Below are 57,671 nucleotides of genomic sequence, written 5' to 3'. Positions count from 1 at the left end.
GTCGCCCCCGGGGAGCGCGACGACCGCGCGGTGTTCGCGCGCCATCAGCGGTCCGAGCACGCACACCGAAGCGCGGAACTGCTTGACCGCGTCGAAGTCGGCGCGATGGTTGAGTACCGCCGGCGTGGTGATCCGCGCCGTATCGCCCTCGAGCTCCACCTCGGCGCCGAGTCCCCGCAGGACGTCCGCCATGAGCGGGACGTCGAGGATCTCGGGGCAATTGGTGAGCACCGATGTGCCCTCGGCGAGCAACGTTGCCGCCATCAACTTCAGCACGCTGTTCTTCGCGCCGCCCACAGTGACCTCGCCGGTCAGCCGGGCTCCGCCGTGCACCAGAAACTTCTCACCCACACCGGTCAGCCTATGGCACGTCGCCCGGGCCTGTGACAGCCTGTGACCATGGCTGTCCACCTCACCCGGATCTACACCCGCACCGGCGACGACGGGACCACCGGCCTCGGAGACTTCTCCCGAGTCACGAAATCGGATGCGCGACTGCGGGCCTACGCGGATTGCGACGAGGCGAACGCCGCCCTCGGGCTGGCGGTCACCGTCGGAGCCCCGGAGCCCGAGCTGCGTGCCGTGCTGGTGCGGATCCAGAACGAACTCTTCGACGTGGGCGCGGACCTGTCGAACCCCGTCGTCGACGATCCGGAGTACCCGCCGCTCCGCGTCACCCCGGACTACATCGACCGCCTCGAGGCATGGTGCGACGAGTACAACGAGGATCTGCCCAAGCTCGACTCGTTCGTGCTGCCCGGCGGCACTCCCCTGGCCGCGTACCTGCACCTGGCGCGCACCGTCGTGCGGCGGGCCGAGCGGGCGGCGTGGGACGCCGTGCGCGAACACGGTGACAGCGTCTCGGTCCTGCCGGCGAAGTACCTCAACCGGCTCTCGGACCTGCTGTTCATCCTGTCCCGAGTCGCCAATCCCGGGGGCGACGTGCTGTGGAAGCCCGGCGGCGATCGCTGACGGTGCCGCCGGGGGCTACGGGCGCTGGCGCCGCGGGCTCGGCCGCGATTCCAGCCAGGACTGGAACGCCGTCAGCCCGTCGCGCGCGAAGGCGAGCTCGGTCTCGCCTCCCGGGGTGACCGCGTGCACGATCACCATGTCCGGATCGATGACGTCCAGTTCGGTCCCGTGCGGCGCGCGCCGGCCGACGATCTCGGTCCCGCTGCGCGGTAGCGTCCAGCTCGGCCCGAGCCGCACGCTGGAAAGCCGGTAGTACTTGAGTTCGTGGTCGTCGTAGCGGAGCGTGCCGTGGCGCCAGCCCTGCTCCTCCTGGGCCGGGAGGTACCGGAGGATGATCGGCACACCGGCGACGCGGAGGCTGTAGAGACGCAGGGCGACGACCGCGCCGACGGCGAGCAGCACCAGGACGGCGACCACCGCGACGAAGACCACACCGCCCATCACGCGCTCCTCACTGCTCCGTGCCCGGATAGCAGGAAAGCCGGTGGCCCGTCTTGACCGGGCCACCGGCTTTCACGCTGCTGCTTCTATATTACTTGCCCGCGAGGAACTCGATCGCGCGCAGCTGTCCCTGCGCGGTCGCCTGCTCGTCGGACCCCTCCGCCGCCGCCTCGAGGGCGCGCCGGACCTCGGCCTCCTCCAGCGTGGAGGCCCATTCGGCCCCGTCCGCCAGCACGGTGACCTTCTCGCCGGTCACCGAGAGGAAGCCGCCGCGGATCGCCGCGGCCAGTCGCTCGCCGCCCACCGTGTCGATGGCGACGGCGCCACCGGTGGTGAGCTGGCCGAACAGCGGCTCGTGGTGAGCCAGGACACCCAGCTCACCCTCCGTGGTCTGGGCGATGACGAAGGTCGCCTCGCCCGACCACAGCCGCTCCTCGACGGAGACGACCTCTACCTGAAACGCCGTGTCAGCCACTGGAAACTACTTTCCGGCGATCTTCTTCGCGGCCGCCTCGACGTCGTCGAGACCACCACAGCTGTTGAACGCCTGCTCGGGCAGGTGGTCGAACTCGCCCTTGCACACGCGGTCGAAGGCCTCGATGGTGTCCGCGAGCGGCACGACCGAGCCCTTCTCGCCCGTGAACTTCTCGGCGACGATGAAGTTCTGGCCGAGGAACTTCTGGAGACGGCGAGCGCGCTGCACCGTGACCTTGTCCTCTTCCGAGAGCTCGTCCATACCGAGGATGGCGATGATGTCCTGCAGCTCCTTGTACTTCTGCAGGATGCGCTTGACCTCGTTGGCGACGCGGAAGTGCTCGTCGCCCACGATCGACGCCTCGAGGATGCGCGAGGTCGACGTCAGCGGATCCACGGCCGGGTAGATACCCAGCTGCGAGATCGGACGCGAGAGCTCGGTGGTCGCATCGAGGTGCGCGAAGGTGGTGGCCGGCGCCGGGTCGGTGTAGTCGTCGGCGGGCACGTAGATGGCCTGCAGCGAGGTGATCGACCGGCCCTTGGTCGAGGTGATGCGCTCCTGGAGCTCACCCATCTCGTCCGCCAGGGTGGGCTGGTAACCCACGGCCGAAGGCATACGGCCCAGCAGGGTCGAGACCTCGGAGCCCGCCTGCGTGAAGCGGAAGATGTTGTCGATGAACAGCAGCACGTCCTGGTGCTGGACATCGCGGAAGTACTCGGCCATGGTCAGGGCCGAGAGGGCGACGCGCATACGCGTCCCCGGCGGCTCATCCATCTGGCCGAACACCAAGGCGGTGTCTTGGAGCACGCCCATCTCCTCCATCTCGAGGTGGAGGTCGGTGCCCTCACGGGTACGCTCGCCGACGCCCGCGAACACCGAGGTGCCCGAGAACTCGCGCGCGATACGGGTGATCATCTCCTGGATCAGAACGGTCTTGCCGACGCCGGCACCACCGAACAGACCGATCTTGCCGCCCTTGACGTACGGGGTCAGGAGGTCGATGACCTTGATGCCCGTCTCCAGGATCTCGGTCTTGCCCTCGAGCTGATCGAAGGCCGGGGGCTTGCGGTGGATGCCCCACTGCTCGCCGTCGCGGCCGAGACCGGGGGTGTCCAGGCAGTCGCCCAGTGCGTTGAAGACGTGGCCCTTGACGACGTCGCCGACGGGCACCCGGATCGGGAAGCCCGAGTCGGTGACGTCGGTGCCGCGGACCAGGCCGTCGGTCGGCTGCATCGAGATGGCGCGCACGAGGTTGTCGCCGAGGTGCTGCGCGACCTCGAGGGTCAGCGTCTTGGCCACGGACGGGAGGGTGATCTCCGCGTGCAGGGCGTTGAACAGGTCGGGAACGGCGCCGCGCGGGAACTCGATGTCGACGACCGGGCCGATGACCCGCGTCACGCGACCGGTGGCCGCAGCGGTGCCCGCCGACGCGGGCTGGGTTGCTGTAGTCATGTGTCTGCTTTCCGGTTTCTAGTTCGCGAGGGCGCCGGCGCCACCGACGATTTCGCTGATTTCCTGGGTGATCTGCGCCTGGCGGAGCTGGTTGGCCTCGCGGGAGAGGGAGACGGCCAGATCGTTGGCGTTGTCGGTGGCCGCCTTCATGGCCGTACGACGCGCGGCGCTCTCCGACGCCGCCGAGTCGAGCAGGGCCGCGAAGACGCGGGTCGCGATGTACTTCGGCAGCAGCGACGACAGCAGGCTGTCGGCGCTGGGCTCGAAGGTGAAGTTGCGGGCCGCCGCCTCGCCGTCACCCGACGTGCCGTCGCTCTCCTCGACCACGAGCGGAGCCATGCGGCGCACCTCGGGGTTCTGCGAGAGCATCGACACGAAGCGCGTGTAGACGATGTGCAGCTCGTCGACGCCGTGCGTCTCGACTCCGTCGATCGTCACGTACTCCTGCGAGCCGGTCTCGAAGAGCTTCACCAGGGTCTCGGTCGCCGCGGTGGCGTCCGAGTGGTGCGGCTGCTGCGAGAAGCCGGTCCAGGCACCCGCCACCTCCTGGCCGCGGAACCGGAAGTAGTCCAGCCCCTTCTGCCCGGTGACGTACAGGACGGGCTCCTTGCCCTCGTCCTTGAGCAGCTGGATCAGCTCGCGCGTCTCCCGCAGGACGTTGGAGTTGTAGCCGCCGCACATACCGCGGTCGGACGAGACGACGAGGATCGCGGCGCGCTTCGGGTTCGCCCGCTCGGTGAGGAGCGGGTGATCCAGCGAACCGGACTTGCTCGCCAGCTCCGAGAGCACCGAGGTCATCTCCTCGGCGTACGGCTTGGCGGCCGCGACCCGGGCCTGCGCCTTGGTGATCCGCGATGTCGCGATCAGTTCCTGCGCCTTGGTGATCTTCTTGGTCGAGTTGACCGACCGGATCCGCGAGCGCAGCTCTCGGATACTAGCCATTGCGCTTGACCTTGATCGTCTCGTGCTCGACGTCCTCGGCGGGCAGCGCGCCGGCCTCGGCCTCGTTGACCACGCGGGAGCCGTCGGAGGCGAGGAAGCTCTGCTTGAAGCGGTTGGTCTCGGCGACCAGGATCTCCGCCTGGTCCTTCTCGAGGACCTTGCCGCCCGCGATCGACTCGTAGACGCCGGCCGCGGCGTGGTGCAGGTGGCTCAGCAGCTCACCGTCGAAGCGGCGCACGTCCTCGACGGGCACCGAGTCGTAGTGGCCCTCGCCGCAGAGGTAGATCGAGACGATCTCGTCCTCGACCGACGACGGGCTGTACTGGTCCTGCTTGAGCAGCTCGACCCAGCGGGCGCCACGCGCCAGCTGCGCCTTCGAGGCGTCGTCGAGGTCCGAAGCGAAGGCCGAGAAGGCCTCCAGCTCACGGAACTGGGCGAGCTCCAGACGCAGCGAGCCCGAGACCTTCTTGAGGCCCTTGGTCTGGGCGGCGCCACCGACGCGGGACACGGACGTACCGACGTTGATCGCGGGGCGGACGCCCTTGTTGAACAGGTCGGACTCGAGGAAGACCTGGCCGTCGGTGATCGAGATGACGTTGGTCGGGATGAACGCCGAGACGTCGTTGGCCTTGGTCTCGATGATCGGCAGCGCGGTCATCGAGCCGCCGCCGAGGGCGTCGGACAGCTTCGCCGAGCGCTCCAGCAGGCGGGAGTGCAGGTAGAAGACGTCGCCGGGGTACGCCTCGCGGCCCGGCGGGCGACGCAGCAGCAGCGAGATGGCGCGGTAGGCCTCGGCCTGCTTCGACAGGTCGTCGAAGACGATGAGGACGTGCTTGCCCTGGTACATCCAGTGCTGGCCGATGGCCGAGCCGGTGTAGGGCGCGAGCCACTTGAAGCCGGCCGAATCGGACGCGGGGGCAGCGACGATGGTGGTGTACTCCATCGCGCCGGCCTCGTCGAGCGCCGACTTCACACCGGCGATCGTCGAGCCCTTCTGGCCGATGGCGACGTAGATGCAGCGGACCTGCTTGGTCGGATCGCCCGACTCCCAGTTCGACTTCTGGTTCAGGATGGTATCGACGCAGACGGCGGTCTTGCCGGTCTTGCGGTCGCCGATGACGAGCTGGCGCTGGCCGCGGCCGATGGCGGTCATCGCGTCGATGGCCTTGATGCCGGTGGCGAGCGACTCCTCGACGGGCTGACGCTCGAGCACGGTGGCGGCCTGCAGCTCGAGGACGCGCTGCTCCTCGGCCTCGATGTCGCCCAGGCCGTCGATCGGTTGGCCGAGCGGGTTGACCACGCGGCCCAGGAACTTGTCGCCCACGGGCACGGACAGCACGTCGCCGGTACGGCGGACCTGCTGGCCCTCCTCGAGCTCCTCGTAGTTACCGAGGATGACGGCGCCGATCTCGTCCTCGTCGAGGTTCAGGGCCACGCCGAGCACCCCGCCGGGGAACTCGAGCAGCTCATTCGCCATCGCGCCGGGGAGCCCGGTCACGTGGGCGATGCCGTCGGCGGTGTCGGAGACGGTGCCGATCTCCTCGCGGGAGGCGTCGGCCTCGAACGTCGAGACATACTGCTCGATCGCGCCCTTGACGTCGTCGGTTGAGATCGTCAACTCAGCCATGAGTACTCGTTTCCCTCTTTTGTGTTCTGGGTGGAAGTTTGTGTGTGTTAGCGGGGCAGCTGTTCGGCGGCCTTGTCGAGGCGCGACGCGATGTCGGCCTCGATGACCTCGTTGCCCACCGTGATGCGCAGGCCGCCCAGGAGCTCGGCGACGACCTCGGTCTGTACCGCGATCTTGCGCTGGTAGATGCGGGCCAGCAGGTCCGCGGTGCGGGTCCGCTGGGCGTCGGTCAGAGCGACCGCCGACTCGACGACCGCGACGGACTCGCCGCGGCGGGCCGCTGCCAGCTCCGCGATCGAGGCGACGGCGGCGTCCACGCGGCCGACGCGCACGAGACGCACCGTCTGACGCAGCAGCGCCGCGGTGAACTCGTTCACCTTGCCGCCGAAGACCTTGTCCAGCAGCGCGATGCGGGTCGCGGCCGGCGCCCGGGTGTCGGACAGGGCCGCGGTCAGCTCCGGCTCGCCCTCGAGGATGCGTCCCGCGCGGAACAGCTCGTCCTCGGTCTCGTCCAGCGTGCCCGCGCGCTCGGCGCCGAGCAGCACGGCCACGCGGGCCTGACGCTCGACGGCGGTCACGAAGTCGGCGGGGGCCGACCACTTCGCCGCCGCGGCGTCCTGCACGAAGGCGTTGGCCTCGGCGCTGATCTTCCCGCCGAAGAGGTTGTCGACGAGCGTGCGCTTGGCCTCGGGGGCCTCGGCCGACTCGGCGAGGTGCTTGCGCAGCACCGGCTGCTCGCCCAGGACGTTGACCACGTCGGCCAGGTCGTCGGCGACGCGGGCCAGCGCGGCCTGGTCGAGGCCGGCGGTGCGCTGGTCGAAGCCGGCGGCCAGGGACCGCACGGCGTCGCGGCTCGCGGCGCGCAGCGACCGGGTGCCGATGCGATCGGCCTCGGTGACGCGCACCTCGTCGGCGCCCTGCGTCATCGACTCGAGCTCCCCGAGCGCGCGGTCCACGGACTTGGCCTGGTTGGCCGGATCGCCGAGATGGTCGCGGACGAGGCGCCCGGCCACGTCGACGGCCTCGGCGCCGAGCCCGCTGCGGAAGCCCCGCACCAGGTTGCTGCGGTTCAGCGCGATCTGTCCCTGGCCGTGCTCGCCGATCCGAGCGACCTCGCGCTCGGTCTGGGCGCGCAGATCCTCGCGGATCGCGTCCGCGTCGCCGCGGGCCTCGTCGCGGATCTGGCTGCCCTCACGGGCGGCGTCGGAGCGCGCGCGCTCCCCCGCCTGACCCGCCTGCGACAGCTTCTCCTGCGCGATGCGCGACTCCTCCAGCTGCGCCCGGACCGTGTCCTGGCGCTCCTTCATGAGCCGCTTCACCGGCGGAACGACGAACTTCCACAGGACGAAGAGGATGACCGCGAAGGCGATCAGGTTGCCGATAAAGACACCCATTTAGTTCTTCACCACCTTGTCGCTCGAGAGTGCATCCAGCTTCGCCTTGAGGGCCGGGTCCTGCGTCACGTCGAAGCCGAGCACGCGGCTCGCCAACGACGCCGAGAGCGGAGCGAGATCGGCGCGCGCCGCCGCGGCCGCGGACTCGCCCGCGGTGCGCAGCTGCTCGGTCTTCTCCCGCGTGATCGCGTCCGCCTCGGCCGTAGCCCGCTGCTTCTGTTCCTCCATCGAGACGCGGCCGGTGGCGCGCGCCTCGTCGCGGATGCTGCCGGCCTCACCGCGGGCGGAAGCGATTCCGGCGCGGTACTCCGACTCGGCGTCCTCGAACCCCTTGGCCGCGGCGCGACCGTCGTTCGCGGTCTGGTGGATCATCTTTTCGCGATCGTCCAGGACCTTCTGGATGGACGGTGCCACGAAGAACCAGATCACTGCGAGCACGATCAAGAAGATGATCAGGCACGAGATGAAGGTCCCCGCGGTGGGGAGGAGGAAGTTACCCTCAGCGAGCTGCATGACGTCAGTTCCCGTTTCTTACGAGCGAGTTAGGAGATCGGGGTCGCGAACACGAACAGGGCCATGAAGGCCAGGTTGATGAAGTACGCGGCCTCGACCAGACCAACGGTGATGAAGAACGGGGTCATCAGGCGGCCCTGGGCCTCCGGCTGCCGCGCGATGCCGGCGACGAGCTGGGAACCGGCGAGACCGTTACCGATACCGGCGCCGATGGCGCCGCCACCCATGATCAGGCCGCCGCCGATGAGGGCACCCTGCGCGATGTTCGGATCCATTTATCTTTTCCCTTTCGGTTTCTGGTAGTCGGCCTACCAGGGTCTTCATGGCCGTGGCCCGTGTGGGCCCCGGTCAGGTCAGTGGTGCGTCTTCTCCATGGAGGTGGAGAAGTACAGGATGGTCAGGAGCGAGAAGATGAACGCCTGGATGAGGCCGACGAAGAGCTCGAAGGACTTCCACAGGGAGTTCGGGAACCAGAGCACGTAGGCCGGCAGGAGCGCGATGACCGCGACCATGACCGTGCCGGCGAAGACGTTGCCGAAGAGTCGCAGTGCGAGCGACAGCGGCTTCGAGACGAGCTCCTCGATCACGTTGATGGGCGCCAGGCCGAGGGCGTGGCCCTTCACGACCTTCGCGGGGTAGCCGAAGATGCCGTGCGTGCGGAAACCCGCGAAGTGGTAGCCGAGGTAGACGACGAGCACGAGCGCGTAGACGAAGCTGACGTCGGCGGCCGGCGGCATGAAGATCTCGGTGGGGGCGCCGCCCTCACCCGTGTACTGCTGCGGCAGCACCGCGAGCCAGTTCGCGAACAGGATCAGCGTGAACAGCGCGATCGCCAGGGGCAGCAGGAAGGGCGCCACGCGCATACCGATCGACGACTCGACCTGGCCGCGGAGCTGGATGGTGATGGCCTCCCAGAACAGCTGCACACCGCTCGGGACGCCGGTCGAGGTGACCTTCGCCTTCAGGATGAACGCCAGGATGAGAACGATCGCCGCCGCGATGGCCGTGGCCAGGATCGTGTCCCAGTGAAAAGTCATGCCGAACAGCTCGAACGACTTGTAGTGGGCGACCTTGATCGAGCCCTCGGCGTACAGATTGGTGTTCATGACTGCTGGCGAAGCCCTTTCAGAACGGGGATGACGGTGTTCAGGACGAGGACGATCTGACCGACGGCGAGACCGAAGATCACGCCCAGCCCATCGGGCCGGAAGAAGTAGGCGATGACGATCGCGATGACGGAGACGACACCGAGCCGGAACATCGAGTTGACGGCGACGGGCGCCTTGCGCGGCTCGTTCTCCGCGGTGACCGTGGCCACCTTGAGGACCGCCAGCTTGGCGTTGAGGACGGACATCATGCCGCCGAGCAGGAACCACGCGGCGAACCAGGGATGCCCGAAGGCGGTGCCGACACCCGCGGCGATCACGGAGAGCCCGACGACGATCACGATCGGGTTCACGAAGGTCACGACGGAGCGGCCGACCTGGCCGTCGACGGAGGGGGCGGGCGTCGTCATGTCCCCTCCTTCGGGGTCAGGGTCGCTCCACGCGAAGGTCTCGCGGCGACCGGGGGCGGCGTCTGCCGAATCCGTAGCGTGGGTCACATCACGGATTCTTTGTGATTGGCTGAGACTCTACCAAGAAGTAGGGGCACTCCCCACATCGGGGCCGCGCGGTGATCCAGCCGATCAACTACACACGATAGTACAACAGGACGGCCGTCCTGCGTTACCGGGCGCCTGTCTTGGGCGATGTATCTGACCTCGCGGTTTCGGAATAGCGCTCCCGCAGGCGGGGCACGATCCGCGGCACCACGGTGAAGACCAGGGCGCACAGCAGACCCGCGCCGAACAGGGGCGCGATGAGGGTCGGCGGCAGCATCGTGGACGCCGCGGCACTCAGGCCCAGCACACCCACCCACAGGTAGATGACCACCACGACACGGCGCTGACTGTGCCCGATCTGCAGCAGCCGGTGGTGCAGGTGCATCTTGTCGGCGGTGAACGGGTGCACGCCGGCACGAGTGCGACGCACGACGGCGAGCAGCAGGTCGAGCATCGGCACGAACATCACCGCGACGGCGAGCAGCAGCGGCAGCAGCAGGGCGAAGATGTCGGTCGTCCCGTAGGCGTTCTGCGAGATCCGTCCCGACGCCGAGGTGGACGCCGCCGCGAGCGTGAGGCCGAGCAGCATCGAACCCGAGTCGCCCATGAAAATGCGGGCCGGCTGGAAGTTGTGGGGCAGGAATCCCATGCAGGCCCCGAAGAGCGCCGCGGTGATGAGGGCCGGGGGGTACGACGGTGCGTCGCCGCCCGAGTCGAACATCAGCCCCACGGAGAAGATGAGGATCGCCAGCGCCGCCAGCGCCGCCACACCGGCGAGAAGGCCGTCGAGGCCGTCGATGAAGTTCATGGCGTTGACGGTCGCGACGGCGACCACCACCGTGAGGAGGCCCGCCTGCAATTGGTCGAGCACGACCGTCGTATTGATGCCGGGGACGTAGACCACGTTCCAGGCCACCCCCATCACGACGAGGAGCGCTGCGGCGAAGATCTGGCCGACCAGCTTGGTGAGGGCGTCCACGCCCCAACGGTCGTCGATGACGCCGACGACCACGATCACGGCACCGGCGACGAGGACCGCGACGGCATCCTTGGAATAGGCGAAGCCCCGCGTGAGAGCGGGCAACTGCGCGGCCAAGAAGATGCCGGCGACCATCCCGATGTAGATGCCGACGCCGCCGAGGCGGGGGGTGGGGACCACGTGGACATCACGCGCACGGGGCACCGCGACCGCGCCGAAACGGGTCGCGAGGACCCGGACCAGCGACGTTGCAAAAAATGTGACAACTGCAGCTGTCAGGCCCACTACCAGCAACTCCCGCATCGGGACCCCGGCAGCGCCGGCCCCGACGACCACCCCGCTCAGCGTCTCGATGTGCACGCGTGCGAATCTACTCGCACCCCCGCGTCACCCGGGTCCGGCGGTCCGAGGCTTTGCGATCGTAGTTCTCCGCACCCCGCCTGACCTGAGCGGATGGACACGATCCAGCCGACTGCCCAGATGTTACTGACGAGTCGCTCACACGGCCTCGGCGAAGCAGGCCAATGACGCACATCACTCCTTTGGCCGTTATAGTGTCCTCGGTCATACACCTGAGAACGCAGCATGTGGGTCACAGTGTGGCCACAGTCGAGAGGAGACGTTCGCGGTGACGCAATCCGTTGCGCAGGGCGCGGCACCTGCCAAGCGACCTTCCTACTGGTCGATCATCAGCAAGAACTTCTCCAGCACCGTCGTGGATTCCATCCGCACGATCGGCCGGAGCGTCAGGATGCTGATCATGTCGCTGGTCGCCCTCGTGACCGACACGATCCGCGGCCGGCTCCAGTGGAAGGAAGCGCTGAACCAGGTCTGGTACATGATCGGCGTCACCTCGTTCCCCGGCGTCCTCATCGCCATCCCGTTCGGCATCGTGATCTCGATCCAGGTGGGCAACATCATCGCTCAGCTCGGCGCGGACTCGCTGCAGGGCGCCGCCGGCGGCCTCGCCGTCATCACGCAGGGCGCCCCGATCGCCACCGGCCTCCTCCTCGCCGGTGCCGGCGCCTCGGCCATCGCCGCCGACCTGGGCGCACGCACGATCCGTGAGGAGACGGACGCCATGCGGGTCATGGGCATCAACCCGCTCAACCGCCTCGTCGTCCCGCGCCTGCTGGCCGCCTGGATCGTGGCACCGCTGCTCAACATCCTCGTGATCTCGATCGGCACGCTCGCCGGCTACCTCGTCGCCGTCGGCAGCCAGGGCGTCACGCCCGGCGCCTACTGGCTCTCGTTCGGCTCCTTCGCGCATCCCGTCGACGTGTGGATCTCGCTCATCAAGTCCCTCATCTTCGGCACCGTGATCGCCATCATCGGCTGCCAGCGCGGCCTCGAGGCCCGCGGCGGCTCGCGCGGCGTCGCGGACGCGGTGAACGCCACCGTCGTCCTCTCGTTCGTCGTCATCTTCGCGTTGAACCTGCTCATCACGCAGGTCACGACGATGTTCTTCCCGATGCAGGTGGGCTGACCCATGACCACTCCACTCAGGGCACGACCCTCTTCATCCCCGACGCAGGTGGGCTGACCCATGACCACTCCACTCAGGGCACGACCCTCTTCATCCCCGACGCAGGTGGGCTGACCATGCACCACTGCACCGCTGAATCGACCGCTCTCGTCGCTGAACAGGTGAGCTGATACATGGCAACCGTCTACCGCCCTCGGGGCACACGCTGGTTCTTCAACCTGTTCGGAGCATCCGGATCGGCCTGGAGCCTCTTCGACACCATCGGCCACGTCGTCTCCTTCGTCGCCGAGGTGATCCGCACCGTTCCCCACGCGATCAAGCACTACCGGTCGCAGATCATGTACATCCTCACCGACATCACGTGGGGCCGTGGCGCGCTCGTCGTCGGCGGTGGCACCGCCCCGGTGCTGGCCGTCCTCGGCATCACGGTCGGCGGCATCGTCGCCGTGCAGGGCTTCGCGATCCTCAACATGCTCGGGATGGGCCCGCTCACCGCGGTGGTCGCGTCGTTCGCGAACACCCGTGAGTTCGCCCCGATGCTCGCGGGCGTGGGCTTCGCCGCCCAGGCCGGCTGCCGCATGACCGCCGAGATCGGCGCGATGCGCATCAACGAGGAGATCGACGCGCTCGAGTCCCTCGGCCTGCGTTCGGTGTCCTTCGTCGTGACGACCCGCGTCCTCGCGGGACTGATCGCCGTGGTGCCCGTGTACCTCATCACCCTGATCCTGTCCTGGCTCTCCTGCGCCTGGGTGGTGAAATCGGTGTACTCCATGCCGTCCGGCACGTACGACCACTACTTCAGTCAGTTCGTGAGCGGATCCGACATCGTCTTCTCAGTGATCAAGGTGGCCGTCTTCCTGACCGCGGTCATCATCATCCACTGCTACCAGGGCTTCTTCGCCTCCGGCGGCCCGGAGGGTGTCGGCACGGCCTCGGGTCGCGCCATCCGCGCCAGTCTCGTGGCCGTCGTCGTCCTCAACCTCGTCATGACCGTCGCGCTGTGGGGCTTCACCTCCCCGGTCTACTTCAAGGGGTAACCAATGGGAGTCGTATCCGTACCAGGAATGTCGGTCGAGCGGTCGGTGCTCCGGCGCCGGGGCCTGATCGCCGTGGCGGTGATCCTCGCGATCGTGCTCGTCGGCTGGCTCGTCAAGGCCCTCTGGCCGAAGGACGAGTTCTCCTTCACGCTCCGCTCCCCCGCAGTGGCCGCCGGCATCAAAGACGGTGCACCCGTCCGGATCCAGGGCATCAAGGTCGGTGAGGTCACGGGCATCAAGGCGCTCGGGAACGGCCAGCAGGGCGTCACCGTGACGATGAAGTCGGCCGACGGCAAGTCGCTGACCAACAACCTCGAGGCCGCGTATTCGGCGGGCAACCTGTTCGGCGTCTCGGAGGTCATCCTGACCCCGCACGACGGTGGCGGCACGCTCCAGGAGGGCGCGCAGATCGCGCCCACCAAGCCGATCACGGACAACACCGTCTCGAACATGATCATGACGATCGGCGACGTCAACAGCGACGCGCTGCGCCCGCACATGAGCCAGATCCTGCTCAACTTCGACGCCTCGTCGAAGGCCATGCTCCCGCTCTTCACCGCCCTCGGCAGTGTCGCGCAGGCGGTGCAGGACACGCAGCGGCTCTCGACCGCGCAGACCTTCCCGATCATCACCCAGGCCATCGAGAGCGCGGATTCCGCCACGACGGCGCTCATCCCGGCGGTCAAGACGCTGTTCGACTACCAGCCCGTGCACGACAAGGGTTGGGTCAACCGCGGCAAGACCACGCTGGACTCGCTGACGAACGACAAGGACAGCCTGACGGCGGCCCTGCAGAAGATCCTCGACCCGAAGGCGCTGGCCGGCCTCCAGACGGCCACGCCGATGCTGGTGAACCTGATGCAGCCGTTGCTCACCGCCTTCCCCAACGGGAGCGCGACGGGCGTCGGCATCCAGATCGGCCAGTTGCTCGACAACGTCCGCAAGGCGATGCCGAACACCCCGAACGGGCCGGTGCTGAACCTGCGTCTGTCGGTCGACTACCCTGCCATCGGCGCGATGCTGCCTCCGGCACCGACGTTCACGTACATCCCGCCGAAGCCGGGCGAGAAGCCGGCCGAGGCGAAGCCGGGCGAGAAGCCGGCCGAGGCGAAGCCGGGCGAGACCAAGCCGGCCACGGCGTCGCAGGGCGCACCGTCGTCCTCGAAGCCGAGCACCCCGACGTCCACGAAGCCTGGGAGCTGAGCCAACCATGAAGTCAATGAAGGCGACCTCGATCAAGATCGTGGTCTTCGCCGCGGTGATGATCCTGCTGCTCGTGCTGGTGCTGCAGGCGCTGACCCGGCCGCCGCAGGGCGATATGGACACCTTCCACGCGGAGTTCAAGGACGTCTCGGGCCTCAAGATCGGCGACGACGTGCGCATGCTCGGCGTCCAGGTGGGCAAGGTCAAGGACATCGCGGTCAAGCAGTCCTCGGACCACCGGCTCTCCAACGCGGCGGTGACCTTCTCCCTGCAGCGCGACCGGAAGTTCCGGACCGACGACACGCTCGCCATCCGGTACCAGAACCTCACCGGTTCCCGGTTCCTCGAGGTGCGGCCCACGCCGAAGAGCACGGCCGCCGAGGTCAAGCCCGGCAGCACGATCAGCGAGAAGTTCACCCAGCCGTCGTTCGACATCACGACCGTCTTCGTGGGCCTCAAGCCCGTCCTGTCGACGCTCAACGCCGATGACATCAACCACCTGTCGCAGTCGGTGCTCGCGGTGATCCAGGGCAACGGCGAGGGTCTCGGCCCGCTGCTGGGTTCGCTCGACAAGCTGATGGCCGTGAGCAACGACCGCCAGCGCGTCCTGACCCAGCTCATCACCAACCTGGGCTCGGTCTCGGAATCCATCGGCGGCGCCTCCCCCGGCCTGACCAAGGTGCTCCAGCAGCTCGACGTCTTCGCCCGCACGCTGGCGAGCAACGTCGACTCGATGCGGGAGTGGTCGGACAAGACCTCCGGCGTGGTCAGCCGTACCAATGCGCTGCTCGCGGCGCTGGGCCTCACTCCCAACGAGAACCCCCCGCTGGACGCGATCGTCAGCAACGCGATGCCGATGGCGGAGCAACTGGTCAACGCGCTCGCGACCCTCCCCGGCATCGTCCAGCTCCTGAACGAGGGCACGAAGCCGCAGGCGGGCCCCGCGGTCTCGACGACCTGCAGCAAGGGCCAGGCCAAGCTCCCCGGCATGATGAATCTCTTCGTCGCAGGTCAGAAGGTGACGGTATGCAATCCAAAGTGAACCTCTTCAACCGTCCGCTGCCGACGGCCGCGCAGGATCGCCGGTACCAGCTGAACTGGGGCATCGTCGGCGCGCTGATCACCGTCATCGTCCTCGCGATCTGCGGCTACCTCTTCGTCTTCCAACCGGGCACCAAGGAGTACTCGGCCGACTTCAAGGAGGCGCAGGCCGTGCGCTCGGGCGTCGACGTCCGCGTCGCCGGCATCAGCGTGGGCTCCGTCTCCGACGTCGAGCTGCTCGACGACCGGGTGCGCGTGAAGTTCCGTGTCGACAAGGACGTCTTCCTGGGCGACGCCACCACCGCGTCGATGAAGATGCTCACCACGGTCGGCGGCTACTACATGGCACTCACGCCGATGGGCACCGCCGACCTCGGTGACAAGCCCATCCCGCCGGAGCGCGTGTCGATGCCGTACAGCCTCCTGGAGACCTTCCAGCAGGCCACGCCGAAGGTCGAGAAGATCAAGGCGACGCCGATCCGCGAGTCCATGTCGCAGCTGAATCAGGCGCTCGAGGACCAGCCGGAGTCGATCCGCAACACCGTCGGCACCTTCAACCGGATGTTCGAGAACATCCTGCGCCAGCAGGATCAGGCGGGCGACTTCGTCAAGGTGATGAGCGAGTACTCGACGACGGTCAACCAGAACGGCGACCTGCTGCTCTCGCTGATGCGGAACATGAGCACCTTCTTCTCGGCGGCCGAGGTGAACCTGGCGGGCTTCAAGAGCTACCTGACGAACACCACGCAGCTCGTGCAGCGCCTCGCTCCCCTGCTCAACGTTTACCTCAACAACGTGGACCCGATCGCCAGCCGCTTCGACGCGCTGGTGAACAAGGCCCGCGAGGTGGTCAAGCAGGCGGAGCCGGCGATCGCCAACGCCAAGGACATGCTGGCCGGCCTGCAGAAGACGATCGCGCCCGACGGCACGATCCAGCTGAACCAGTCCGAGCAGACCTTCCTCGCGACCAACGTCTGCATTCCGAGCCCGGGGGTGACCTGCTGATGCGTAAGTTCCTCGCTTCCCGCGGCGCGATGTCCGCGTTCGTGGTCCTCGTCGCCGCCGCGCTGGTCCTCGGTGGTGTGGCCTTCAAGGGCCTCACCCAGAAGACCACCGCCTACTGCGCCGAGCTCGACAGCTCGGTGGGTCTGTTCACCGGCAGCAAGGTCGCGCAGTTCGGCTACCCGATCGGCGAGATCACCAAGATCACGCCGAACGGCAAGACGACCCGCATCGACTTCGACCTGCCCGCCGACCGCAAGCTGCCGACCAACGTCGGCGTCGTCTCGATCGCCGACTCCCTGGTGGCCCAGCGCCGCCTCGAGCTGCTCGAGACCTACAAGGGCGGCCCGGCATGGCAGCCCGGCAACTGCATCACCAACACGAAGACGCCGCTGTCGATCACCGAGTCGCTGCAGGCGGTCTCGAAGGTCGTCGACGACCTGACCGTGGGCGGCGGCGACGAGGAGTTCCGCAAGGCGATGGCCTCCATCCCCGCGCTGAACAAGGCCACGCAGGGCACGGGCCCGGAGATCGCCGCGCTGACCAACAAGCTCGGCGAGCTGATGCGCAACCCCGGCCCCGGCATGGGCGACGTGGCGGCGATCCTCGACGCCTTCGCGCCCGCGTCCGACGGCCTGGTCCAGAACTGGGGCGAGATGCGCGACTTCCTGACGAAGTACGCCTTCCGCATCAAGAACGTGGGCGAGCCGTTGATGGACACCGGTATCGGCGCCTTCCCCCAGCTCGTCCCGCTGGTGAAGACGCTGGCCACCATCTTCGACAAGTACGGCGCCTTCATCGCGCCGCTGCTCGAGGTCACGGTGCCGACCACCACGCTGCTCGCGGCCACCACCAAGCAGTTCGGCGACCTGCTCAACATCCTGCCGCCGCTGATCCGGGCCTTCCAGGTCAGCGTCGACAAGAAGACCCTGGCCACCAAGATCACCTACCGGCCGCCGTCAGCGCTGGTGCCGTCCAAGAACCCGGCCCAGACCTGCAACAACCTGAACCGGTTCGCGCCGGGGCAGTGCAAGGTCGCCGACGCCGGCCACGTCAACGTGGAGCTCATCTCCACGGTCCTGCGCGCGACGGGAGCGGCGTACTGATGCGGAACCCACTGAACAGGCGTGCCCTCGCAGTCGGCATCGCCACCGTCGCCACCGGGGCGGTCCTGGCCGGCTGCGGCTCGGTGCCGTTCAATCCGTCGGCGATCCCCGCTCCCGGGCAGCCGGGCGGCGGCGACGGCTACGTCGTGCACCTCGATTTCACGAACGTGCTCAACCTGCCCGACCGCGCGCGCGTCGTCTTCGACGGCGTCGTCTCCGGCCGCCTGCAGAAGGTCACCCTCGAGGAGGGCAAGGCCGTCGTCGACGTGAAGATCAACAACAGCGTGAAGGTGCCGAACACGGTCACCGCGACGCTGCAGCAGGACACGATCCTCGGCGACACGTACGTGGCCCTCAAGACCACGCCGGGCAAGCCGGGTACGCCGCTGAAGGCGGGCGACACACTGCCCACCACGCAGACCAAGCCGCCGACGCAGATCGAGGACATTCTCGCCGACCTGGCGAACTTCCTCGGCAGCGGCAGCCTGATGCAGCTGCAGGACACCTTCAGCCGGATCAACACCAACCTGCCGGCCGATCCGCAGAAGCTCTCGGGCCTGGTCAAGACGGTCTCGCAGACGGTGGTCGACCTGGGCCGGCAGAACGACAACGTGAGCCAGGCGATCACCTCGGTCGGCAGCCTCGTGACGACGATCAACGACAACGATCAGATCCTCGTCGCCCTGCTCAAGCCGACCGATGACTGGTTCGGCGACACCCTCGACCTGACGACGGGCGCGATCAAGGTGCTCAGCCGCCTCTCCGATTCGCTCGCTCCGCTCTCGTTCACCGCTCCCCTGCTCGACGCCTCGACGGCGACCGTGGCGGGCGTGATCAAGCCGCTGATGTTCCCCGGCTGGCCGAACATGAACGGCCGGCAGGCGAACCTGGCGAACCTCGAGGATCTGCTGAAGAACAAGATCCTGCCCTTCCTCTCCAGCGGGGCCAAGGTCAACGTCAAGGAGCTGGGCACCAACGGGAACGTGCCCTCTTCCGATGCCGCCCGCCAGGCGGTCAACAACCTTCGGATGGTGGGAGCAGTTCCGTGAAAAAGAGCACCTTCTTCAGCCTCCTGACCTTCGCGCTGGTCATGGTGCTGGGCACGGCGTACATCGCCTTCTCCGTGCTGCACTGGCGTCCCCTCGCGGACTACCGCTCGGTCACCATGAAGCTCGACGACGCGAACCAGCTGCTCCCCGACTCCTCGGTGCTCGTGCGCGGCGTCAAGGTGGGCAACGTCGAGACCATCGACCGCAAGGACGGCAAGGTCGTCGTCAGGTTCCGCTACGACGGGAAGTACAAGATCCCGGCGGACACGGGCCTGCGCATCGAGCAGCTGTCGGCCGTCGGTGAGCCGTACATCGAGTTCCGCCCCGACACCCTCAACGGCCCGTACCTGGCCGACGGCTCGACGATCGACGTCGCGAAGGTCAAGGAGCCGCTGTCGCTGCCCGAGACCTTCAAGCTGATCTCGGGCCTGACGAGCAACATCAACTCGACGGACCTGGGCGGCATCACGGAGACCCTGGCGGACGCGACCAGCAACACGCAGGGCTCGCTGCCGAACATCTCGCAGGCCGGCGATCTGCTCGCCCGCACGCTCACCGCGCGGATGCCCAACATCCGCCGGATGATGGAGAACACGCAGAACTACCAGGCCGATATGGACTGGCTGCCCGGTGCGATCTCCGAGTTCGGCCCGGCGACCCGGACCTTCGTGGTCAAGGACGTCGAGATGCTCAAGGCGCTGGACGTCCTCATGAAGGGCATCAACGGGCCCGAGACCCTCACCAAGTCGGTCAACCCGTTCCTGATGAAGATCGCCCCGAACACCAGCAAGCTGCTGTCGAACCTCGGCCCGATGACGGAGCCACTGGTGCCCGTGGTGCAGGCGCTGACCGACGTCATGCCCCAGATCGACATGGCCGCGCTACTCTCGCAGGCGTTGAACACGGTCGGCTCCGACGGTGCCGCGAACCTCACGGTGGTCATCCCGCCGAAGAAGTAGCGCTCCACCGGACCGACGAACCCCGACACGATTGGCTACCCGACAAGTGACTGATTCCACCCCGGACGACAAGAACCTCGCTGACGAGGCCGCGGCGACCGAGGAGACCGTGCAGGACACCGTCGACGAGGCGACCGAGGAGACCGCCGACGCGACCGACGCGGGCGCGGAGCCGGACGAGGCCCCGACCGCGAAGGTCTCGACCGCGACGAAGGCCGCCGCGACGAAGCAGCCGGCCGTCACGAAGCGCCCCGCTCCCCCGGTCGACGAGGACGAGGAGGACGAGGCTCCCGCGCGTCGCCCGAAGGCCTCGGCCCGCGCCGCCGCGCAGGGCGGCCGGGCCGCGGTCCCGACCGCCGGTGCGACGGTCACCACCGTGGTCATCACCGTGGTGATCCTGGCACTGCTCGCGGCGTCGATCACCTTCGGCGTGCTGTGGGGCCTGCAGAAGTCCGAGAACAGCGACATGAAGGCGGCCGCCGCCGAGCGGGCGCAGGCCGAGAAGGTGGCCGCGGAGTACGCCGCGGGCGCCTCGACCTTCGACTACCGCGACCTCGGACCGTGGCGCACGGCCATCGTCAAGGGCGTCTCGGAGGACCTGAAGAAGCGGATGGACGCGACCGCCGGCGCGATGAACCAGCTGCTGCAGCCGCTGCAGTGGGTGTCGAAGGGCACCGTCATGGACGCCGTGGTCAACTCGCAGTCGGGCCCGATCTACAAGGTCAGCGCCTACGTCAAGGTCGAGGCCACGAACGTCCAGGCGGCGAGCGGCCGCGAGGTCGTCACCGTCTACAACGTGACGCTGGACAAGGACAAGGACTGGCAGATCACCGACGTGGGCGGCTCGCTCGCCGACCCGTCGGCGCAGGCGACGCAGCCGACGCAGGCGCCCGCGGAGGGAGCTCCCGCCGATGGCGCCCAGGCGCCCGCGGCGACGCCCGCCCCCGGCAACTGACGCCCGGAAGCACCGGCGAGCGCCCGGAACCCGTCAGGGTCCGGGCGCTCCGTCGTTTCCGCGGCCGTGCGATCGTGGGCCGTGAATCGGCCGCGGGTCCCGCCCGGCCCCCGGGTCGCGGGTCCGGGAACCGCGGGGCCTCACGCTCTACCGGGTGACCGCGGACGAGGGCGGGGACTGGCGCATCACCGACGTCGGCGGCATCGCCCATGATCGCCCCGGGGGACGTAGCTCAGGCGAGCGACTCGGGGGTGACCCCGAGGACCTCCGCGATCCGTGCGGTGCTCACCGCCCCCTCGCGGAGCACGCGCGGCTGCGGCCCGGACAGGTCGACGATGCTCGACGGTGCGGCGTGCTCCGACGGGCCGCCGTCGAGGTAGACGTCGACGGAATCACCCAACTGATCACGCGCCTCCAGCATGGTGGCGGCGGGCGGGCGACCGGAGACGTTGGCGCTGGAGACGGCCATCGGACCGACCTCGCGCAGCAGCTCGATCGCGACGGGGTGCAGCGGCATCCGCAGCATCACGGTGCCGCGGGTGTCCCCGAGGTCCCAGGCGAGGCTGGGCGCCTGCTCCACGACGAGGGAGACGGCGCCGGGCCAGAAGGCGCGGGTGAGCTCGCGGGCGGCGTCGCTGACGCGGCTGACGAGCCCGTCGATGGTGTTCCAGGAGCCCACGAGCACGCCGACGGGCATGTCGGGTCCGCGGTTCTTGGCGGCGAGCAGCGCGGCGACGGCGCGGCCGTCGAAGGCGTCGCATCCGATGCCGTAGACCGTGTCCGTCGGCATCACCACGAGGTGGCCGCCCTTCAGCGCGGACCGGGCGGCGCTGAGGCCCGCGGCGCGGGATTCCGGGTCGGTGCAGTCGAAGGCGCGGCTGGCGATGCTCACGGGTCCATCCTGCCAGTCACGTATCGCGGCCTGCCCGCGAGGTCCCGGTGCTGGACGAGGTCGCCGAAGCCGGCCGCGCGCAGCAGGTCGGCGGTGCCCGCGCCGTTGCCGTCGTCGTGCTCGATCCCGACCGCTCCCCCGCCGGCGAGCAGCCGCGCCGCGAGCGGTGCGAGGCCGCGTATCAGGTCGAGCCCGTCGGCGCCGGAGAACAGGGCGGCGGCGGGATCGGCGGCGGCCTCATGATCGAGCGGCGCGTCGTCGGGCACGTAGGGCGGGTTGGACACCACGAGGTCGACGGTGCCGAGCAGCGCGGCCAGGCGCTCCGGCAGGTCCGGTTCGCGCACGTCGGCCGCGAGCACCGTCGCCCTGCCCGCGAGGTCGGCGCCGGCGACGTTCCGGCGCAGGTAGTCGAGGGCGGTCTCGTCGCGTTCGACGAGCACGACGCGCGCGTCGGGCACCGTCGCCGCGAGGTACAGGCCGAGCGCGCCGGAACCCGCGCACAGATCGACGATGCCGGCGCCGGGAGCGGAGCGAGCGGGCCGCATGGCACCGGCGCCGGGAGCGGAGCGAGCGGGCCACATGTCGCCGGCGCCGCCGTCCACCTGCTGGGCGGCCCAGGCGGCGAGCAGCTCGGTCTCGGGTCGCGGCACGAAGACGCCGGGCCCCACGGCCAGCGTGAGCGGACCGAAGTACGCGCGGCCGAGGATGTGCTGCAGCGGTTCCCGGGCCTCCCTCCGCGCGAGCAGCGCCTCGTACGCGGCCTCCTGCGCCGGCGTCGCGTCGTCGGCGATCGGTATGCGGCCGCGGTCGATGCCCAGTGCCTCGGCGAGCAGGGTCTCCGCGTCGAACCGGGCCGACGGGACGCCGGCGGCCGCCAGCCGAGCGGCGGCCGCGGCGGCGAGGTGGGTGGGCCTGAGACTCACTCGGCCTCGAGGCGGGCCTGGCGGTCCGCGGCCTGGAGCGCGTCCAGGAGTGCATCGAGGTCCCCGTCGAGGACCTGGTCGAGGTTGTGCGCCTTGAACCCGATGCGGTGGTCCGCGATGCGGTTCTCGGGGAAGTTGTAGGTGCGGATCCGCTCCGAGCGGTCGACGGTGCGGATCTGCGCGGCCCGGGAGTCCGATGCGGCGGCCTCCGCCTCCTCCTCCTTGAGGGCCTGCAGCCGCGCAGCGAGCACCTGCATGGCGCGAGCCTTGTTCTGCAGCTGCGAGCGCTCGTTCTGACAGGTCACGACGATGTTCGTCGGGAGGTGCGTGATACGCACGGCGGAGTCGGTGGTGTTGACGCCCTGGCCGCCCTTGCCGGAGGACCGGTAGACGTCGATACGCAGGTCCGACTCGTCGATCTGCACCTCCTCGACCTCGTCCGGCTCGGGGTAGACGAGCACGCCGGCGGCGGAGGTGTGGATGCGGCCCTGGCTCTCGGTGGCGGGGACTCGCTGCACGCGGTGCACACCGCCCTCGAACTTCATGCGGGCCCACACACCGTCGATGGTGCCGTCGGCCCCCGGGCCGCGGGACTTGATCGCGAACGTGGCGTCCTTGTAGCCGCCGAGGTCGGAGTAGGTCGCGCCGAGGGTCTCGACCTTCCAGCCCCGCCGCTCGGCGTAGCGCAGGTACATCCGGGCGAGGTCGCCGGCGAAGAGGGCGGACTCCTCGCCGCCCTCCCCGGACTTGACCTCGAGCACCACGTCCTCGGAGTCGTGCGGATCGCGCGGCGCGAGCAGGTCGGTGAGCTGCTGCTCGAGCGCCTCGATCTGCTCCGTCAGTGCGGTCACCTCGTCGGCGAAGGAGGGGTCGTCCGCGGCCAGTTCCTGCGCGGCGGCGCGGTCCTCGCGGGCCGCCTCGAGCTTGCGGTGCGTCGCCATGACGGGTGCCAGTTCGGCGAAGCGCTTGCCCACCTTGCGTGCCGCGGCGGCATCGTTGTGCAGCGCCGGGTCGGACATCTGCTGCTCAAGGCCGGCGTACTCGGCCAGGATGTCGTCGATCGCGGAGGGGGACGAGGCGCTCATGGCGGCGGGGCCTTTCTCGGACGGAAGCGGTTGACCGGGCGGGAGGCCCGTGAAACGCGCCGACGCCCGGCCTGCGGGGCAGGACGGGCGTCGGCGGGACAGCTACTCGGAGGCCGAAGCCTTGCTCGGGCGCTTGCCGTAGCGCTTCTCGAAGCGGGCGACGCGGCCGCCGGTGTCGAGGATCTTCTGCTTGCCCGTGTAGAACGGGTGGCACTGCGAGCAGACCTCGACGTTGATGCGGCCGTCGGCCTTGGTGCTGTGCGTCTCGAACGTGTTACCGCAACCGCAGACAACGGTGGTGGCCACGTACTCGGGGTGGATCCCCTGCTTCATGATTGCCGTCCTTCTCGTTCTTGGTCGCCGGGTCGCCCCTGGCGTTCGCCAGGACCGTGAACCGGAACCCATACCGACGTTCCAGTATGCCAGAACGCACAGCTCTTCGAGAAATTCCCGGGCCCTGCGGGCGGCCGGCGTCGCCCCGGTCACGACCCGGGAGACGTTTGGCGATTGACTGGCGCGCCGTAAGCCGCCCGGGGTTAGCTTCCACCAGTCAGTGGACCGGCACCGGGCGCGCAGCGCGAGCGGGCCGTGTTCTCGAGAACACGGGAGTGAAGACGTGAACGAGTCAGGCAATGGACCGGCGATCGAGCCCGCCGGGACCGTGATCGGCGGATACGTCGTGGAGCGACTGTTGGGCGCCGGCGGCATGGGGGCGGTGTACGCGGCCCGGCATCCGCGCCTGCCGCGCGTGGACGCCCTCAAGGTGCTCCCCACGGCCTTCTCCCACGACCCGACCTACCGCGCCCGGTTCGAGCGCGAGGCCGACATGGCCGCGCGGCTCGATCACCCGAACATCGTGCCGGTCTACGACCGGGGCAACGACGACGGCCGGTTGTGGATGTCCATGAAGCTCGTCCCCGGCCAAGACGGCTCGGCCCTGCTCGCGAGCAATCCCAGCGGGCTGCCGGTCGACCGGGTCCTCACCATCGTCGACGCCGTGGCGGCGGCCCTGGACTACGCGCACTCGCAGGGGCTGCTGCACCGCGACGTCAAACCCGGCAACATCATGATCGACTCGACCGGCGCGACCCCGCGTGTCATGCTCGGCGATTTCGGCATCGCGCGCCAGCAGCAGGAACACAGCGACCTCACGTCGGTCGGCATGGTGGTCGGCACCCTGGACTACGCCTCGCCCGAGCAGCTCAGCGGCGACCCCGTCGACGGACGCAGCGATCAGTACAGCCTCGCCGGCACGACGGTGCAGTTGCTGACGGGCGCGAAGCCCTACGGCGCCAGCAGCGGCACCGCCGTGATCCGCGATCATCTGATGGCGCCGCCGCCGGCCCCGTCGCGCCAGCGACCCGGCCTTCCGCCCGCGATCGACGCCGTGATCGCCCGTGCCATGGCGAAGGCGCCGCAGCAGCGGTACGCGTCGTGCCACGATTTCGCGCACGCGCTGCGCGCCGCAGCCGCGGCGCAGGGGCAGGCACCGTCGAACCCGACGGCGCGGGTGGCGACGCCGCCTCCCGGTGCGGCCTTCCGTCCCGCGACTCCCCCGCCGTTCCAGAGCGCGCCCTCGCAGCCCTTCGCCCGGCCGTCGGGACCGATCTCGAACCCGCAGTTCGCGGGGCCGCAGGGCACGTGGCAGGGCGGCCCGGTGGGGCTCACCGGCGCGGCGCCGCAACAGGGCGGTACCCGGAAGGGCGTGGTCATCGGCGCGATCGCCGCGGTGGCGGTGGTGGCCGTCGCGGCGGTCTCGATCCTCGTGCTCAGCACGGGCTCCGACGAGACCGTCGCCTCGCCGACCAGCACGAGCAGCGCCCCGGTGACGACCACGACGGCGACGCCCGTGAACAACACCTCGACCGTGCGGGACGGGTACATCGACCCGTGCCTGTTGCCGGTGTCGACGATCTCGACCCTGGGGATCAGCCCGCTCGCGGACGATCCCGGACAGCGCTCGAGCAGTGCCGGCGCGAAGTACGCCTGCAAGGGCTCCGATTCGAAGGCGAGCAACGCCGACGTGAAGTTCGCGACCTTCGTGACCTCGAACTCGTGGGAGACCGGCACGCCCGTCTCCGTGCCCGGGTCGACGAAGTGGCGCTCGTTCACGGTGCCGAGCACCAACACCGCGACGCCCGACTACTGCATCACCGCGTACAAGTCGCTGTCGAACGGCGTCCTCTACATCGGCCTGCAGAAGGTCGCCAACCGCGACTGCAACCGCGGCGCCGAGATCGCCGCCGCGATCACGCCCGCGCTGCCGCAGTAGGGTTCCGGACAGGTCCAGCGCCTGCACCGAAGACGACGAAAGGCGCGCCCGAGGGCGCGCCTTTCGCGTGGTCGATGCGGATCAGTCGTTGTCGCCGAAGCCGCTGTTCTTCTGCACCGTCATGAGGAACTCGATATTGTTCTGCGTCTTCTTGAGCTGGCTGATCAGCAGGTCGATCGCCTGCTGGCTGTCCAGCGCGGCGAGCAGCCGGCGCAGCTTGTTCACCACGGCGGCCTCGTCGGGCGCCATGATGAGCTCGTCCTTACGGGTGTTCGACGCCGCGACGTCGACCGCCGGGAAGACGCGCCGCTCCGAGATCTTGCGGTCGAGCTTGAGCTCGGCGTTGCCGGTGCCCTTGAACTCCTCGAAGATCACGGTGTCGCCGGTGGAGCCGGTCTCGACCAGCGCGGTGGCGATGATCGTCAGCGAGCCGCCGTTCTCGATGTTGCGCGCCGCGCCCAGGAACCGCTTGGGCGGGTACAGGGCCGTCGAGTCGATACCGCCCGAGAGGATGCGGCCCGACGCGGGGCTCGAGTTGTTGTACGCACGGCCCAGGCGGGTGATCGAGTCGAGCAGCACCACGACGTCCTTGCCGCCCTCGACGAGCCGCTTGGCCCGCTCGATCGCCAGCTCGGCCACCGAGGTGTGGTCTGACGGCGGACGGTCGAAGGTGGAGCTGATGACCTCGCCGCGCACGCTGCGCTGCATGTCGGTGACCTCTTCGGGACGCTCGTCCACCAGCACGACCATGAGGTAGCACTCGGGGTTGTTGGTGGCGATCGCGTTGGCGATGTCCTGCAGCACCGTCGTCTTACCGGCCTTCGGCGGGGCGGAGATCAGCGCGCGCTGGCCCTTGCCGATGGGCATGATCAGGTCGATCACGCGGGTGGTGAGGATGTTCTGGGCGGTCTCGAGGCGCAGCCGCTGGTTCGGGTACAGCGGCGTGAGCTTGTTGAACTCGGGCCGGTTCTTCGCGGACTCGACGTCCTGGCCGTTGACCGAGTCGAGGCGCACCAGCGGGTTGAACTTCTGGCGGTTGCTCTGGTTGCCGCGACCACCGCCGCCGCCCTGGTTGCCACCCTCGTTGTTCTCCCCGTCGCGGGGCATCTTCACGGCGCCCGTGATCGCGTCGCCGCGGCGCAGGCCGTTGCGGCGGATCATGTTCATCGAGACGTAGACGTCGTTCGGACCGGCGATGTAACCCGAGGTGCGCACGAAGGCGTAGTTGTCGAGCACGTCGAGGATGCCGGCCACGGGCTGCAGGACGTCGTCCTCGCTGACCTGCGGCTCGCCGTCGTTCTGGTTGCGGTCGCGGCCGCGGCGGCGCTCACGGAAGCGGCGCCCGCGGCGGCCCTGGCCATCGCCCTCGTCAGGGCCGTTGTTCTGGTTCTGATCGTTCGACGGGCCGTTGTTGCCGCGCTGCCGGTTCTCGCCCTGCTGACGCTCGCCCTGCTGGCGGCCGCCCTGCTGACGGTCCTGGCGGCCCTCGCCCTGCTGGCGATCGCCCTGACGGTCCTGGCGGCCCTCGCCCTGCTGCCGGTTCTCGCCGTCCTGGCCCTGGTTGCCGTTCTGGTTGCCGCGGCGCTGGTTGCGCTCACGGCGCTGACCGCCCTCGCGCTGCTGACCCTGCTCGCCGTCGTTCTTGGGGGCCTCGGCCGGGGCGTCGGCGCGGTCCGCCGGCTGCTCCGCCTTGTCGCCCTTGGGGGCGCGGGCCGAGCGGGACTCGCGGGTCTGCGTGGTCGCGGCGTCCGCGGGCGCCTCCGCCGCCGGAGCCTCGGCCGGCTCCGCCGCCGGGGCGGTGGTCTTCGGGGCGTCGTTCGCCGGGGCCTCCGCCTTCGCGGCGGTGGTCTTCGCGGCCTTCGGCGCGCCCTTGGGGGCGCCGCCGTGCTCGTTGATCGCGGCGATCAGATCGCCCTTGCGCAGGCCGGAGATGCCCTTGATCCCCAGCTCGCTCGCGATGCCGCGGAGTTCGGCCAGCACCATGCCGTTGAGACCCGAGCGGCGTCGCTCGTCGGCGCGCGTGGTGCTGACCGCGGCGGTGGCCGTCTCCGGGCTGGTGGTCACGTCCGTTTCGGTCACGGAGTTCCTTTCAATTCCCTCCTCACGCAGCGCGAGAGCAGGGGCCTACCGTGCTCGCCGGGCTGTCCTGTGTTGTTGCACAGGTGTTTTCGCGGGCGACGCACGAATGACGAAGGTGCTTGTATGCGCTTCGGCTGCCGGGCCCCGCGTTTCCGGCGGGGGCACAGATGTCTCGGCCTGATGTGGAGACCGGCGCGCCAACACGTCCGGAGCTGGTCGCTGGGCGTGGAAATGGCAAAGTGCCGAAGTAGCGTCCGCGCATTCGTCGGACACTTTTGCCATGATAGCGCGGGTCCGGGCCCCCGGCAATCACCGCCCCCGTGTTTCGGGTTCCGCACCGCCTTCCCGCGCACGTGCGGCGTCCGCGGGAAGGCAGGTACCTCAGCCGCGCGCGACCCCGTCGGCGATGGGCAGTTCACGCACCGTGAAGCCCGCCTCGACGGCGGCGTCCGAGAGCCGAGTGGGTAGTGCCTGCGGCGTCAGCGCCAGGACCGTGGGCCCGGCGCCGGAGATCGCCGCGGCCACGCCGGCGGCGCGCAGGCGCTCGACCAGCGCGAAGGACTCCTTCATCGACGCCGCACGGTACCGCTGGTGCAGCCGGTCCTCCGTGGCGTCCAGGAGCAGGTCCGGGTGCGCGGTGAGCGCGAGCACCATCAGCGCGGCGCGCGAGGCGTTGAACGCGGCGTCGGCGTGCGGCACCAGGCGGGGCAACATGCCGCGCGTCACCGACGTCGAGGACTGCACGTCGGGGACGAAGGCGTACGCCCGGATGTCGGGGTGCACGTCCACTCGGCGCGCCCCGTAGTGCACGGGGGCCGACGGTGCCGCGCTCGCCGCTGCGTGATCGCGGTAGCCGGCGACGTCGGGCACGGGCACCGCGGGGACGGTCCACGCGACGACGGCACCCCCGAGCACGCTCGCGGAGGCGTTGTCCGGGTGCCCCTCGAACTCGGAGGCCAACTGCACCATCTCGTCCGTCGTGAGCCCGCGCGGGGCGTCGGCATCGGCGGCCAGTGCGGCGGCGGCCGCGATCCCGGCCACGGCGGCGGCCGCCGAGGAGCCGAGCCCGCGGGAGTGCGGGATGCGGTTGACGCAGGTCAGGCGCAGTCCGGGCGCGGTCACGCCCAGGTGGGCCAGGGTGCGGCGCAGCGCGACGACCACGAGGTGCCGGTCGTCGGTGGGCACCTCGTCGGCGCCCTCCCCCGTGATCGCGACGGTCAGGTCGCCGTCGGCCTCGGGGTCCACGGTCTCGACGGTGACGTCGTCGTAGAGCCCCAGCGCGAGGCCCAGGGTGTCGAAACCGGGGCCGAGGTTGGCGCTGGACGCCGGCACGGTCACGGTGGCCCGCAGGCCGACGGGCAGGACGAGGGGCGCGTTCGCAGCGGGTGACACGGCCGCGCTTACTCCGTCAGGCCCATGGCCGAGGCCACGGCGACGGGGTCGATGCCGACCCGGGCGATCTCGGGCAGGCTGCTCAGGGCCGTGTCGGGGTCCTTGAGACCGTTGCCGGTCACCGTGCAGACCACGGTGGAGCCCTTCTCGATCCAGCCGTCGGCGGTCGCGGCCAGGAGGCCGGCGACCGACGCGGCGGAGGCGGGCTCGACGAAGACGCCCTCGGTCTTGGCGATCAGGCGGTAGGCCTCGAGGAGCTTCTCGTCGGTGGCGGCGCGGAACTCGCCGTTCGACTCGTCCTTCGCGGCCACGGCCTGGTTCCAGGAGGCCGGGCTGCCGATCCGGATGGCCGTCGCGATGGTCTCCGGGTCCTTGACGGGAGCCCCGTTGACCAGCGGCGCGGCGCCGGCGGCCTGCACGCCGAGCATGCGCGGACGGCTGCTGATCACGCCGTCGGCGAAGTACTCGCTGTAGCCGCGCCAGTACGCGGTGATGTTGCCGGCGTTGCCCACGGGCAGCGCGTGCACGTCGGGGGCCTTGCCGAGCGCGTCGACGATCTCGAAGGCCGCGGTCTTCTGGCCCTCGATGCGCACCGGGTTCACGGAGTTCACCAGCGCGATGGTGTCGAAGGTGGCGGTGGTCTTGCGGGCCAGCTCGAGGCAGTCGTCGAAGTTCCCGTCGACCTCGATGATCTTCGCGCCGTACATGACGGCCTGGGCCAGCTTGCCCATGGCGATCTTGCCCGCGGGCACGAGCACGGCGCATTCGATGCCGGCGATCGCGGCGTACGCGGCCGCCGAGGCGGAGGTGTTGCCGGTGGACGCGCACAGCACGCCCTTCTTGCCGGTGGCCTTGGCCTCGGTCACGGCCATCGTCATACCGCGGTCCTTGAAGGAGCCGGTGGGGTTGAGGCCCTCGACCTTGAGGTGCACGTCGCAGCCGGTGAGCTCGGAGAGCGCCCGGGCGGGCAGCAGCGGGGTGGCGCCCTCGCGCAGGGTGACGGGCGCCCAGCCCGGCGCCCAGGTGTCGCACACGGGCAGTCGGTCGCGGTACGCGGTGATCAGGCCCGGCCAGGGCTGGTGCACGGCGCTAGTCATTGGTTCCCTCCAGACGGAGCACGGAGGACACGGCGGTCACCACGTCCAGGTTCTTCAGGGCCTCGACGGTGGCCGACAGGGCCGCGTCGGGTGCCTTGTGGGTGAGGATCACGAGCCGGGCACCCTTGTCCGGGGTGTCGGCCTGCTGGCGGACGGTGCTGATGGAGACGCTCCGCGCGGAGAACTCGTTCGCGACGGCGCTGAGCACGCCCGGCCGGTCCGCGACCTCCATCGCCACGTAGTAGCGGGTGAGCACCTCGCCGATCGGCGCGATGGGCAGCTTCGCGTACGCCGAGTCGCGCGGTCCGCGGCCGGAGACGACCTTGTTGCGGGCCGCCGCGACCAGGTCGCCCATCACCGCGGACGCCGTGGGCGCGCCGCCCGCACCGGCGCCGTAGAACATCAGGCGGCCGGCGTTCTCGGCCTCGACGAAGACGGCGTTGTACGCGCCGTCGACGCTCGCCAGCGGATGCTTGAACGGCACCAGCGCCGGGTAGACCCGGGCCGACACCCGCTGTGAGCCGGCCTTGTCGGTGAACTTCTCGCAGATCGCGAGCAGCTTGATGGTGCAGTCGAAGGCCTTCGCCGCCTCGATGTCGGCGGCGGTGACTCCGGTGATGCCCTCGCGGTGCACGTCGTCGGCCTTGACCCGCGTGTGGAAGGCGATCGACGCGAGGATCGCGGCCTTGGACGCGGCGTCGTAGCCCTCGACGTCGGCGGTCGGGTCGGCCTCGGCGTAGCCCAGCCGGCCCGCCTCGGCGAGCACCGTCTCGTAGGCCTCGCCCTTCTCCGCCATGTTGGACAGGATGAAGTTGGTGGTGCCGTTGACGATTCCCGCCACCAGCTCCACGCTGTCGCCCGCGAGGGACTGCTGCAGCGGGCGGATCACGGGGATCGCGCCGGCCACGGCGGCCTCGAAGTACAGGTCGGCGCGCGCCTTGTTGGCGGCGTCGGCGAGCTGGCCGGTGTACTCGGCGAGCAGCGCCTTGTTGGCGGTCACCACCGACTTGCCGGCCTTGAACGCGCTGAGCATCAGCGACCGGGTGGGCTCGATGCCGCCCATCACCTCGACCACGATGTCGACGTCGTCGCGGCCGACCAGGGCCTCCGCGTCGTCGGTGAGCAACGTCTTCTTCAGCCCGAGCGCCTTGAGGCCGCGGTCCTTGCCGGTGTCGCGCACCGCGATCCCACGGATGACGAGCCGCGCGCCCACGCGGGCCGCGAGGTCGTCGGCGTTCTCGACGAGGATGCGCGCCACCTCGGTGCCCACGGTGCCCATGCCGAGGAGGGCGACGCCCAGTTCTCTCTGCTGTGCGGAATCAGTCATCAGAGCACCTCCAGGCTCACCAGGTCGTCCACGGTCTCCCGGCGCAGGATGAGTCGCGCCGCGCCGTCCTTGACCGCCACCACAGCCGGACGCGGCTGCATGTTGTAGCGGCTGGACATCGAATAGCAGTAGGCCCCCGTCGCGGCGACGGCGAGGAGATCACCCTCCGCGAGGTCGCCGGGGGTGAGCGTGTCGCGCACCAGGATGTCGCCGGTCTCGCAGTGCTTGCCGACGATCCTCGACTGCACGGGCTCGCCCTGCGGGTCGCGGTCCGCGACCACGGCGGTGTACTCCGCGCCGTACAGGGCGGTGCGGATGTTGTCGCTCATGCCGCCGTCGACCGAGACGTAGCGCCGGAAACCCTGGCCGCGGACGTCCTCGGAGTCGACCGCGACGTCCTTGATCGTGCCCACCTCGTACAGCGTGATCCCGGGCGGGCCGGCGATCGCGCGGCCGGGCTCGACCGCGAGGTGCGGGGTCCGCAGCCCCAGCGCGGCCGACTCGGTCTCGACGATGTGGCGCAGCTTCGCGGCGAGATCCGCGACGGGCGGCGGGTCGTCGTGCGCGGTGTACGAGATACCCAGGCCGCCGCCGAGATCGATCGTGCTCAGCTGGGCGGTCTTCTCGGCGCCGAAGCGGGCGACGACGTCGCGCAGCAGCTCCAGCACGCGGCGCGCGGCGATCTCGAATCCGTTGACGTCGAAGATCTGCGAGCCGATGTGGCTGTGCAGCCCCACCAGACGAAGGTTGTCGGCCGCGAAGACTGCGGTGACGGCCCGCATCGCCGGCGAATCGGCATCAGCCGCACCGGAATCGCCCGCCGCGGCGAGCGAGAAGCCGAACTTCTGGTCCTCGTGCGCGGTGGAGATGAACTCGTGGGTGTGCGCCTCGACGCCCGGCGTGAGGCGGATCAGCACCTCCTGTACGACGTTCCGCTCCCCCGCGACGGCGTCGAGGCGCGCGATCTCCGAGAGCGAGTCGACCACGACGTGCCCGATGCGGGACTCGACGGCGTAGTCCAGCTCGGCGACGGACTTGTTGTTGCCGTGCAGCGCGATCCGCTCCGCCGGGAAGCCCGCGCGCAGCGCGACCGCCAGTTCGCCGCCGCTGCACACGTCGAGGTTGAGCCCCTCGTCGCGCACCCAGCGGGCGATCTCCATGGAGAGGAAGGCCTTCGAGGCGTAGTGCACCGCGGCGTCCTCGCCGAAGGCCTCGCGCATGCCGCGGCAGCGGGCGCGGAAGTCGTCCTCGTCGATCACGAACAGCGGCGTGCCGAACTCGGCGGCCAAGGCGCCCACGGGGACCCCCGCGACGGAGACGACACCGTCGGCCTCCCGGCGCGCGTGGGCGGGCCAGACGGCCCGATCCAGTTCACTCACGAGTGGTGGCCTCTCACATCCGGTCGGGTGCCGAAACACCCACGAGGGCCAGGCCGTTCGCGAGCACCTGGCGGGTGGCGGCGCACAGCGCCACGCGGGCACGGTGCAGATCGGTCGGGGCCTCGTCGCCGAGCGGCAGCACTCGGCACTCGCCGTAGAAGCGGTGGTAGGCGCCGGCGAGCTCCTCGAGGTAGCGCGCGATCCGGTGCGGCTCACGCAGATTCGCGGCACCGGCGGCGACGGCCGGGAACTCGCCCAGGGTGCGGACCAGATCGCCCTCGCGCGCGTGGTCGAGCAGTCCCAGGTGCTCCGTCGACGGCGCGATGCCGAGCTCGGCGGCCGAGCGGGCGATCGCGGACAGGCGAGCGTGCGCGTACTGCACGTAGTAGACGGGGTTCTCGTTGCTGGCCTGCGCGAGCAGGTCGAGGTCGAGGTCGATGGAGGTGTCCACCGAGCTGCGCACCAGCGAGTACCGGGCCGCGTCCACGCCCACGGCCTCCACGAGGTCGTCGAGGGTGATGACGGTGCCGGCCCGCTTGCTCATGCGGACGGGCTTGCCGTCCCTGACCAGGTTCACGAGCTGCCCGATGAGCACCTCGATCTGCGCCGGGTCGTAGCCGAGCGCGGCGGCGGCCGCCTTGAGCCGGCCGATGTAGCCGTGGTGATCGGCACCCAGCATGTAGATCGCGAGGGTGAAGCCGCGATCGAACTTGTGCTTGATGTAGGCGATGTCGCCCGCGATGTAGGCGGCGTTGCCGTCGGACTTGATGACGACGCGGTCCTTGTCGTCGCCGTAGTCGGTGGCCTTGAGCCACCAGGCGCCGTCCTGCTCGTACAGGTTGCCGTTGTCCTTGAGCTGCTGGACGCTGCTCTCGACGAGGCCCGAGGTGAACATCTCGTCCTCGTGCGTGAACACGGCGAAGTCCGTGCCGAACTCGTGCAGGGTCCGCTTGATGTGCGCGAACATGAGCTCGACGCCGTCGGCGCGGAAGGCCTCGACGCGGTCGGCCTCCGGGAGTTCGAGGATACCGGGGCGGCCCGCGACGACGGTGGCCGCGATGTCCTGGATGTAGTCGCCCGCGTAGCCGTCCTCGGGGGCCGGCTCGTTCCGGGCGGCCGCGTCCAGCGAGCGCGCGAAGCGGTCGATCTGCGCGCCGTGGTCGTTGAAGTAGTACTCGCGCGTGACCTCGGCCCCCTGCGCCTCGAGGACGCGGCCCAGGCTGTCGCCCACCGCCGCCCAGCGTGCGCCGCCCAGGTGGACGGGGCCCGTCGGGTTGGCGGAGACGAACTCGAGATTGATGAGGGCGCCGTCGAGGGCGGTGCCGTGGCCGAACGCCCCGGCCTGCTCGAGGATGCTCGTGACGAGCTGGTTCTGCGCGTCCGCGGCGAGGCGGATGTTGAGGAAGCCGGGGCCCGCGACGGTGGCCTCATCCACGCCGTCCGCGTTGCCGAGCGCCTCGGCCAGCCAGGTGGCGAGGTCGCGCGGGTTCACGCCGGCCTTCTTGGCGACCTGCATCGCGACGTTGGTCGAGTAGTCGCCGTGCTCGGGGTTGCGCGGGCGCTCGACGGTGACGCGATCGGGCAGCACGGAGACGTCGAGGCCACGCTCGGTGAGCACGGTGGTCGCGGTGGCGTGCAGGAGTTCCGAAAGGTCAGCGGGAGTCACCAGACCATCCTAGGGTGCGCCTGACCGCCCGGTTTCCGCCGGGCCCGCCCTATGCGCTAACCTTGCTACGCCCTGCGCCCCCGTAGCTCAGGGGATAGAGCGTTCGCCTCCGGAGCGAAAGGCCGCAGGTTCGAATCCTGCCGGGGGCACTTTCTCCCGCGGCGCACACGGACTGTTTCGCGCACGACACCGAAGTCCTTGTAGACCGCACACGTGCGCGTGGAGCGATCATTCTCGACAGTCTGCGACGTGGGCGAGGCCCAGGGCCGCCAGATCATCCGCCCCAGCAGGATCATGCAGATGCCGATCACGCCGGCCGCGAATCGGATGGACTTGGTCAGCGCCAACGCGTGCAGATCGGTCGTACCGCCACCGTACTATGAATGCAGTATGGTGAATACTTGTAAACTCGACCGTGCCCATTCCGGGAGACCTGTGCTGAACCGAGGCGTATTCACCGACCCGCCGCGCCCCTTGACCGAGCGCGAGGAGTGGGACGCGCTCTACGAGGCTCGCCGCGCGGCCAGGCAGTCGCGCAACACGTTGCGCTCCGCCCGCGGACAGTACCGACGTTACCGCCGACGTCTCGGCGGCCGTCCCTATCTCGACTGGCCGCGGTGGAGGGCCGAGTACGACAAGACCTACCGGACGACCGGAACACCGATACCACCCGGGAGCAACAGCCCGCCCAGCGTGTACTGACCCGGCCGCCCCAGGCGCCGCCCGCACCGCGGTGATGAAATGGGAAGGTGAGCGAGCCAATCCACGATCCCCCGCCCTCCGTCGCGCGCGTGCGCTCCCTCGTCTTCGCCGACGGTGCGCCCGTGTGGCGGTGGCGGGCCGGCCTGCGGGCTGCGGCGGCGGTGGGGATTCCCGGCGCGGCGCTGGTCGCAGCGGGGCACGCGAGCTCCGCGCTGTTCGCCACGTTCGGCGCCTTCGCGGTGCTGTACGGCGAAGGCCGCGCGTACCGGATCCGGGGGCAGGTGGTCGCGGCCGCGGGTTCGGCACTGCTGGTCTGTGTCGCCGTCGGCGCGATGATCGGCTGGGCGGTGCCGTCGGGCGGGGTCGCACTCAAGATCTGCGCGGTCCTGATGACCGTGATCCCGGCGGTAGCGGCGGTGTACGTCGTCGACGCGCTGCGGCTCGGCCCACCCGGCGCCCTGTTCTTCGCGATCGTGGGGTCGGGCGCGCTGATCGCGGTGGAGTCCGGCGCCGATCCGGCGATGCTCGTGGTCGGCGCGGCGCTCGGCGTCGTGAGTTCGGTGCTCGTCTCGCTGTCCGGGGCGCTCGTCGATCCGTCCGCGCCGCAGCGTGAGGCGGCGGCGCGCGCGATCGGCGCGGTGGACGCCTTCCTCGGCTCCGACGGTCCGCGGTCGGCAGAGCGCCGCCACTCCGCCGGGTCCGCGCTGGTCGCGGCGTGGTCCACGATGGACGACGCCCGCGCGGCGAACCGGCCCGCCGACGCCGAGCTGCTCGTGGCGCTGCGGGACGCGAACGCCCGGTTCGCCGCCGCATCGACCGACGACGCGGAGACCGAGGTCGATCCGACCCGTGCCGTGACCACCTCGCGGCTGCGACCGACGGTCGGCTATCGACTGCGCCGTTCGCTGAGCCCTTCCTCGCACGCGACGATCACCGCGACCCGCGTCGCCGTGGCCTGCCTCGCCGCGGGCGCGCTGAGTATCGCCCTCGGCTTCGACCGCCCGCACTGGGCCGCTATCAGCGCGCTGGTCGTCCTGCAGACCGGCGTGAACCGGGTGCACGGAACCGTGCGGGCACTGCACCGATTCCTGGGTACCGCGCTCGGACTCGTGCTCTTCGCCGGCCTGCACGCGCTCGCGCCGCAGGGGTACGCGCTGATCGCGGTGATCGCCGTGCTCCAGTTCGTCATCGAGATACTCATCGTGCGCAACTACGCGGCGGCGGTCGTGGTGATCACCCCCGTCGCGCTGCTGGCCAGCGGAGCGGGCGTCACGGGCGGCGCCGCGGGCCCGGTCATGCGGGACCGCCTGATCGAGACCCTGGTCGGCGTCGTCGTCGCGCTGCTCGCGATGTACCTGCTGGCGCCCGGGGCGCACCGTCGGACCTTCGCCTGGACCGACCACCGGATCCGCCGCACCGCCATCGACCTCGTCGACGCCGGGGAGCGGATCCCCGTCGGCGCCGCTCCCGCGCGGGAAGCGGCCCGGCACCTGCACTTCGAGTTGGAGGGCGGTGTCCGCGCAGGCATCGATTCGATGCACAACGAGCCGGAATGGACGGCCGAACGCTGGCCCGGGCGCGCCGCGCGAGTGCACGACGGCTACGACCTCACGTCCGCGTTCTGGACCACTCCGCCGGACGAACCCCTCCCCGACGGACACGTCTGGCGCCATCGGTTCCGCTGAGCTCCCGAGCCTCACTCATTCAGTCGCCGGAGCGTCGACAGCGCCACGGAGAACTGCCCGTTGGACTGCACCGGCCGTTCCGCGACCCTGGCGATCGGCCCGTAGAACACCAGCTCGGGCTCGGCGCGTACATCCAGCCGGAGCACGAGCAGGTCGTCGGCCTCCCGGTGCGAGGAGGCGCGCAGCGCGACGCTCGTCCCGTAGGTCGCCTTGATCTCGACCTTCCGTCCGTCGCGGTCGACGGCGTCGTAGCCCTTCATGGACGGCGGCACGAGCGTGAGCCCGAACATCGTTGCCGCCAGTACCTCCCCGAGAGTGCCGACGAGATGGCCATCCGGCGTGAAACGTCGGCCGTGGATCTCGCCGAGCTCGGATGTGATGGCATGCAGCTGCGCGACGAGCTCCGTGGTCCGATCCATCGTTTCAGCCAAGCACGATCCGTCCGTTCTCGAGCGATCCGGCGGACAGGGGGCAGCCCGTCGCTCCCGCCCTCCTACGACCGCACCGACCACGAACTCGGCGTCGTCCGAGAGGTTTTCGCCGAACCGGCGGCTCCTCGAAACTGCTCCAGCCGCCATAAGATTCTCGATGGGGAAGCTTTGCAATTCGGAAATGCGGAGTCGGCACCGTGGGACGATGACCGCCATGGAGAAGACTCTCACCGACGGGGTTCCGCGCCACCTTCTCCGCCGTATCGAGATGCAGGACAGGGTGTGGCGGTATGCGATCGCCGCCCTGACCGTGGCGTTCGGCGCGTTCGGATCCGTCACCATGGTCATTCCCGACGGCGCCGGCGACAGCCCATGGCGGCGGATCACGATCGGGCTCATCTGCCTCAGCGTGATCCCCGCGGCGACCATCGTGGCCAGGACACCGCTCGGTGGGGCGTGGTGGTCCAAGGGAGCGCGGAACAAGGGCAGCATCGCCTTCGTCGCGTACGCCGACCTCGGCCTGGCGGGCGTGGTGCTGTGCATGCAGAACGCCCAGGCGGCCCTGATCGGCACGGGGCTGTTCGCCGTGATCGGCGCCTACGTGGCGCACTTCGTCGACGGCCGGGTCATGTCCCTCCACATCGCCTTCTCGACGACGGTCATCCTGGCGCTCGGTGCGAGCCTGCTCGCCGCCGGGTTCAACCCGACCACCGTCGCGCTCGAGGTGATCGTCGCGATCGTCGTGGCGAACGCGGTGGTGGCGCTGCTCCGGCGGTACACCGTCGAGACGCAGCGCTTGCTCAGTAAGCAGCTGCTCGAATCGTCCCTCGATCCGCTCACGAACATTCTCAATCGCCGCGGGTTCGCCTTCTCGGGTGATCGCCTGCTGCACCGGACGCCCGGCGCGATGGTGGTCGCGGCGATCGACGTCGACGAGTTCAAGACCATCAACGACCGCTTCGGCCACACCGTCGGTGACGGGGTGCTTCGCAACGTCGCGAGCCTCATCGCCGCGGGTACCACGGCGAACGCTGTCGTCGGCCGCCTCGGCGGCGACGAGTTCGCCGTCATCAGTGCGGATCCCGAACGTGACACGACATTCCTGGGCGAGGACATCCACCGGGATCCCGTGTGGCTGCCGGACGGTAGCTCGGTATCGCTCAGCATCGGCCTCGTGTACGTCGATCCCGCCCCCGCGGGGCGGCCCAAGCGCATCGTGTCGGCCCTGCTCGACGACCTCAACGACCGCGCCGATCACGCCCTCAAGGAGAGCAAGACCGCGGGCCGGAACCGGACCACCACGGTCACCAGTTGAGCCGCAGCGCGGTCGGCGTGGACCACACCGGCCCCGGGGCTCCGTTAGCCGCGTCGGTGCTCGAATCGCGCGAACAGCGAGGGCGCCACCCGGCGGAAGACCTCCACCAGCACGATCGCGAGACCGCCGAAGGCGAACCCGGTACCGACGGTGGTGGGGTCGCTGATGTCGAGGAAGAACTTCTCCTGCGCGATCGGGATCGAGAACAGCACCACGTAGAACAGCACCGAGACGCCCACCAGGGTCACCTTCCACCAGGTGTACGGCCTCGCGACGATCGCGAGCACCCACAGCGCGCCGATGAGCAGCGTGATCAGTGCCGCGGTCGATGCCTGGATCTGCTCGACGCTGAGCGCCGCCGCCTTACCGCCCAGCGAGGCGCCGGACCCGCCCGGGTTCACCACCAGGTAGCACAGGAAGATCGCGATGCCCACGCCCACGCCCGAGGGCAGCGCCAGCTTCAGCACCCGCGAGACGAAGCCGGTCTTCGCCCGTTCGTTGTTGGGCGCCAAGGACATCACGAAGGCGGGCAGACCGATCGTGAACCAGGCCGAGATCGTCACGTGGATCGGCTGGAACGGGTACGAGATCGCGGCGAATCCGAAGATCTTGGCACCTAGGCCGGCCAGGCCCACGAGCCACGCCAGCAGCACCGCGTACACCGTCTTGGTGAGGAACAGGTTCGCCACGCGCTCGATGTTGCCGATCACGCGCCGCCCCTCCCCCACCACGTACGGAAGAGTCGCGAACTTGTTGTCCAGCAAGACGATCTGCGCGACCGACCGGGCAGCGGAGCTGCCGGATCCCATCGCGACCCCGATGTCGGAGTCCTTGAGCGCCAGCACGTCGTTCACGCCGTCGCCGGTCATGGCGACGGTGTCGCCGCGCGACTGCAGCGCCTTGACCATCGCCCGCTTCTGGTCGGGCCGCACGCGCCCGAACGTCACGTTGTCGGTGACGACCTCGCCGAGTTCGTCGTTGTCCGACGGCAGCTTCCGCGCGTCGACCGACGAATCGGGCGAGCCCAGCCCCAGCGAATGCGCCACCGCACCGACGGAGACGGCGTTGTCGCCGGAGATCACCTTCACGGCGACGCCCTGCGCGTCGAAGAAGTCGAGGGTGTCACGGGCGTCGACGCGCACTCGCTGCTCCAGCGCGATCAGCGCGCGCGGCACCAGGTTCCCGGGCGCCTCGAGCCCATCGACCTCGGTGTCCACAGCCACATCCGTCGACGCGACCAGCAGCACCCGCAGCCCGGTCGAGCCCAGCTCGGTGGCGCGCCGCGCACCGTCGGACTCGGGATCGAGGAGCACGTCGGCGGCGCCGAGGATCCAGTTGCCGCGCGACACATCGCCGTCGGCGAGCGAGATCCCGGACCACTTCTTGGCGGAGCTGAACGGCGCCACGCCCGCTGCGCGCCAGGCCGGAGCGTCGGGGTAGGCCTCGGCGATCGCCTGCACGCTCGCGTTCGGCCGTGGATCGAGGGCGGCCACCGCGGCCAGCGCGGTCTCGATGTCGGCGCGCTCACCGTCGAGCACGTCGACCTCCGACAGCCGCATCCCGTTCTCGGTGAGCGTGCCGGTCTTGTCGGCGCACACCACGTTGACGCGGGCAAGGCCCTCGATGGCGGGCAGCTCCTGCACGAGGCACTTGCGCCGCCCGAGCCGCACGACGCCGACCGCGAAGGCGATGGAGGTCATGAGTACGAGCCCCTCGGGAACCATGGGGACCAGCGCCGCCACCATGCCCAGGATCGCCTGGTTCAGTTCCTGTTTCGAGATCACCAGCTGGTTGAAGACGGTGAGGACGCCGGCCGGGACCAGCAGCCAAGTGATCACCTGCAGGATCTTGTCGATGCCGGAACGGAGCTCGGAGTTGACCAGGGTGAACTTGCTCGCCTCGTCGGCGAGCTGCGCGGCGTAGGCGTCGGCGCCGACTTTCGTGGCGCGGTACGCGCCGGACCCCGAGACCACGAAACTGCCGGAGAAGATCTCGTCGCCGAGCTGCTTGTCGACGGGGTCCGCCTCACCGGTGAGCAGCGACTCGTCGACCTCGAGGGCCTCGAACTCGATCGCCTCGCCGTCGACGACGATCTGATCGCCGGGACCGATCTCGATCACGTCGTCGAGAACGACGTCCGACTGCGCGACCTCGGTGGCGGCACCGTCGCGACGCACCACCGGACGGGCCTGCCCGACGATCGCCAGCGAGTCCAGGGTCTTCTTGGCGCGCAGCTCCTGAATGATGCCGATTCCGGAGTTGAACACGATGAGCAGCCCGAACAGGCCGTTGATCAGCGACCCGGTGAACAGCACGAGCAGGAAGAGCACGCCCAGCATCGCGTTGATGCGGGTGAAGACGTTGGCGCGGACGATGTCCCAGGTGCTCCGGCCGGAGCGATTCGGCAGCGTGTTCACCCGTCCGTCGCGCACCCGCTCCGCGACCTGCGCGGCGGTGAGGCCGGACGCGGGAAGGCCGGACGTCGTATCGGGTGCAGCAGTCATGCCCGCGAGTGTAATGAGGCGAACCGGTCACCGGCCTCTGCGGTGACGGTCCCGGCACGCCGTATTGCTAGGTTCCCCTCGTGACCGCGACGACGCACAGGCGCGCCCTCCTCCCGCTCTACGCCGCGGGCTTCACCACCGCCTTCGGCGCGCACAGCATCGCGGCGAGCCTTGGCGGCCTGACCGGGTCGGTGGGCTCGCAGCTCCTGGCGCTCGGCGTCCTGCTCGCCCTCTACGACGGCGCCGAGGTCCTCCTCAAGCCGATCTTCGGCACCCTGGCGGACCGGATCGGGCCGCGACCGGTTCTGCTCGGCGGGCTGGTCGCCTTCGCGATCGCCTCGACGGCGTTCGTCGTGGCGGGCAACCCCGGGCTCCTCGCGGGGGCCCGGTTCGCGCAGGGCGCAGCGGCGGCCGCCTTCTCGCCCGCCGCCAGCGCGATGGTCTCGCGGCTGACCCCCGATACCGCGCAGGGCCGCGCGTTCGGCAGCTACGGCGCATGGAAGGGGCTCGGCTACACGCTGGGTCCGGTGCTCGGTGGCGCGCTGATCTGGGCGGGCGGCTACAACCTGCTGTTCGGGGTGCTCGGCGGCGTCGCCGCGCTGGTCGCGGCGTGGGCGTTCGGAGCCGTACCGGTGCTCGATCCCCTGCCGCGGCAGCGACAGACCGTGGTCGATCTGGCGCGGCGTCTCGGCTCCCGCTCGTTCCTGCTTCCCACCTCGGCGCTCGCCGCGTCCACCGGAGTGCTCGCGGTCGGCGTCGGCTTCCTCCCGGTCGCCGGATCCGACCACGGAATGGGTCCCCTCTTCACCGGCGCCGTCGTCTCCGTGCTCGCCCTCACGGCGTCGCTGGTCCAACCGCGGGCCGGTCGCGCGCGCGATGCCGGAAAGCTGTCCGACGGTGCGGGCCTCGCCTCCGGGCTCCTCCTCGCCGCGCTCGGCCTCATCGCCGTCGCGATCCCCGGTCCGACGGGGATCGTGGTCGCGGCGGTGCTGATCGGCGCGGGCGTGGGCCTGGTGACGCCCCTGGGCTTCGCACACCTCGCGCAGAACTCCCCGAAGGAACGACTGGGGCAGACGATGGGCTCCGCCGAGATCGGCCGCGAGCTCGGCGACGCCGGCGGTCCGCTGCTGGTCGGCGGCATCGCGGCAGCCGCCGGCCTCACCGCCGGACTCACGGGACTGACCGTGGTGCTGGTGATCGTCGCGCTCGCCGCGCTCCGGCTGCGGTAGCGCCGTACTCTTGCCCGCATGACCGCCTTCACCGTCACCCGATCCACCGAGATCGCGGCGCCCGCCGACACCGTCTACGGGCTCATCGCCGACTTCCACGAATGGCGGCACTGGTCACCCTGGGAGGGTCTCGACCCGCAGCTGCACCGCGAGTACACCGGCCCGTCGAGCGGGCCGGGCGCGAGTTACGCCTGGCGCGGCAACCGCAAGGCGGGCGCCGGCCGGATGACGATCTCCGCGGTCGAGCCGGGCCGCTCGGTCGACGTGGACCTCGAGTTCCTCAAGCCGATGTCGTCGCACAACCACGTGCGCTTCGACATCGTCCCCACGGGCGACGCCGTGACGGTCACCTGGACGATGACCGGTGAGACCAGCGGGCTGTTCTCGCTGATCGGCAGGATCGTGCCGATGGACAAGTTCGCCGGCAAGGACTTCGAGAAGGGCCTCGCCGCCCTCAAGGCCCGCAGCGAGAACACGGGCGCCGGCCCGGCCTGAGCGGCCGCGCCCGGCGGCGGAGGCTGTCGCGCGGCGGGCGTGGTCCGCTCCCACCGCGAGGTGCGGCACCGTCGGACCTGAGAATCCGGCGAATCGCCCCCGGACCCGGCCCGGCGGCGGCGAGGATGCACGCAATCGCTCGCACCGCGCCCGCAAGGAGTCACCATGCCCGCTCGCCCCGCCGTCGACCTCGGATCCTGGATCGCCCGCCGCGCCGCCGTCAGCGGCGACCGCCCCGCCATCACCTACGGCGAGACGACGTGGAGCTACCGGGAGTTCGCGGACCGGGTCGACCGGCTCGCGGCGGAACTCGTCGCGGGCGGCGTCGGCACGGGCGACCGGGTGGGGTACGTGGGCTTCAACCACCCCGACTTCCTCACCACGATGTTCGCCGCCTCCCGCGCCGGCGCGGTCTTCGTGCCGCTGAACTTCCGCCTGACCTCGGCGGAGCTCGAGTACATCCTCACCGACGCCGGCGTCCACACCCTCGTGGCCGACGCCGACCGCGCCGCCGTGGTCGAGCCGGTGCGCGCCGCGTCGGGACTGATGCGGGCCATCGCCCTCGAGCCGGTGGACGGCTGGGAGCAGCTCGACGGGCTCCTCGCCGACCGTGCGCCGATCGCGGAGCCGCAGTCGCCCGCGGAGGACGACCTCGCCCTGATCATGTACACCTCCGGCACCACCGGCCGCCCCAAGGGCGCGATGCTCACGCACGGGAACATGTTCTGGAACAACATGAACGCGCTGCTCAGCCTCGACACCGTGTCCACCGATATCAGCCTCGTCGCGGCGCCGCTCTTCCACATCGGCGGCCTCAACGTGACCACCCTCATCACGTTGCAGAAGGGCGGGCAGCTGGTCATCCTGCCCGCCTTCGACCCCACCGCGGCGCTCGCTCTCATCGAGAAGCACCGCGTCACCAGCATGTTCGGTGTCCCCGCGATGTTCCTGTTCATGAGCCAGGCGCCGACCTTCGAAACCACCGACCTCAGCACCGTCCGCCAGTTCATCTGCGGCGGCGCGCCCGTCCCCGAGCCGCTCATCGCGCTGTACAACGGCCGGAACATCCCGTTCTGCCAGGGCTACGGGCTCACCGAGACCGCGCCGCTCGCCCTCGTCATGGACGTCTACGACACCGCCCGCAAGATCGGCGCCGCCGGCCACCACATCCTGCCGCTCTCGGAGGTCGCGCTCCTCGGGCCCGACGGTGCGCCCGTCCCCGCCGGGGAGCGCGGCGAGGTCTGCGTGCGCGGCCCCCAGGTGACTCCCGGTTACTGGCAGAACCCGGACGCCACCGGCGCCGCGATCGACGCGGACGGCTGGTTCCACACGGGCGATGTGGGCGAACAGGATTCGGACGGGTACGTCACGGTCGTGGATCGTGTGAAGGACATGGTGATCTCCGGCGGCGAGAACGTCTACCCCGCCGAGGTCGAGTCCGTCCTGTACCGGCACCCGTCAATCGCGGAGGTCGCGATCATCGGTACTCCGCACGAGAAGTGGGGCGAGGCCGTGACGGCGATCGTCGCGCTCAAGCCCGAGACCTCGCTCACGCTGGAGGAGGTCCGCGAGTTCGCGAAGGACTCGCTGGCGCCGTACAAGCTGCCGCTCGCCCTGCACGTCGTGGACGCTCTCCCCCGCAACCCCGCGGGCAAGGTGCTCAAGTTCAAGCTGCGCGAGCAGGTCTGAGTTCACGCTGCATCAACCTCTCCACCGCGGGCGGGGAGCCGGACGAACCCTCACTGGCGCGGTGGACTCGCAGTGGCTGCTGGCATGGCCGACTGCCCCGACGCCCATCCGACCCCCACGCCGGGGTTCTTCGATGGGCACGTCAGGCCACGACCGGTTCAGGCCGCGAGGGATACCCACGACGGAGGGTCGAGGCGCCAGGCGTTGTCCGCTTCGTGCTCTGCGAGGAGTGCTTCGAGGATCGGCGGACCGTTCGGTCCGTCGAGCATCGCGCTGATGTCGTCGTGGATGGTGCCGACGAAATCGCGGTACAGGGCGCGTTCGTCCTGTTCGCGCCAGGCGTCGGAGTACTGCTGGTGCCGCTGCCGGTGGTGCTCCTGTGCCAGCCGGTACAACTCGTGGGCGTGGTGCCGGTGGTTCACCTGGAAGGCGCCGTCGGGGTCGGCGGTGCGGTGCCATCCGGTACGGCCGGCGAATTCCTCGCCGTCGGGAATGGTCACCGTCTCGAATCCCCGGCGGATCGCGTCGCCGCTGGGGACCACTTTGCCGTGGTGGGCATCGCACGCGAGCGTGAGGACCGTGATATCGGTGCGGCCGCCGTCCTTCCACTCGGTCGTGTGGTGGACCTGGCAGCGGGTGGCCGGGGCGTCGCAGCGCGGTGCGCTGCAGCCCTTCTCAGACCCGTACAGCGCGATCCGCTGATCGGCAGAGGCGAGACGCTTCTCCCGGCCCAGGTACAGCGGGCGTCCGGCGACGTCGAGCAGCAGGAGGTATTTGGGGTTGGCGCCCATCATCCGCAATGCGTCCTCGACAGGGAGTCGCCCGCCGGTAGCGGTGGTGGCGATGCCGGTCTCGGACTCGAGCTGGTCGATGCTGAGCGTGATGATCGGGATGCACGGAAGGCCCCGGTGCTGCCCCAGAAGCCCTGATCCGATCGCTGCACGCAGGGCGGCGGCGAGGGCGTCGTGGTTGCGTTGCGCCGTGGTGCGCCTGTCCCGCTTGGCCGCCGCGGCTACGGCATCGGCGTCGTCCATATCGACCGGAGCATCGACGTCATCCGGGTTGTTCACGCCTGGGCGGGCGAGCTTTTCGAAGACCACGTCCATCAGCGCTCTCGCCTCGGGTGAGAGCACGCCTTCGACGCCGGACATCAGATCCTCACCCTGCTTGCCGATGCTCAGCTCGCGGGCACGGGCGATGTCCTCGGCCGAGGGTTCAGCACCGTCGGGATCGATGTGCTCGTAGGCGCGTCGCCCGAGCATCGCGATGTCATCCGGGGTGCAGCCGCCGACCGCTGCGGTGACCAGCATGTCTTCCAGGTCATGAAGTTTGGGCATGGTGAGCTTGTGCGAGCACTTGTCGAGGGCCTTCTCGATCGAGACCGCGTGCCGCTCGGAGATCAGTCCGTCGCGTTGCGCACCGGCGAGTACCGGGAGCTTGGGTTCGGACGCAACTCCGTGCGTCTGCCGGGGTGCTCGCGAGCGGGCACCCCGGATCCGATCGACCGCTTCCCCGCCGGCGAGGTACAGCTGATCGACCAGCATCTCCTTGACACCGGTATACCCGAGCTGCGCCGGCAGGCCCTGCTCGATACCGACCTGGGTGAGCCAGTGCTGGCTGCTGGGCACCTTCCGGGCGGCGCGCTCGAGCCGGCGCAGCCCATCGAGTACCTCCGTGGAGGAGAGCATCACGGGGTTCATCGCGGCGAGCCGTTCCGCCGCCTGTTCGAATGTCGCGAGTGCATCGAGATACTCCGCAGCAGCGTTCTTCTCGGCCATGGATTCACCTCCATTCGCTACCGCGATTCTACGCCGATATTCGATCTGGCGACACATGATCGAACGTGGAGTCGGAAGTGAAATCTATGGACCGGCGAGGTGCTCACGGACGACGGAGATATCGCTGGCGCGATCCCGCACGATCCGCTTCGACCTCACCTCGAACGCCGATTTCTCGATGACGATGAGCCGCAGTCCATGTTCCGGGATGAGCGTGCGCTTGCGCGCGTCGTAGATCCGCCGCTGTTCGCCACGGCCGACGCCGGACACCGTCTCACGCCGGTCGAAGAACCGGTTCGGCTGCGAATGTTGCTCCTCCTGGAACTCGACGACGAGCCCCAGGACCTCCCAGTACCCGTCAACAGGGAGCGGAACGCCGCGAGTCCTGTTGCGCGGCGCGTCCCCACGCAGCCAATCGAACCGGGCCTGACGGTGCCCGGCGACTCCGAGCACCTCGTCGCACAGATCGAGGACGTAGTGCTCGTCGGAATGCGATCGGCCGGCCACAATCGCGAGCTTAGTGACCATCCTGCGACGAAGGGGGAAAGGACTGCTGGCCGGGCTGGACCGGTCCCTGCTGACCGTAAGGCCCGGGCTGGTATGGAGGCCGCGGGGGGAGTTGTTCGGGCTTGCTCGCGGCCTTCACGATCAGCACCACGGCGACGGCGATCGCGGCGACCACCACGGCGACGATGCCGAGGAAGACGAACGGCATGTAGTTGAACCCCATCGGCTCAGCCTGCCGACACGCGGGGCGATCGTTGCAGGTGGGGGCTTCCCAGCCGCTAGCCGAGTGCGACCTCGGTGACGCCGTCGCGGCCGCGGAGGGCGTCGAAACGGCCCGGGACGCAGCTGAAGACGATCACCTGCGCGCTGCGGCCGGCCTCGACGAGGGCGTCCGCCATCGCGCCGAGCCGGGCCGGATCGCTGTGGCCGAGGGCGTCGTCGAAGATGACGGGCGCGCCGTCGGCACCGTCCACCAGGCGGGCGCACGCGAGCCGGCTGAGGACGCCCAGCTGCTCCTGCGCGCCGCCGGACAGCGACTCGAAGGGCACGGTGACCCCGTCGACGGTGCGGGAGGCGATCGTCAGGTCGTCCCCGACGGTGATAGTGAGTGGATCGCCGAAGACCGTGCGGCCCAGCTCTTCCAGGGCCCGCTGGTACGGCGCCTGCACCCTGGCCCGGCGCGCGTCGCGGTGCGCGGTGAGCGTCTCGTGCAGCAGCGCCGCCGCGCGGGCCCGCTCCTCCACCGACGTCAGGGCGCGCTCCGCGTGAACGTGCTCGGCCTCCGCGGCATCGAGCCGATCCCGGCGTCCGTCCGCCTGGAACAACTGCAGCTGCCCGGTCAAGCCGGCCAGGTCCTCGCGGGCCGCGGCCTCCGCCGCGCGTGCCCGCTCCGCTGTCGTGCGCGCCTCGGCGAACCGGGCCGCGAAGCCCGCGACGTCCGCCTCGCGGGCTGCGCGCTCGTGCTCGGCGAGATCCGCGGCGGCGGCCTCGCGCGCCGCGACAGCCTCGTCGGCCGCGGCGCCGAGCGCGTCGTCGGAGGCTTCCGCACGCGCCCGCTCCAGCTCGGCGGAGAGCTCCGAGGCGCGATTGTCGAAGTGCTGCAGTCGGTCCGCGGCGACCTGGGCATCGGTGCTCGCGCGGTGCAGCTCCTGCTGCTTCTGCCCCAGCTGTTCGCGGGTGCGCCGCTCCTCGCCGCGCGATTCGACCTCGGCCTGCGTGGCCTCCATCAGGTTGGCCTTGGCCCGCTCGGGATCGACCGCCAGGAGTTCTGCGTCCACTGCCGCCTCGAGCGCGACGATCCGCTCGGCCGACTCCTCCGCGAGCTCGCGCAACTCCGGCAGGGTGTGTTCACCGAGCGCGTGGGCCAGCGCGATCCGCGCCTCCTGCATCTCGATCTCGATGGCCTCGCGCTGCTCGTGCAGTTCGCGAGCCTCCGCCACATCGGCGGCGCCCGCATCGCGGCACGCCGCGAGCAGGGCACTGTGCGAGGCCTTCACCTCGGCGGCCGCATCGGCGCTCTCCCCGCGCTGCAGGACCTCGATCCGGACCGCGCCCGGCACCTCGATCACCATCCCGTTGCCCGCGACGACCTCCACCGGCTCCTCGCCGATGTTGCTGCCGTCCACGAGGACGTCCGAGAAGCCCAGCCGCTCGAGCTTGAGCGTGGCGGCCAGCGCCGAGAATCGCGCCTGCGCCTTCTCGTACCGCTGCTCCGCGACCGCGATCGTCTGCAGGGCCCGGCGATCGATGGGGTTCCCCGCCAGCCGGTTCCGCGCATCCTCCACGTCCTTGCCCAGCAGCTGCGCCTGCTCGATGCGCTTGACCAGGCGCTGATGCCCCACCGACTCGCGGGCGTAGTCGACCGCGTACTGCGCCTGCGACTTCCGTTCCCGCCGGTCGGCGGAGACGGCGGACAGCTCGTGCACGGTGGTCTCGAGCCACGAGGCCTCGGCGGCGAGCACCTCGCGGTCGGCCAGCGCTCGGTCCCGCAGCACGCGGACCTGCGCGGTGCGATCGACGGCGATTCCCTGCTGCTCCACGAGGCGGCGTCGGCGGTTGGCCGCATCGCCCGCGTGCTGCTCGCGCAGCGTGGCGGATTCGAGCGCCGCTCGGGACTGGGCGAGCCGTGCCTGCAGCGCGGAGATCCGCTCTTGATCGGCACCGAGGGCATCGAACGCCGCAGCGGCGGCGGACCGTCGATCGACGAGCGCCGCCAGGCGCGCGGAGGCGAGCGCGTGCTGCTCCACCACCTGGTCGACCTCGCGCAGCGCGGCCTCGGCCGCCTCCAGGGCCTTCCGGGCCTCGGTCTCGCGGGTGCGGGCCGCGGACAGCTCGCCCGTGGGACGTCCCGTGGGCGTGAAGTACCGGGCACGCTCGGCGGCGACGGCCTCGGCCAGGCGTTCCGCACCCGGCTCGTCCTCGCCCGCGCCGCCCGAGGCCGCATCGAGGGCCTTGGCGAAGGCGGCGCTGTCGCGCAGCGAGGGCTGGCCGGGGCCGGGGCCCTGCAGCACGGTGAGCGCCGACAGCAGGTCGCCGTCCACGTGGGCGCGCATCTGCTCGGCCACCCACGACTCGGCGCTGCCGCCCGTGAGCTGCAGGGGCGTGGGCTCGAGCACCGTGAGTACGGTGCCGGGGCGGCGGTGGTACTGCTTGGCGTAGACGAAGCGGTACGGGCCCACCGTGAGCTCCGCCTCCACGAAGGGGCCGGCGTCGCGGTGGGCGGGGCACACCGCCTCCACACGCTGGGCCTTCGACGTGGCCTTGACCTCGAGAAGCAGCTGCAGCGCCTCCACCATCGACGACTTGCCGGCCTCGTTCGGGCCGTGCAGCAGCGTGACGCCGGTGTCGGCGAAGGCCAGCTCCCGCTCCTCGACGCCGCGGAAATCCTTGACCGCCAGGCGATGCAGCCTCATGCACCCACCTCCTGGCGAGTGAGCCGGTACAGCAGAGCGAGCGCACCGGACGCATCGGTGGACCGCTCACCACCGCTGCGGGCGACGCCCAACAGTTCCTGAGCAGCGGCGGCGGCCGGGCCGGTGAGTTCCAGAGATTCCAGCTCGGACTCGCCCGGCAGCACCGCCAGGTCCGTCTTGCGTTCCCATAGCTCAACGGCCGCGAACCGCGCCCGTAGGGCCTCGATCTCACGATCCAGCTCGGCCTTCGCCGCCAGCCCGACGGTGCCCGTGAAGCCCACCTTGACCACGGTGCGGTCCTTGTCGGGGAGCGCGGACAGCGCGCCGACGGCCGCGGCCACATCGCGCTCGGACGACAGCGGGAACTCCCGCGACGCGAAGCGCCACGTACCGACCCGCACCGCGGTCACCGTCGACGGTCCCTCCTCGGGGACGTCGACGACGAGGACCGAGCCGGAGCCCGTCTCCTTGTGGTCGAAGTTCGTGACCTCGGGGGCACCGGAGTACCAGATTCCCTGCGCCACTTCGGTGACCGAGTGCCGGTCCCCGAGCGCGACGTATCGCAGTTCGCCCGCGGTGATCCGCTCCGACAGCGCCGCCACGTCGATGAGCCGCTGATCCTGCGCACCGACCGGCAGGGTGCCGCCGTGCCCGACCGCGATGCGGATCACGCCCGGGGCGGGCGGGGCGGCCGCGGCGACGGCCTCGGTGAGCGGATCCCCGGTGGGGTGCTTCGAGAACCACGGGGCCGCCAACAGTTCGACACCCGGGCGCACCTCGTGCACGCCGGGGGTGTCGAGGACGACCACGTTGGCCGGCCGGTGCCGAGCGAAGACCTCGGAGGTGTAGATCGACGCGGCGTCGAGCGGGTCGTGGTTACCGGGCAGCAGGTACACCGGGCGGTCGATCGCCGCGATCCGGTCGAGACTGCGGGCGATCACCCCGGGAGCGAGCCGGTTGTCCTCGAAGACGTCACCGCAGACGACCACGAACTCCGCCTCCTGCTCGGCGGCGACGGCCCCGAGCCGGGAGATCGCATCGAGCCTGGCATCGGTGAAGCGGGCCTGCGCATCCGCGTCGAGGAAGTGCCGCGTCATGCCCAGCTGCCAGTCCGCCGTGTGTACGAAACGCATGCCCTTCACCCCCTCGTAGGTCGCCCCTCAGGGTAGTGACATCGACCGACAGGTTCCGTCACCGACGCGGTACCGCGTGGATCACTCCGCCGCCGGCCCGCGGACCGCACGTCACCGCGGGTCGCGGAGGCGGTCGTAGAGCTCCGCGAGCTCGTCGGTCGCCTCGGCGACGTCGGCGGGCCTCGTGCCGGAGCGGCGCAGGGCCATGCGCAGGAGCGCCGGGTCGAGCAGCGTCATGGCGTCGATCGGGGTCGGCTCCGGCAGCGGCGGTAGGTCGTAACCCTCTCCGTAGAAGGCCGCCGCGCCCGCGTCCCACTCGTCGGCCTCCCATGCCTCGCGCGCACCGTCGGCCCCGGATGCCGTGCCCGCCGGCGGCGGTCCCTCACGTTCGGACGCACCGACCCGGGCCAGCAGTCCCGCGAGGGGCACGCCGGCGAAATCCAGGACCAGCGACGGGTCCGCGTCGGCGGCCGCGCAGAACTCGTAGGTCAGGGCCAGCGCGTGCACGCAGGCGCCGGAGTCGTCGGGGCACGCGCAGTCGACGATCACGTCCGAGGCGGTCTCGGGCAGCACGAGTTCGCCCAGAGTGCGCCCCAGCTCGCCACGGGTCACCCCCAGCAGCTCCGCCGCGGCGCCCTGCGCCACCAGCAGTGAGACCACCGCGGCCGCATCGCCCGGCACCCGGGACAGAGCGACCGCGAAGGGATCGAGCTGGCTGCCCTGCACGGTGGCCGTCACCGACGCCGGCACCACGGCGAGCGAGTACACCTGGTGCTCCTGGTAGAGCCGCCGCGCGTACTGGATCTTGCGCCGCTCGGTGACCTCCTCGCGTTGCTGGATGAGCCGGCGGCCGAACCAGGTAACGCCCATCGTCCGCGCGGTGTCGCGCGCCTTCCGCGCCACCTAGAGCACCGCCTCGTCGCGCAGGGCCACCAACTCGTACAGTTCGTCGTTGTTGAGCTCGGTCAGCCAGGCCTCGCCCGTCTGCACGGTCATTGAAGAAAGCTCCTTCTTGGCGGCGATCACCCCGTCGATGCGCTCCTCGAGCGTGCCCGCGCACACGAACTTGCGGACCTGCACCGCCCGCGTCTGCCCGATGCGGAAAGCACGGTCCGTCGCCTGGTTCTCGACCGCCGGGTTCCACCACCGGTCCACGTGGATCACGTGATTCGCGGCCGTGAGGTTGAGCCCGGTCCCGCCGGACTGCACCGTCGCCACCAGGGCGGGCGGGCCGTCGCCGGACTGGAACCGCGCGACCATCGCGTCGCGCTCGGTGCGCGGCACGGCACCGTCCAGCACGGGCACCTCCGCGCCGAGCAGGCCGCTGAGCCAGGGCTGCAGCATGCGCGCGAACTCCGCGTACTGGGTGAAGACGAGCGCGCGCTCGCCGTCTGCGGCGACCGTCTCCAGCACGTCCGCCAACAGCTCGAGCTTGCCCGAACGGTGCTGCCCGCGGCGCAGCAACGGCGAGCCGTCGCCGAGGTAGTGCGCGGGGTGGTTGCAGATCTGCTTGAGCCGGGTCAGCGACGCCAGCACCAGGCCCCGCCGGCCCATGCCCTGTGATTCGCGCAGTTCCCGGACCAGTTCGTTGAGCACGGCCTGATAGAGCCCCGCCTGCTCCGGCGTGAGCGAGGCGCGCACCGTGAACTCGGCCTTCTCCGGCAGCTCCGGGGCGACCGCCGGGTCGGTCTTCTCCCGGCGCAGGAGGAACGGCGAGGTCAGCGTGTTCAGCCGGCGCACCGCCGCCTGGTCCTGCTCGCGCTCGATGGGCAGCGCGAACCGGTTGCGGAACGTGCGGGCCGAGCCGAGCAGCCCCGGGTTGACCAGGTCGATCACGGCGCGCAGGTCCTCGAGCCGGTTCTCCACCGGGGTACCGGTGAGGGCCACGCGGTGGGCGGCGGGGATCGACCGCAGCGCCTTCGCCGCGGCGGTGTTGACGTTCTTGACGTGCTGCGCCTCGTCGACCACGAGGCGTCCCCAATGGTGCCCGGACAGCAGCTCGCGGTCCCGCGCCGCCAGCGCGAAGGTCGTGATCACCACGTCGGACGCGGTGGCCGCCTTCCCGAACTCCTCGCCCGTGGGCCGGTCGACGCCGTGGTGCACGTGCAGCCGCAGGCCCGGGGCGAAGCGCTGGGCCTCCGCGACCCAGTTGCCGACCACGGACATCGGGCACACCAGCAGCGTGGGCCGGACGGGCTCGTTCGCCTGCTCGCGCTCGTGACACAGCAGTGCGAGCACCTGGATCGTCTTGCCGAGGCCCATGTCGTCGGCGAGTACCGCCCCGATACCGCTGCGCCACAAGGTGACCAGCCACTCGAGCCCGCGCAGCTGATAGTCGCGCAACCGGGCATCGAGCGTCGACGGCGCCGGCACGTCGGCGGGCGCGATGGTGCCGCCCCGGTAGACCGAGTCGAGCCAGCCGAGGCCGTCGACCGCGGCCAGCGGGGCGGGCAACGCCGCCGGATCGGCGATCATCCCCAGCAGGTCGCTCACATCGGTGCCCGATTCCGCCGCGGAGCGCTGCTCGGCGACGAACCGCGCCGCGTGCGCGAGCGTCCGGCGATCCGCCCGGACCCACTTGCCGCGCACCTCCACCAGACCCGAGGCGGAGTTCGCCAGGGTCGCCAGCTCGCTCGCGGTGAGGACCGTGTCGCCGACGGCGAGCTGCCACGCGAAGTCCTTGATCTCGGCGAGACCGGCCTGCACCGTCAGCGCCGTCCGGCCGGGCTGCTCGCGTCCGACGAGCCGGAGCGCGGGGCGCACCGTCGCGATCGACGCCGGTAGCAGCACCTCGTAGCCGGCCTTCGTGAGCCCGGGCGCGCCCTCGAGGAAGAGCGCCTCCGCCTCCTCCGTGGTGAGCAGGAAGTCCAGCGAGGACTCGTCCTGCGCGACCCGCTTGAGCGGCGGATAGACCGCGAGCGCCCGCGCCAGCTCGCCCGCCAGGTCGTCCAAGTCGACGGGGCTCATCCGCGCCGGTTCGGCGCGCACCGGCGCGGCGCCGGGGACGCGCCGGCAGACCTCGAGGCGCCACGGCGTCGCGCCGGGCGTGCTCCTCGGCGCGAGGGGGTTCTCTCCCGGGCTGCGGCCGTCGGGCTCGACCAGGCGCAGTACCAGCAGGGTCTCGGCGGAACGGACGCTGCCGGCCCACTCGGTCCACGCCGCAGCGGCGCCCGCGTCGGCGACCGCCCTGGCCGGGAGGGGCTCACCGTCGACCAGGGCGCGCAGCGCGGGCGCCGCGACCCAGGACCACGGGCCGTCGCCGAGCCGCTGCCGCGCGGAGCGGTCGGCGAGCTCGGCCGTCATGTCGAGGACCGCCGCGAGGTCGCCGGTGCGCCGGAGCACCGGTGGCATCGCGGCGGCGGCGGTCTGCACCCAGGTGCGCCACTGCACGGACTCGACGGGCGCCCACCGGACGATCCACTCGCCGTCGTCGTTCCGCAGCGCGGGGGTCACCGCCCCGGCGGCCACGAACCGCTCCACCGATTTCGCGACCCAGCGCAGGTATCGCAGGTCGCCGGCACCGTCGGACGGGGAGAGCGCGTCGAGGAGCGCGCCGGCGCGGGCGGGCCCCAGGGTGAGGGCCGGCGCGACGATCCGGCCCCGGGGCCCGGCGAGTGTCACGGACCGTCGGGGACGACGATCGCCGAGGACCTCGGCGATCGGCGCGGGAAGCTTCGCGACGTCGGGCTCGGCGGTGGGCTCGCCGAGGTCGTCGGTGAACCACAGCGCGAGGCCGAGACCGGGACGCCACACACCGTGGGTCGCGGCGAGCGGACGGGGCACGGCTACTCCGGGACGGCGCGGTAGGCCTCGTGCCGGTGGCGCAGGCGGTGCCGCAGGTGCGCGTTCACGGTGGGCCACTCGTGCCGGAGGATCGAGAAGAGCACCGCGTCCTGCAGGGCGCCGTTGCGGTACCGCTTGTAGCTGCGGAGCACGCCGTCCTGCTTGGCCCCGAGCCGGGCGATGGCCTCCCGCGACTGGGTGTTCACCCACTGCGTGCGCAGGCCGATGCACTCGCAGCCGAGCACGTCGAAGGCGTGCTGGAGCAGCAGCAGTTTCGACTCGGCGTTGGTCCCCGTGCCGTGCGCCGAGGCCCGGTTCCAGGTGTAGCCGATCTCCATCCGCGGGACGACCGGATCGATGTCGTAGTAGGTGGTCATGCCCAGTACCCGGCCGGCGGCGTCGATCGCGGTGAAGGGGATCATCTCACCCTTCTCCTGCAGCTCGAGGCGGCGGTCGATCTCGGCGCGCAGGCCCGACGGCGACGGCACCGAGGTGTACCAGCGGTCCCACAGCTGCCCGTCCTCGAGCGCCTCGACGAGACCCTCGTACTGGTCGTGCGAGAGCGGAACGAGGGTGACCAGGTGCCCCGTCAGGGTGACGGGCGCGAGCGGGGTGAGGAAGGCCATGGCTCGCAGGCTACTGCGGGGCACCGACGACGAGCCGCTCGAGCGCGGCGCGGATCCCGTCCGGGACGGCGGCGGGCCGCCGGCTCTCCCGGTCGACGAAGACGTGGACGAACCACCCCTCCGCGGCGAGCGCGCCGGCACCGTCGAACAGGGTGACCGCGTAGCGCACGCTCGACCGGCCCAGCTTCGTGACGGCGAGCCCGGCGGTGACGTGCTCCGGGAAGGCCAACGGGGCGTCGTACCGGCAGTGAGATTCCACACACAGGCCGATCGTCGCGCCCTCGTGGATGTCCAGGCCGCCCTCACCGATCAGGTAGGTGTTGATCACCGTGTCGAAGTAGCTGTAATAGACGACGTTGTTGACGTGCCCGTACACGTCGTTGTCCTTCCAGCGCGTGGGAATGACCAGGGTGTACGGCTGCTCGTCGATGCTCGGCACAGGGGCCGACGGTACGCCGCCCGCGTCCGCCTCGTCGTGCGGGCGGGAACTTTCCGTCGGTCCCCGGGGGTTAGATGGGGTGAAAGGTTCCATTGGATCGCGTCCCACGGAGGTCACCATGGCGAACAAGCCCGCCCGCATCCAGTCCGACCAGCCCACCCTTCCCGCCGTCCAGCACGACGGTGGCGGCGCGCTGGGCTCCGTCATCGACCGCGCGGCCCGGCTGCAGGCGCCCGCGGTCGCGAAGTACGTGGCGGGTCTGCGTGCGGACCACCCCGACGAGACGCCCGCGCAGATCATCGAGCGGCTGGAGAAGCGCTACCTGCTGACGGTGACCGGCACCGGCGGCGCGGCGGGTGCGACCGCGGCGGTTCCCGGCGTCGGGACCATCGCGGCGATCGGCGCCGTCGGCGCGGAGACCGTCGTCTTCATGGAGGCCTCCGCGCTGTACGCGCTGGCCGTGGCGGAGGTCTACGGGATCTCGCCCGAGGACCGGGAGCTGCGCAAGGCGCTCGTGCTCACGGCGGTGCTCGGTGACGCCGGCCTCGGTGCGCTCCGTGCCACGTTCGGCGCCAAGAACGCCTCGCTGCTGAGCCTGAAGAAGAATCCCGGCCAGATCCCCGGCGTGGGCAACCTGAACAAGCAGCTCATGAAGATGTTCTCCCGGCGGTTCTTCATCAAGAAGGCGCCGCTGCTCATGGGCAAGCTCCTGCCCGCCGGCATCGGTGCCGTGGTCGGCGCCGGCGGCAACCGGGCGCTGGGCAAGAACGTCGTGAACAACACGCGCGACGCGTTCGGCCCGGTTCCCACCACGTGGCCCGCCGCTCACCTGCGGGTCGTCGAGGGGTCGGCGACCGACGGCTCCACACCGGGACTCCCCGGCCCCGGCACCGACTGACCGCGGCCGTGGAACGGGAGTAACCGACACACATTTTCCGTGGTGGACTACCCTGGACCGCGCGGACCTGCGCCCTCTGCGATCCAGGGTGGCGCGCGCTTGATACGACGATGATGAATCGAGGCGAGGACCTGCCGTGAGCAGCAGTTCTGTATCGGATTTCGGCCAAAACGAGTGGCTGGTCGAGGAGATGTACGAGCGGTTCAAGGCCGACCCTAATTCGGTCGACCCGAGCTGGCACGAATTCCTCTCGAAGTACACCCCGGGGGTTGCAGAGGGTGGCACCGCGGCGAGTAACGGCGCCGCCCCCGCAGCAGCGGCGCCCGCGGCACGGCCCGCCGCCCCCGCAGCGGCGCCGGCGGCGAAGGCCCCGAAGACGGCCGACACGACGCTGACCCCCGCGCCGTCCGCACCGGTGACCCCGGCGCCGTCCTCGCCCGCGAAGCCCGCCCCGGCCCCCAAGGCCCCGGCCCCCGCCTCGTTCCCCGACGAGGAGGAGCGCACCGTGCTCCGCGGTGCCGCGAACGCCGTCGTCAAGAACATGAACGCCAGCCGCGAGGTGCCGACCGCGACGTCGGTGCGCTCGATGCCGGTCAAGGTGATGTTCGACAACCGCGTGGTCATCAACAACCACCTCGCGCGCACCCGCGGCGGCAAGATCAGCTTCACCCACATCCTGGGCTACGCCCTGGTGCAGGGCGTCAAGGCCTTCCCGAACATGAACCGGCACTTCGCCGAGGTCGACGGGAAGCCCAACGCGGTGACCCCGCCGCACGTGAACCTCGGCATCGCCATCGACCTGGTCGGCAAGAACGGCAGCCGCAGCCTCGTGGTCGCGGGCGTCAAGGAAGCCGAGACGATGGACTTCGGCCAGTTCGTGGCCGCCTACGAGGACATCGTGCGCCGCGCCCGCCAGGGCAAGCTGGGCGCCGAGGACTTCGCCGGTGTGACCATCTCGCTGACCAACCCCGGCGGCATCGGCACCGTGCACTCCGTGCCCCGCCTCATGGTGGGCCAGGGCGCCATCATCGGCGTCGGCGCCATGGAGTACCCCGCCGAGTTCCAGGGCGCGAGCGACGAGAAGATCGCCGAGCTCGCGGTCGGCAAGCTCACGACGTTGACCTCGACCTACGACCACCGCATCATCCAGGGCGCCGAGTCCGGCGACTTCCTGCGGTACGTCCACGAGCTCACGCT

General features: G+C 70.3%; 51 protein-coding genes and 1 tRNA gene (2 of these 52 only partly in view). 19 read left to right on the top strand and 33 right to left on the bottom strand.

The window, feature by feature from the left end; genetic code table 11:
* Positions 1 to 351, bottom strand: the start of a protein-coding gene (murA, locus tag FK530_RS10715) for a UDP-N-acetylglucosamine 1-carboxyvinyltransferase (RefSeq protein ID WP_146486986.1). 903 nt of this gene lie to the left of the window's left edge; 351 of the gene's 1,254 nt are visible here — the first part of the coding sequence; it begins with the start codon at positions 349 to 351; the stop codon falls past the left edge of the window.
* A 48-nt stretch (positions 352 to 399) separates the two neighbouring features.
* On the opposite strand from murA, the gene FK530_RS10710 reads away from it, so the two are divergent.
* Positions 400 to 972: a cob(I)yrinic acid a,c-diamide adenosyltransferase gene (locus tag FK530_RS10710; protein WP_146486985.1), complete on the top strand. Its 573-nt coding sequence runs from the start codon at positions 400 to 402 to the stop codon at positions 970 to 972.
* Positions 973 to 987: 15 nt separating this feature from the next.
* Here the strand turns inward: FK530_RS10710 and FK530_RS10705 are convergent, their stop codons facing one another.
* The 11 genes from FK530_RS10705 to FK530_RS10655 all read right to left on the bottom strand — a co-directional run bounded on the left by FK530_RS10705 (position 988) and on the right by FK530_RS10655 (position 10,701).
* Positions 988 to 1,413, bottom strand: a complete 426-nt coding sequence (locus FK530_RS10705) for a DUF2550 domain-containing protein (protein ID WP_146486984.1) — start codon at positions 1,411 to 1,413, stop codon at positions 988 to 990.
* A 91-nt stretch (positions 1,414 to 1,504) separates the two neighbouring features.
* On the bottom strand, positions 1,505 to 1,888 hold the full coding sequence (locus tag FK530_RS10700) for a F0F1 ATP synthase subunit epsilon (protein WP_126194550.1): 384 nt from the start codon (positions 1,886 to 1,888) through the stop codon (positions 1,505 to 1,507).
* A gap of 6 nt (positions 1,889 to 1,894) precedes the next feature.
* A complete protein-coding gene (gene atpD / locus FK530_RS10695) occupies positions 1,895 to 3,340 on the bottom strand; it encodes a F0F1 ATP synthase subunit beta (protein WP_146486983.1) in 1,446 nt (481 codons plus the stop codon).
* 18 nt (positions 3,341 to 3,358) lie between these two features.
* Positions 3,359 to 4,282 (bottom strand): F0F1 ATP synthase subunit gamma, encoded by a 924-nt coding sequence (locus tag FK530_RS10690; protein WP_146486982.1) that lies wholly within the window; start codon positions 4,280 to 4,282, stop codon positions 3,359 to 3,361.
* Positions 4,275 to 5,909, bottom strand: a complete 1,635-nt coding sequence (gene atpA / locus FK530_RS10685; RefSeq protein WP_146486981.1) for a F0F1 ATP synthase subunit alpha — start codon at positions 5,907 to 5,909, stop codon at positions 4,275 to 4,277. The genes FK530_RS10690 and atpA overlap by 8 nt, the downstream gene beginning before the upstream one ends.
* A gap of 47 nt (positions 5,910 to 5,956) precedes the next feature.
* The gene (locus FK530_RS10680; protein WP_146486980.1) at positions 5,957 to 7,303 is read right to left on the bottom strand and encodes a F0F1 ATP synthase subunit B/delta; all 1,347 of its coding nucleotides are present in this window, start codon (positions 7,301 to 7,303) and stop codon (positions 5,957 to 5,959) included.
* Complete coding sequence (locus tag FK530_RS10675; RefSeq protein WP_146486979.1) at positions 7,304 to 7,816, bottom strand: F0F1 ATP synthase subunit B; 513 nt, start codon at positions 7,814 to 7,816, stop codon at positions 7,304 to 7,306. It lies immediately after the preceding gene.
* A 29-nt stretch (positions 7,817 to 7,845) separates the two neighbouring features.
* Positions 7,846 to 8,091 carry a F0F1 ATP synthase subunit C gene (locus FK530_RS10670; RefSeq protein WP_013125919.1) on the bottom strand — a complete coding sequence of 82 codons (246 nt, stop codon included), beginning with the start codon at positions 8,089 to 8,091 and terminating at the stop codon, positions 7,846 to 7,848.
* 78 nt (positions 8,092 to 8,169) lie between these two features.
* Positions 8,170 to 8,922, bottom strand: a complete 753-nt coding sequence (atpB, locus tag FK530_RS10665) for a F0F1 ATP synthase subunit A (RefSeq protein WP_146486978.1) — start codon at positions 8,920 to 8,922, stop codon at positions 8,170 to 8,172.
* The gene (locus FK530_RS10660; RefSeq protein WP_146486977.1) at positions 8,919 to 9,332 is read right to left on the bottom strand and encodes an ATP synthase subunit I; all 414 of its coding nucleotides are present in this window, start codon (positions 9,330 to 9,332) and stop codon (positions 8,919 to 8,921) included. Before FK530_RS10660 ends, atpB begins: the two co-directional genes overlap by 4 nt.
* 211 nt (positions 9,333 to 9,543) lie before the next feature.
* Positions 9,544 to 10,701 carry a glycosyltransferase family 4 protein gene (locus FK530_RS10655; RefSeq protein ID WP_146487016.1) on the bottom strand — a complete coding sequence of 386 codons (1,158 nt, stop codon included), beginning with the start codon at positions 10,699 to 10,701 and terminating at the stop codon, positions 9,544 to 9,546.
* Between the two features lie 325 nt (positions 10,702 to 11,026).
* Between FK530_RS10655 and FK530_RS10650 the strand changes: the two genes are divergently transcribed.
* The 9 genes from FK530_RS10650 (at position 11,027) to FK530_RS10610 (ending at position 20,236) form a co-directional block, all read left to right on the top strand.
* Complete coding sequence (locus FK530_RS10650; RefSeq protein WP_146486976.1) at positions 11,027 to 11,884, top strand: MlaE family ABC transporter permease; 858 nt, start codon at positions 11,027 to 11,029, stop codon at positions 11,882 to 11,884.
* A 173-nt stretch (positions 11,885 to 12,057) separates the two neighbouring features.
* A complete protein-coding gene (locus tag FK530_RS10645; protein ID WP_146486975.1) occupies positions 12,058 to 12,921 on the top strand; it encodes an ABC transporter permease in 864 nt (287 codons plus the stop codon).
* 3 nt (positions 12,922 to 12,924) lie between these two features.
* Complete coding sequence (locus tag FK530_RS10640; protein WP_146486974.1) at positions 12,925 to 14,124, top strand: MlaD family protein; 1,200 nt, start codon at positions 12,925 to 12,927, stop codon at positions 14,122 to 14,124.
* A gap of 16 nt (positions 14,125 to 14,140) precedes the next feature.
* Positions 14,141 to 15,166, top strand: a complete 1,026-nt coding sequence (locus FK530_RS10635) for an MCE family protein (RefSeq protein ID WP_158645075.1) — start codon at positions 14,141 to 14,143, stop codon at positions 15,164 to 15,166.
* On the top strand, positions 15,151 to 16,170 hold the full coding sequence (locus tag FK530_RS10630; RefSeq protein ID WP_146486972.1) for an MlaD family protein: 1,020 nt from the start codon (positions 15,151 to 15,153) through the stop codon (positions 16,168 to 16,170). Before FK530_RS10635 ends, FK530_RS10630 begins: the two co-directional genes overlap by 16 nt.
* On the top strand, positions 16,170 to 17,273 hold the full coding sequence (locus FK530_RS10625) for an MlaD family protein (protein WP_146486971.1): 1,104 nt from the start codon (positions 16,170 to 16,172) through the stop codon (positions 17,271 to 17,273). Before FK530_RS10630 ends, FK530_RS10625 begins: the two co-directional genes overlap by 1 nt.
* Positions 17,273 to 18,322, top strand: coding sequence for an MlaD family protein (locus FK530_RS10620; protein WP_146486970.1), 1,050 nt, complete (start codon positions 17,273 to 17,275; stop codon positions 18,320 to 18,322). Before FK530_RS10625 ends, FK530_RS10620 begins: the two co-directional genes overlap by 1 nt.
* Positions 18,319 to 19,281 (top strand): MlaD family protein, encoded by a 963-nt coding sequence (locus FK530_RS10615; protein ID WP_146486969.1) that lies wholly within the window; start codon positions 18,319 to 18,321, stop codon positions 19,279 to 19,281. The genes FK530_RS10620 and FK530_RS10615 overlap by 4 nt, the downstream gene beginning before the upstream one ends.
* Positions 19,282 to 19,327: 46 nt before the next feature.
* Entirely contained in the window at positions 19,328 to 20,236 is a 909-nt protein-coding gene (locus FK530_RS10610) for a hypothetical protein (protein ID WP_146486968.1), read from the top strand.
* A gap of 232 nt (positions 20,237 to 20,468) precedes the next feature.
* On the opposite strand, the gene FK530_RS10605 is transcribed toward FK530_RS10610, so the two are convergent.
* The 4 genes from FK530_RS10605 to rpmE form a co-directional block, all read right to left on the bottom strand.
* Positions 20,469 to 21,128: an L-threonylcarbamoyladenylate synthase gene (locus FK530_RS10605; protein WP_231706581.1), complete on the bottom strand. Its 660-nt coding sequence runs from the start codon at positions 21,126 to 21,128 to the stop codon at positions 20,469 to 20,471.
* Complete coding sequence (gene prmC, locus FK530_RS10600) at positions 21,125 to 22,051, bottom strand: peptide chain release factor N(5)-glutamine methyltransferase (protein WP_146486967.1); 927 nt, start codon at positions 22,049 to 22,051, stop codon at positions 21,125 to 21,127. The genes FK530_RS10605 and prmC overlap by 4 nt, the downstream gene beginning before the upstream one ends.
* Positions 22,048 to 23,136 (bottom strand): peptide chain release factor 1, encoded by a 1,089-nt coding sequence (prfA, locus tag FK530_RS10595; RefSeq protein WP_146486966.1) that lies wholly within the window; start codon positions 23,134 to 23,136, stop codon positions 22,048 to 22,050. Before prfA ends, prmC begins: the two co-directional genes overlap by 4 nt.
* 102 nt (positions 23,137 to 23,238) lie before the next feature.
* Positions 23,239 to 23,469: a 50S ribosomal protein L31 gene (rpmE, locus tag FK530_RS10590; RefSeq protein ID WP_068532376.1), complete on the bottom strand. Its 231-nt coding sequence runs from the start codon at positions 23,467 to 23,469 to the stop codon at positions 23,239 to 23,241.
* A gap of 283 nt (positions 23,470 to 23,752) precedes the next feature.
* Between rpmE and FK530_RS10585 the strand changes: the two genes are divergently transcribed.
* On the top strand, positions 23,753 to 25,408 hold the full coding sequence (locus FK530_RS10585; RefSeq protein ID WP_146486965.1) for a serine/threonine protein kinase: 1,656 nt from the start codon (positions 23,753 to 23,755) through the stop codon (positions 25,406 to 25,408).
* Positions 25,409 to 25,489: 81 nt separating this feature from the next.
* Here FK530_RS10585 and rho read toward each other — a convergent pair whose 3' ends face one another.
* The 6 genes from rho to argS all read right to left on the bottom strand — a co-directional run bounded on the left by rho (position 25,490) and on the right by argS (position 34,348).
* Entirely contained in the window at positions 25,490 to 27,487 is a 1,998-nt protein-coding gene (gene rho / locus FK530_RS10580; RefSeq protein ID WP_146486964.1) for a transcription termination factor Rho, read from the bottom strand.
* Between the two features lie 381 nt (positions 27,488 to 27,868).
* Entirely contained in the window at positions 27,869 to 28,879 is a 1,011-nt protein-coding gene (gene thrB, locus FK530_RS10575; RefSeq protein WP_146486963.1) for a homoserine kinase, read from the bottom strand.
* An 8-nt stretch (positions 28,880 to 28,887) separates the two neighbouring features.
* On the bottom strand, positions 28,888 to 29,976 hold the full coding sequence (gene thrC, locus FK530_RS10570; protein WP_146486962.1) for a threonine synthase: 1,089 nt from the start codon (positions 29,974 to 29,976) through the stop codon (positions 28,888 to 28,890).
* Entirely contained in the window at positions 29,969 to 31,303 is a 1,335-nt protein-coding gene (locus FK530_RS10565; RefSeq protein WP_146486961.1) for a homoserine dehydrogenase, read from the bottom strand. The genes thrC and FK530_RS10565 overlap by 8 nt, the downstream gene beginning before the upstream one ends.
* On the bottom strand, positions 31,303 to 32,721 hold the full coding sequence (gene lysA / locus FK530_RS10560; RefSeq protein ID WP_146486960.1) for a diaminopimelate decarboxylase: 1,419 nt from the start codon (positions 32,719 to 32,721) through the stop codon (positions 31,303 to 31,305). Before lysA ends, FK530_RS10565 begins: the two co-directional genes overlap by 1 nt.
* Entirely contained in the window at positions 32,696 to 34,348 is a 1,653-nt protein-coding gene (gene argS / locus FK530_RS10555) for an arginine--tRNA ligase (RefSeq protein ID WP_146486959.1), read from the bottom strand. The genes lysA and argS overlap by 26 nt, the downstream gene beginning before the upstream one ends.
* Positions 34,349 to 34,424: 76 nt before the next feature.
* Here argS and FK530_RS10550 point away from each other — a divergent pair.
* Together FK530_RS10550 and FK530_RS10545 are read left to right on the top strand one after the other, a co-directional pair.
* Positions 34,425 to 34,497, top strand: a tRNA-Arg gene (locus tag FK530_RS10550).
* Positions 34,498 to 35,097: 600 nt separating this feature from the next.
* Positions 35,098 to 36,735: an FUSC family protein gene (locus FK530_RS10545; RefSeq protein ID WP_146486958.1), complete on the top strand. Its 1,638-nt coding sequence runs from the start codon at positions 35,098 to 35,100 to the stop codon at positions 36,733 to 36,735.
* Between the two features lie 11 nt (positions 36,736 to 36,746).
* Here FK530_RS10545 and FK530_RS10540 read toward each other — a convergent pair whose 3' ends face one another.
* The gene (locus FK530_RS10540) at positions 36,747 to 37,154 is read right to left on the bottom strand and encodes a DUF6998 domain-containing protein (RefSeq protein ID WP_146486957.1); all 408 of its coding nucleotides are present in this window, start codon (positions 37,152 to 37,154) and stop codon (positions 36,747 to 36,749) included.
* A gap of 217 nt (positions 37,155 to 37,371) precedes the next feature.
* On the opposite strand from FK530_RS10540, the gene FK530_RS10535 reads away from it, so the two are divergent.
* Entirely contained in the window at positions 37,372 to 38,481 is a 1,110-nt protein-coding gene (locus FK530_RS10535) for a GGDEF domain-containing protein (protein ID WP_158645074.1), read from the top strand.
* A 44-nt stretch (positions 38,482 to 38,525) separates the two neighbouring features.
* Here the strand turns inward: FK530_RS10535 and FK530_RS10530 are convergent, their stop codons facing one another.
* Complete coding sequence (locus tag FK530_RS10530) at positions 38,526 to 40,985, bottom strand: HAD-IC family P-type ATPase (RefSeq protein WP_146486955.1); 2,460 nt, start codon at positions 40,983 to 40,985, stop codon at positions 38,526 to 38,528.
* Positions 40,986 to 41,065: 80 nt separating this feature from the next.
* Between FK530_RS10530 and FK530_RS10525 the strand changes: the two genes are divergently transcribed.
* The 3 genes from FK530_RS10525 (at position 41,066) to FK530_RS10515 (ending at position 44,398) form a co-directional block, all read left to right on the top strand.
* Positions 41,066 to 42,214 (top strand): MFS transporter, encoded by a 1,149-nt coding sequence (locus FK530_RS10525; RefSeq protein WP_146486954.1) that lies wholly within the window; start codon positions 41,066 to 41,068, stop codon positions 42,212 to 42,214.
* An 18-nt stretch (positions 42,215 to 42,232) separates the two neighbouring features.
* Entirely contained in the window at positions 42,233 to 42,709 is a 477-nt protein-coding gene (locus FK530_RS10520) for an SRPBCC family protein (protein WP_146486953.1), read from the top strand.
* Positions 42,710 to 42,874: 165 nt separating this feature from the next.
* Positions 42,875 to 44,398: an acyl-CoA synthetase gene (locus tag FK530_RS10515; RefSeq protein ID WP_146486952.1), complete on the top strand. Its 1,524-nt coding sequence runs from the start codon at positions 42,875 to 42,877 to the stop codon at positions 44,396 to 44,398.
* A 158-nt stretch (positions 44,399 to 44,556) separates the two neighbouring features.
* Here the strand turns inward: FK530_RS10515 and FK530_RS10510 are convergent, their stop codons facing one another.
* From FK530_RS10510 to FK530_RS10470, 9 genes are all read right to left on the bottom strand, one after another.
* Positions 44,557 to 46,176 (bottom strand): HNH endonuclease signature motif containing protein, encoded by a 1,620-nt coding sequence (locus tag FK530_RS10510; RefSeq protein ID WP_146486951.1) that lies wholly within the window; start codon positions 46,174 to 46,176, stop codon positions 44,557 to 44,559.
* Positions 46,177 to 46,260: 84 nt separating this feature from the next.
* Positions 46,261 to 46,683, bottom strand: coding sequence for a hypothetical protein (locus tag FK530_RS10505; protein ID WP_146486950.1), 423 nt, complete (start codon positions 46,681 to 46,683; stop codon positions 46,261 to 46,263).
* A gap of 10 nt (positions 46,684 to 46,693) precedes the next feature.
* Positions 46,694 to 46,906 carry a hypothetical protein gene (locus FK530_RS10500; protein WP_146486949.1) on the bottom strand — a complete coding sequence of 71 codons (213 nt, stop codon included), beginning with the start codon at positions 46,904 to 46,906 and terminating at the stop codon, positions 46,694 to 46,696.
* A 55-nt stretch (positions 46,907 to 46,961) separates the two neighbouring features.
* Entirely contained in the window at positions 46,962 to 49,595 is a 2,634-nt protein-coding gene (locus FK530_RS10495; RefSeq protein ID WP_146486948.1) for an AAA family ATPase, read from the bottom strand.
* Entirely contained in the window at positions 49,592 to 50,728 is a 1,137-nt protein-coding gene (locus FK530_RS10490; RefSeq protein ID WP_146486947.1) for a metallophosphoesterase family protein, read from the bottom strand. The genes FK530_RS10495 and FK530_RS10490 overlap by 4 nt, the downstream gene beginning before the upstream one ends.
* Positions 50,729 to 50,839: 111 nt before the next feature.
* Positions 50,840 to 51,631, bottom strand: coding sequence for a hypothetical protein (locus FK530_RS10485; protein WP_146486946.1), 792 nt, complete (start codon positions 51,629 to 51,631; stop codon positions 50,840 to 50,842).
* Entirely contained in the window at positions 51,632 to 54,511 is a 2,880-nt protein-coding gene (locus tag FK530_RS10480; protein ID WP_146486945.1) for a DEAD/DEAH box helicase, read from the bottom strand.
* A 2-nt stretch (positions 54,512 to 54,513) separates the two neighbouring features.
* Positions 54,514 to 55,137: a GNAT family N-acetyltransferase gene (locus FK530_RS10475; RefSeq protein ID WP_146486944.1), complete on the bottom strand. Its 624-nt coding sequence runs from the start codon at positions 55,135 to 55,137 to the stop codon at positions 54,514 to 54,516.
* Positions 55,138 to 55,147: 10 nt separating this feature from the next.
* Positions 55,148 to 55,576: an acyl-CoA thioesterase gene (locus tag FK530_RS10470; RefSeq protein ID WP_231706579.1), complete on the bottom strand. Its 429-nt coding sequence runs from the start codon at positions 55,574 to 55,576 to the stop codon at positions 55,148 to 55,150.
* A 118-nt stretch (positions 55,577 to 55,694) separates the two neighbouring features.
* Here FK530_RS10470 and FK530_RS10465 point away from each other — a divergent pair, with 118 nt between their 5' ends.
* Positions 55,695 to 56,474, top strand: a complete 780-nt coding sequence (locus FK530_RS10465) for a hypothetical protein (RefSeq protein ID WP_146486942.1) — start codon at positions 55,695 to 55,697, stop codon at positions 56,472 to 56,474.
* Between the two features lie 136 nt (positions 56,475 to 56,610).
* On the top strand, positions 56,611 to 57,671 hold the 5' portion of the coding sequence (locus FK530_RS10460) for a multifunctional oxoglutarate decarboxylase/oxoglutarate dehydrogenase thiamine pyrophosphate-binding subunit/dihydrolipoyllysine-residue succinyltransferase subunit (RefSeq protein ID WP_146486941.1). 2,662 nt of this gene lie beyond the right edge of the window; only the first 1,061 of its 3,723 coding nucleotides appear in the window; its start codon is at positions 56,611 to 56,613; its stop codon lies beyond the right edge, outside the window.

It is taken from the genome of Tsukamurella conjunctivitidis (genome assembly GCF_007858475.1).
GTDB classification, from domain to species: Bacteria; Actinomycetota; Actinomycetes; order Mycobacteriales; family Mycobacteriaceae; genus Tsukamurella; species Tsukamurella conjunctivitidis.
This window is presented reverse-complemented; position numbering and strand designations above follow the sequence as displayed.

Bases quoted from the DNA above. Each gene is read 5' to 3' on its own strand.
- FK530_RS10710 (WP_146486985.1), top strand. From the start codon at position 400: ATGGCTGTCCACCTCACCCGGATCTACACCCGCACCGGCGACGACGGG.
- FK530_RS10705 (WP_146486984.1), bottom strand. From the start codon at position 1,413: ATGGGCGGTGTGGTCTTCGTCGCGGTGGTCGCCGTCCTGGTGCTGCTC.
- atpD (WP_146486983.1), bottom strand. From the start codon at position 3,340: ATGACTACAGCAACCCAGCCCGCGTCGGCGGGCACCGCTGCGGCCACC.
- FK530_RS10690 (WP_146486982.1), bottom strand. From the start codon at position 4,282: ATGGCTAGTATCCGAGAGCTGCGCTCGCGGATCCGGTCGGTCAACTCG.
- atpA (WP_146486981.1), bottom strand. From the start codon at position 5,909: ATGGCTGAGTTGACGATCTCAACCGACGACGTCAAGGGCGCGATCGAG.
- FK530_RS10680 (WP_146486980.1), bottom strand. From the start codon at position 7,303: ATGGGTGTCTTTATCGGCAACCTGATCGCCTTCGCGGTCATCCTCTTC.
- FK530_RS10675 (WP_146486979.1), bottom strand. From the start codon at position 7,816: ATGCAGCTCGCTGAGGGTAACTTCCTCCTCCCCACCGCGGGGACCTTC.
- FK530_RS10670 (WP_013125919.1), bottom strand. From the start codon at position 8,091: ATGGATCCGAACATCGCGCAGGGTGCCCTCATCGGCGGCGGCCTGATC.
- atpB (WP_146486978.1), bottom strand. From the start codon at position 8,922: ATGAACACCAATCTGTACGCCGAGGGCTCGATCAAGGTCGCCCACTAC.
- FK530_RS10660 (WP_146486977.1), bottom strand. From the start codon at position 9,332: ATGACGACGCCCGCCCCCTCCGTCGACGGCCAGGTCGGCCGCTCCGTC.
- FK530_RS10655 (WP_146487016.1), bottom strand. From the start codon at position 10,701: ATGCGGGAGTTGCTGGTAGTGGGCCTGACAGCTGCAGTTGTCACATTT.
- FK530_RS10645 (WP_146486975.1), top strand. From the start codon at position 12,058: ATGGCAACCGTCTACCGCCCTCGGGGCACACGCTGGTTCTTCAACCTG.
- FK530_RS10640 (WP_146486974.1), top strand. From the start codon at position 12,925: ATGGGAGTCGTATCCGTACCAGGAATGTCGGTCGAGCGGTCGGTGCTC.
- FK530_RS10635 (WP_158645075.1), top strand. From the start codon at position 14,141: ATGAAGGCGACCTCGATCAAGATCGTGGTCTTCGCCGCGGTGATGATC.
- FK530_RS10630 (WP_146486972.1), top strand. From the start codon at position 15,151: ATGCAATCCAAAGTGAACCTCTTCAACCGTCCGCTGCCGACGGCCGCG.
- FK530_RS10625 (WP_146486971.1), top strand. From the start codon at position 16,170: ATGCGTAAGTTCCTCGCTTCCCGCGGCGCGATGTCCGCGTTCGTGGTC.
- FK530_RS10620 (WP_146486970.1), top strand. From the start codon at position 17,273: ATGCGGAACCCACTGAACAGGCGTGCCCTCGCAGTCGGCATCGCCACC.
- prfA (WP_146486966.1), bottom strand. From the start codon at position 23,136: ATGAGCGCCTCGTCCCCCTCCGCGATCGACGACATCCTGGCCGAGTAC.
- rpmE (WP_068532376.1), bottom strand. From the start codon at position 23,469: ATGAAGCAGGGGATCCACCCCGAGTACGTGGCCACCACCGTTGTCTGC.
- thrC (WP_146486962.1), bottom strand. From the start codon at position 29,976: ATGACTAGCGCCGTGCACCAGCCCTGGCCGGGCCTGATCACCGCGTAC.
- FK530_RS10565 (WP_146486961.1), bottom strand. From the start codon at position 31,303: ATGACTGATTCCGCACAGCAGAGAGAACTGGGCGTCGCCCTCCTCGGC.
- FK530_RS10540 (WP_146486957.1), bottom strand. From the start codon at position 37,154: ATGGATCGGACCACGGAGCTCGTCGCGCAGCTGCATGCCATCACATCC.
- FK530_RS10535 (WP_158645074.1), top strand. From the start codon at position 37,372: ATGACCGCCATGGAGAAGACTCTCACCGACGGGGTTCCGCGCCACCTT.
- FK530_RS10530 (WP_146486955.1), bottom strand. From the start codon at position 40,985: ATGACTGCTGCACCCGATACGACGTCCGGCCTTCCCGCGTCCGGCCTC.
- FK530_RS10520 (WP_146486953.1), top strand. From the start codon at position 42,233: ATGACCGCCTTCACCGTCACCCGATCCACCGAGATCGCGGCGCCCGCC.
- FK530_RS10515 (WP_146486952.1), top strand. From the start codon at position 42,875: ATGCCCGCTCGCCCCGCCGTCGACCTCGGATCCTGGATCGCCCGCCGC.
- FK530_RS10510 (WP_146486951.1), bottom strand. From the start codon at position 46,176: ATGGCCGAGAAGAACGCTGCTGCGGAGTATCTCGATGCACTCGCGACA.
- FK530_RS10500 (WP_146486949.1), bottom strand. From the start codon at position 46,906: ATGGGGTTCAACTACATGCCGTTCGTCTTCCTCGGCATCGTCGCCGTG.
- FK530_RS10495 (WP_146486948.1), bottom strand. From the start codon at position 49,595: ATGAGGCTGCATCGCCTGGCGGTCAAGGATTTCCGCGGCGTCGAGGAG.
- FK530_RS10490 (WP_146486947.1), bottom strand. From the start codon at position 50,728: ATGCGTTTCGTACACACGGCGGACTGGCAGCTGGGCATGACGCGGCAC.
- FK530_RS10475 (WP_146486944.1), bottom strand. From the start codon at position 55,137: ATGGCCTTCCTCACCCCGCTCGCGCCCGTCACCCTGACGGGGCACCTG.
- FK530_RS10465 (WP_146486942.1), top strand. From the start codon at position 55,695: ATGGCGAACAAGCCCGCCCGCATCCAGTCCGACCAGCCCACCCTTCCC.